The following is a 57253-nucleotide window of genomic DNA, read 5'->3' as shown; positions in this document are numbered from 1 at the left end:
TGGAGGCGACCGTGATCATCGACATGCCGGACACGACGACCAACGACGTCAACAAGCGCCTGGTGCGCCTGCGTGACGAGGGCGGGGCGGTGGCCCTGGGCCGCGTGCTCACCCTGGTGGTCCTGGCCGACGAGCGGGACGTCGAGGAGGCGGTCGAGGCCGCCAACGACGCGAGCCGTGAGCACCCGTGCCGGGTCATCGTCGTGGCCCCCGCGGCGCGCGGTACGGACGCACGGCTCGACGCGCAGATCCGCGTGGGCGGTGACGCCGGTGCCTCCGAGGTGGTGGTGCTGCGCGCCTTCGGCCCGCTCCTGGAGCGGACGGACACGCTCGTGATGCCGCTGCTGCTGCCCGACGCCCCGATCGTGGCCTGGTGGCCGCGCGAGGCGCCGGCGGTGCCGTCGCAGGACCCGGTGGGCGCCATGGCGACCCGGCGGATCATCGACAGCACGGTGGCCAAGAACCCGGTGGAGATGCTGGGCAACCTCGCAGGGGCGTACGCCCCCGGGGACACGGACCTCGCGTGGGCGCGCGTCACCCTGTGGCGGGCGCTCATCGCGGCGGCCGTGGACCAGCCGCCGTACGAGCCGGTGCTCGGCGTGACCGTCGAGGGGCAGAAGCGGCACACGTCGCTCGACCTCCTGGCGGGCTGGCTGGGCGCCCGGCTGAACTGCCCGGCCGAGGTGGTGCGCACCGACAGCGACGACGCGATCACGCGGGTGACGCTGGAGCGCAAGAGCGGGCCGATCGTCCTCGACCGCCCCGACGGGCGCACGGTGACGATCACGCAGCCCGGCAAGCCGGCGCGGCGGATCGCCCTGCCGATCCGGGCGCTCAACGAGGCCCTCATCGAGGAGCTGCGGCGGCTCGACCCGGACGAGGTCTTCGAGGAGACCCTCATCCGGGGCCTGGGAACCGTCACGACGCGGACGGCGGCCTGATGTCCCAGGCCACCGGCGTGCGGCTCGTCGTCGTGCACCCCGACAAGGAGGTGCTCGCCCAGGCGGCGGCCGCACGACTGCTCACGCGGGTGCTGGACGTGCAGTCGGTCCGCTCCCCCGTGCACGTCGTGCTCACGGGCGGCACGGTCGGTATCGCGACGCTGGCGGCCGTGGCCGCGAGCCCGCTGGTGCCGGCCGTCGACTGGTCGGGCGTCCACCTGTGGTGGGGCGACGAGCGGTTCCTCCCGGACGGCGATCCTGACCGGAACGAGACGCAGGCACGGGAGGCCCTGCTCGACGCGCTCGTCGCCGGGCACGGCCTCCCGGAGGCCAACGTGCACCCCATGCCCGGCCCGTCGTCGGTGGCGACGCCCGAGGAGGGGGCTGCAGCCTACGCCGCGCTCCTGGGCGAGCACGCGGCGCCAGGCGACGGGTCGGTGCCCGTGCCTGCGTTCGACGTGCTGCTGCTCGGCATGGGCCCGGACGGGCACGTGGCCTCGCTGTTCCCCGGGCACGAGGGTCTGGCCGCGCAGGGCGTGGCCACGGGCGTGCACGGATCGCCCAAGCCTCCGCCGGAGCGGGTCTCGCTGACGTTCGACGCGATCCGGTCCGCGCGTGAGGTGTGGGTCGTGGCCGCCGGTGCCGAGAAGGCGGACCGGGTCGCGGCCGCGCTGACCGGCGACCCGGTGTCGGAGGTGCCCGCCGCGGGCGCCGTCGGGCTGTCCCGGACGCTGTGGCTCCTGGATGCCGAGGCCGCCGGGACCCCGCCGACGTAGAAGAACGGCGAGGGAGAACAGAGAACTGGAGCGGAACGGCCCCTTTCCCGGGTGCTCGTTCCGCTCCAGTTCTACGTCGCCGTGGTTCTCCCTCGGCGTGCTAATTCTCTTAGCCTGCGACGCGGCCGCCACGGCGGACGCGCAGCGCTTCCAGCGCCTCTTCCAGGAGTGCTGCGCCGTCCTCGTCGGATCGGCGCTCCTTCACGTAGGCGAGGTGCGTCTTGTAGGGCTCGTTGCGCACGGGGGAAGGCGGGTTGACCGGGTCCATCCCGGCAGGGAAGCCGCAGCGGGGGCAGTCCCACTGTGCGGGGGCCTCCACGTCCTCACCCACCGAGAAGCTCGGCGCCGTCTCGTGCCCGTTGGCACACCAGTAAGAAACTCGGACGCGCGGGGCCGTGTCGCCCCGCTCCGTCTCCCCGAGGGGGCCGGCGCCTACCCGGCTCCCTCGAATCGCATGACCGCCTGATGCCACGTCTGTCGTCCCCTCTGTGTGTGGCCGTCAGCTGCTAGGCGCTTGGCGACCGGGTCAGCTGACCTTCTGGATGAGGCCGAGCAGGACGATCACCACGGCCCACACGAGGGCGAAGGCGATGGTGATGCGGTTGAGGTTTCGCTCGGCCACGCCGGACGAGCCGGCGCCCATCGAGATACCGCCACCGAACATGTCGGACAGCCCGCCACCCTTGCCCTTGTGGAGCAGGATGAGCATGGTGAGGAAGCCACTGGTCAGGACCAGCAGGACTTCCAGGATGATGCGGAGCACGTCCACGGGTTCACGTCCTCGGTTGTAGGTGTGCCGGGCGTCACCCGGCGGCGGATTTCCGGTCAAGAGTAAGCGAGACGTACCTCACAGTGCGAACCCCCTGTTCAGGACTTCGTGAAGCCTGGAAAGGGAGCCGTACCTGGAACATCGCGCCCGAGTGAGAGTACCTCAGCCAGGTTGCGTACCGGTCTCGGAACCACGACGTGTCAGGCGTGCAGATCACCGGGGTGACCTGCACGCCTGACGTGCGCTCAGCTCTGGTCTCAGGCGGTGACGTGGGACTGGTAGCGCGCGATCTTCGCGAACTCCTCGGGGTCCAGGCTCGCGCCGCCCACCAGGGCGCCGTCGACGTCGGGCTGCGCCATGATCTGCGCGACGTTGCCCGACTTCACCGAGCCGCCGTACAGCACGCGGACGCCGTCGGCGACGGTCTGGTCGCACAGCTCGCCGAGCACCCGGCGGATCGCACCGCAGACCTCCTGCGCATCCTCGGGCGTGGCGACCTCGCCGGTACCGATGGCCCAGACGGGCTCGTACGCGATGACGATCTTGGCGACCTGCTCGGCCGGGACGTCGGCCAGCGCCGCCTCGACCTGCGCCAGCGTGTAGGAGACCTGGTCGCCCGCCTTGCGCACCTCCAGGCCCTCACCGACGCACAGGATCGGCGTCAGGCCGTGCGCGAAGGCGGTGCGGACCTTGGCGTTGACCAGCTCGTCCGACTCGGCGTGGTACTCCCGGCGCTCCGAGTGCCCGACGACGACGTAGGTGCAGCCCAGCTTGGACAGCATCGCCCCGGAGATCTCGCCCGTGTACGCACCGGACTCGTGCTTGGACACGTCCTGCGCGCCGTAGACGAGCTCGAGCTTGTCGCCGTCCACGAGGGTCTGCACCGACCGCAGGTCGGTGAACGGCGGCAGCACCGCCACCTCGACCGCCGCGTAGTCGTGCTTGGCGTCCTTGAGGGACCACGCGAGCTTCTGGACCGTGCTGATCGCCTGCTGGTGGTCCAGGTTCATCTTCCAGTTGCCCGCCATCAGGGGCGTGCGGGTGGTTGCCACGTTCTTCTTCTTTCTTCTGGGATCAGGGCGGTCAGTCGGCGAGCACGGTGAGGCCGGGGAGCTCCTTGCCCTCCAGCAGCTCCAGGCTCGCGCCGCCACCGGTCGAGATGTGGCTGAACCCGGCCTCGTCGAAGCCGAGCGCACGCACGGCCGCGGCGGAGTCGCCGCCGCCCACGATGGAGAACCCGCCGGCGGCTGTCGCGTCCACGATGCCCTGCGCCACGGCACGCGTGCCCGCGGCGAACGCGTCGAACTCGAACACGCCCATGGGGCCGTTCCACGCGATGGTCCGCGCGTCCGCGAGCTTGCCGGCGAAGAGCTTGCCCGACTCGGGGCCGATGTCGAGGCCCATGGTGCCGTCCGGGATGGCGTCGGCGGCGACGACCTGGTGCGGCGCGTCCGCGGCGAACGAGTCCGCCGCGACGATGTCGACCGGCAGCACGATCTCGACGCCGTTCTCCTCGGCGGTGGCGAGGTAGCCCTTGACGGTGTCGATCTGGTCGCTCTCCAGCAGGCTGTTGCCCACCGACAGGCCCTTGGCCGCCAGGAACGTGAAGACCATGCCACCACCGATGAGGAGGCGGTCGGCCTTGGTCAGCAGGTTGGCGATGACGCCGAGCTTGTCCGAGACCTTGGAGCCGCCGAGCACCACGGCGTAGGGGCGCTCCGGGTCGCCGGTCGCCTTCGAGAGCGACTCGACCTCCTTGAGCACCAGGTCGCCGGCCGCGGCGGGAAGCACCTGCGCGACGTCGTACACGGAGGCCTGCTTGCGGTGCACCACGCCGAAGCCGTCCGAGACGAAGGCGTCCGCGAGCTGCGCCAGCTCGCCCGCGAGCTCGGCACGCTCCGCGTCGACCTTCGAGGTCTCGCGCGGGTCGAAACGGACGTTCTCCAGCAGGGCGACCTGGCCGTCGGCCAGGTCCGCGACGGTCTTCTGCGCCGACGGGCCGGTGAGGTCCTCGGCCAGCGCCACGGGGGCGCCGAGCAGCTCGCCCAGGCGCTCCGCGACCGGCGCCAGCGAGTACTTCGCCTCCGGGGTGAAGCCGTCCGTCGGCTTCGGCCGGCCGAGGTGCGCGGTCACGACCACACGGGCACCCGCGTCCGCCAGACGCCGCAGCGTGGGCAGGGCGGCGACGATGCGCCCTTCGTCGGTGATCGCCCCGGTCTCCTTGTCGAGCGGGACGTTGAAGTCTGAGCGGACCAGGACGCGCTTGCCGCGCAGGTCGCCGAGGGAGTCGATGGTCTTCATGAGCACTCCAGGTCGGGGACCGGCCGCCACGAGGCCGGTCGAAGCTTCGTTACATGACGACGTCCGCGTGCGCCGGCTGGCCGATGCGCACGCGGACGTCGGGGTTCACGCCGGGACGAGAGGCGTCAGAGCTTCTCGCCGACGAACACGGTGAGCGAGACGAGGCTGTTCGAGTAGCCCCACTCGTTGTCGTACCACGAGACGACCTTGACCTGGTTGCCGATCACCTTGGTGAGCTTCGCGTCGTAGATGCTCTGGTGCGGGTTGGTCACGATGTCCGACGAGACGATCTCGTCGTCCACGTACTCCAGGACGCCCTTGAGCGGGCCCTCGGCGGCAGCCTTGACCGCGGCGTTGACCTCCTCGACGGTGACGTCGCGGGGGGCCTCGAAGGTGAGGTCCGTGGCCGAGCCGGTGATGACCGGCACGCGCAGGGCGTAGCCGTCCAGCTTGCCCTTGAGCTCCGGCAGCACCAGGGCGACGGCCTTGGCGGCACCCGTGGTGGTGGGCACGATGTTCTGCGCGGCCGCACGGGCACGACGCAGGTCCTTGTGCGGGCCGTCCTGCAGGTTCTGGTCACCCGTGTAGGCGTGGATCGTGGTCATGAGGCCACGCTCGATGCCGATCGAGTCGTTCAGGGCCTTGGCCAGCGGGGCGAGGCAGTTCGTGGTGCACGACGCGTTCGAGATGATGTGGTGCGCCGCGGCGTCGTACTGCTCGTGGTTGACGCCCATGACGAACGTCGCGTCCTCGTTCTTGGCCGGGGCCGAGATGATGACCTTCTTGGCGCCGGCGTCGATGTGCGCCTTCGCCTTGGTGGCGTCCGTGAAGAAGCCCGTGGACTCGATGACGATGTCCGCGCCCAGCTCACCCCAGGGGAGGTTCGCGGGGTCGCGCTCGGCCAGCGCACGGATCTTCTTGCCGTCCACGATGATGTTGTCGTCGTCGAAGTCGACCGACTTGCCGAAGCGGCCCAGCGTCGTGTCGTACTTGAGCAGGTGCGCGAGAGTCTTGTTGTCGGTCAGGTCGTTGACGCCCACGACCTCGATGTCCGCACCCGACTCCACGAGAGCCCGGTAGAAGTTCCTGCCGATACGGCCGAAGCCGTTGATGCCGACGCGGATGGTCACAATGCCCTCCTCAGGGGCGCCGGCCGTCCCGGCGCACACGTTTCCTTGTATCTGTCGCCACTCCCGTCGATGGCCGACGGTGAAGTGCGTTCGTCAGGGTTTTCCGGGCACCGCGACCTCGCGACGACCCGAACGGGAAACGCGATGGTCACGGCGTCGTCACCTGACGATTTCGAGCCTATACCCGAACCGCACCCGACCGTGACCCGAGCCGGACAGTGTGGAACTCCCGGTTCTGTTCGTTCTCACAAACCGGAAGCGGCACACCCGGCACGGTCCGGGTGAAGTGTGGTCCGGCTCCGCTCAGAGGTCGAGCAGGTCCGCGGGGAGGCCGGCCTCCGTGTCCGGGATACCCAGCTCCAGGGCACGCTTGTCGGCCGTCGACAACAGCCGGCGGATCCGGCCCGCCACCGCGTCCTTGGAAAGCTGCGGATCGGCCAGGCGGCCCAGCTCCTCCAGCGACGCCTGCTTGTGCGCCAGCCGCAGCTCACCGGCCTGCCGCAGGTGGTCGGGCAGCTCGTCGCCCAGGATCTCGAACGCCCGCTGCACGCGCGCCCCCGCCGCCACCGCGGCCCGGGCCGAGCGCCGCAGGTTCGCGTCGTCGAAGTTCGCCAGGCGGTTGGCGGTGCCGCGCACCTCGCGGCGCTCGCGGCGCTCTTCCCAGACCTTGAGCGTCTCGGGGGCGCCGATGCGCTCCAGCATGCGGCCGATGGAGTCGCCGTCGCGGATGACGACGCGGTCGATGCCCCGCACCTCGCGGGACTTGGCGGCGACGCCGAGGCGGCGCGCGGCGCCCACCAGGGCGAGCGCCGCCTCCGGCCCGGGGCTGGTCACCTCCAGCGCCATCGACCGCCCGGGCTCCGTGAGGGAGCCGTGGGCGAGGAACGCGCCGCGCCAGACGGCCTCGGCCTCCTGCACCCCGGCGGACACGACCTCCGGGGCCAGCCCGCGCACGGGGCGGCCCCGGGCGTCGAGCAGGCCGGTCTGACGGGCCAGCGACTCCCCCTCGCGCACCACGCGCACCACGAACCGCGAGCTCTTCCGCAGCCCGCCCGCCTGCACCACGATGAGCTCGCTGCTGTGCCCGTACAGGTCGTGGATCGCGTGCCGCAGCCGCGTCGCCGCGGACTCGGTGTCGAGCTCCGCCTCGATCACGACCCGACCGGAGATGATGTGGAGACCGCCGGAGAACCTCAGCGTCGCGGAGACCTCGGCCTTGCGGCACGACGTCTTCGCAACCCTCACCCGAGCGAGCTCCTCCTTGACCTGTCCCGTGAGCGCCATGGCGTCATCCTGCCATGGTCACCGCCGGGCTGACGGGGTGGAATCGCGGAAACTCGGGGCAATTGTCCCGGCGTGTCGCCGTTCGGGGCCGTCCACCCCCGGACCGACCTCGGCGAGCGGCCCCGTGCCGTGCGCGGCCGTGAACCCGGCGGCGCGCCGCGCGTCCCGCGGACCCCACAGCTCCGTGCCGACCTCGGCACGGACCACGGGGACCACCTCGGCCGCGAACCGGCGCAGCACGTCCTCCTGCCGGGCCGGTTCCAGCAGGTGGTTCACGGACACGGACTGCAGGACGTGCCCGAACGACGCGTGGTAGTCGAGGATCTTCTCGGCCACCCGCTCGGGCGAGCCCACGAGCGCGGGCCCGCGGTCGACGGCGTCCTGGAGCGTGCGGAAGCTCGTCACCTTGCCGACGGCGCCCGGCGCGTGCCTCCGCTGGTCCTGCTGGCGCACCTGGCCCTCGTAGATCGGCCGGTACTGCTCGATGGCCGCCTCCGTGGTGTCGGCCAGGAACAGCCCGCCGGAGCCCGCGCCCACGAACCCGTAGGCCGGGTCGTGCCCAGCGGCCGCGTACCGCTCCCGGTACCGGTCGATGAGCACGGCGTAGTTCTCCCGGGGCTGCAGGGCGTTCGCGCTGACGATCGGGTCGCCGTGCTCGGCGGCCAGGTCGACGGCGAACTGCGACGTCGCCGAGCCGTGCCAGATGCGGAACGGCCCCGCGAACGGGCGCGGGAGAGTGGTCGCGTGCTCCAGCCGGTGCCGGTGCCGCCCCTCCCAGGTGACGTCCTCGGCGGAGAGCAGCAGCCGCAGCAGCTCGTAGTTCTCCCGCAGGTACTCGTACTGCTTGGCGATGTCCAGGCCGAGCAGCGGGTACTGCAGGTCCTCGTTGCCCTTGCCGATGACGATCTCCAGGCGGCCGCGGCTGAGCTGGTCGATGGTGGCCAGGTCCTCGGCGAGCCGGATCGGGTCGTGCAGGGACAGCACCGTGACGCCGGTGGAGAGCAGGATGCGGGACGTACGGGCCGCGATCGCGCCCAGCAGCACCGTCGGGGCCGAGGACAGCACCGGGCCGGCGTGCCGCTCCCCCACCGCGAACGAGTCGAACCCGAGCTCCTCCGCGAGCACCGCGGTGTCCACGATCCGGTTCAGCCGGTCGGCGGGCGGCACCTCGCGGCCGGTGACGGGGTGGGGCGGGTTGAACGCGATGTCCAGCACCTGGAAGCGCATCAGGCCGCCGCCTCCGCAGCCGGACCCGACGTCGCCGTGGCGCGGTCGCGCTCGGCCACGCCCTCCTTGACGAGCGGGATGACGTACCTGCCGAAGTCGATCGCGTCGTCGAGCAGGTCGTAGCCGCGCGCGGAGATCACCCGCACGCCCAGGTCGTAGTACGCGAGCAGCGCCTGCGCCACCTGCTCGGGCGTGCCGACCAGGGCGTTCGAGTTCCCGGCGCCACCGGTCGCCTTCGCCGTGGCGGTCCACAACGCCGTGTCGAACCGCTCGCCCTGGGCGGCGATCTCCAGCAGGCGCTGCGAGCCCGCGTTCTCCGGCTTGTCGATCGGGTGGCGTCGGCTCAGCACACCGCCCTGGGCCGCCTTGCGCGCCTCGATCCGGTCCAGCACCCGGTGCGCCTTCTCCCAGGCCAGCTCCTCCGTCGGGGCGATGATCGGCCGGAACGCGGCGTGGATGCGCGGCGGCGTCGCCCGGCCCGCCGCGGTGGCCTCGGCGCGCACCCGGGCGATCTGCTCCGCGGTGCGGTCCAGCGGCTCTCCCCACACCGCGTAGATGTCGGCCTCCGCGGCGCCGACCGGGTAGGCGGCGTCGGAGGAGCCGCCGAACGAGATGGTCGGCACGTGGCCCTCGACCGGCTTCACGTCGAGCACGAAGTCGTCGAGGTCGTAGAACTCGCCGTGGTGGTCGAACGGCTCGCCGCTGGTCCAGGCCCGCTTCACGATCTGGATGTACTCGCGGGTGCGGGCGTACCGCTGGTCCTTGGTGAGGGTGTCGCCCTCGCGGCCCTGCTCGTGGTCGTTGCCGCCCGAGATGAAGTGCACCGACAGCCGCCCGCCCGAGAGCTGGTCCAGCGTCGCGAACGTCTTCGCGGCGTACGTCGGGTAGGAGACGTTGGGCCGGTGCGCGAGCAGCAGCTCGATGTCCGGCACGTGCGCGGCGACGTGGGCCGCGAGCGCCGCCGGCTCGGGCCCGGAGGAGCCGTAGGCGAACAGGATGCGGGTCCAGCCGTTGTCCCGGTGGGCGCGCGCGATGCGGACCAGGTAGTCGGGGTCGAAGGGCGCGGTGGTGCGGGCGGTGGTCTCGGAGGCGTCACTGGTGGCGGCGATGCCGAGGAACTCGACGGGCATGGGGTTCTCCTTCGCGTGGGGGCGTGCGGGGTTGTTGGTTGTCGGACGGTGGACCGGGCCGGGTTCAGACGCCGCTGGCCACCCGGCCGGGGCTCGTCGCGGCCCGCTCACCGGTGCCCCAGGCCCGCGCCAGCAGCTCGAACGAGCGGCGGGTCTCGGCAGGGTCGTGGGTGGCGGTGGTGACCAGCAGCTCGTCGGCGCCGGTGACGCGCACGAGCGTCTCCAGGCGTTCGACGACGGTGTCCGGGTCGCCGACGATCCGGGTGTCCACGCGGTCGGCCACGAGGGCACGCTCGGCGTCGGGCCGGTCGGTCCAGGCGGTCGCGGCGGACGGCGACGGGTAGGCGATGGCGCCGCGCTCGCCGCGGCGGATGGACAGCACCCAGTCGGCGAACGGCTCGGCCAGGACGCGGGCGCGTTCGAGGGTCTGCGCGACGAGGACGTCGGCCGACACGATGACGTACGGCTCGGCGAGCACCCCGGGCCGGAACGCCTCCCGGTAGGCCGCCACGGTGTCCAGCACGGTGGCGGGGCTGACGTGGAAGTTGGCCGCGAGCGGCAGGCCGAGCTCGCCTGCGACGCGGGCGCTCTCGCCGCCGCTGGACGCGAGGAGCCAGAGGTCGAACTGGGCCCCCTCGACGGGCGGGCTCGTGTACGCGCCGCCGCTGCGGTCGCGGTAGGTGCCGCGCTGGACGTCGAGCACGAGCTCGACCTCCTCGCGGAAGCCGGCCGGCTCGCGCTGTGCACCGATCACCTCCTGCTGGGCGAGGATCCGCTCGCGCAGCGCAGGGTCGTTGAACCCGTTCGGCGGCGCGGGCGGCACGTACAGCCCGTCCACGAGCCGCGGTACGGCGCCGGCGCTCGCCGCTGCCCGCCCGCCGTCGAACGTGGACTTGTTCGGGTTCTGGGCCGCCTTGGCACGACTGTTCCCACGTTCGTCTCCCCCGGTCGCGGCCGGGGCCGGCCGGGGGACGGTGAACGCGCGGCCCAGGCCCAGGTCGACCCGGCCGGGGTGCAGGGCGGCGATGGTGCCGAACTGCTCGGCGGCGATCAGGGGCGACGTCGTGGACAGCAGCACGGCCCCGGAGCCGACGCGGATGCGCGCGGTGCGGGCTGCCACGGCGGCCGCGAGCACGGCGGGCGCCGCGGAGGCGACGCCGGGCGCGAGGTGGTGCTCGGCGTACCAGACGCGCCGGTAGCCGAGGGCGTCGAGGTCGACCGCGAGCGCCACGGCCCGCTGGATCGCCGCGGCGCCGGTGGAGCCGTCGGCGACCAGGGCGAGGTCGAGCACGGACAGGGGCACGCGGATGGCTTCGGTCATGGGGACTCACTCCTCCGTCTTGGGCAGGCCGGGCGGGTTGGTCTCGGCGCGGTCCACGGCCTCGACCTCGAGGCCCCAGCGCTCCAGCACCTGCTGGTAGGAGCCGTCCTCGATGGCGTGGTTGAGGGCGGCGGTGACCGCGTCGGCGGCGTCCGCGCCCTTCTTGGTGGCCACCGCGATCTGCGCGGTGTCGGGCCAGCCGCCGTTCAGGGTGCCGACCACCTTGAAGTCCTCTGGGGAGACGGCGGCCTGGTAGGCGAGCGACGCGTTGGGGCCCACGTAGGCCTCGACGCGGCCGGACTGGAGGGCGAGCAGCACGTCGGAGAGCTGCTCGTAGTACTCGGGGCCCTGGATGGGCTCCAGGCCGTCGGCCTGGTTGAGGCGGTCCCACTCGAGCAGGATCTTCTCCTGGTTGGTCCCGGAGCCGACGCCGACGACCTTGCCGGCGATGTCCTCGCGGGAGTCGATGACCAGGTCGGAGTCGGCGGCGGTGAGCCAGCCGAGCTCGTCGACGCGGTAGCTCGAGAAGTCGATGGTCTCCTTGCGCTCCTCGGTGACGGTGACGTTGGAGATGACGGCGTCGACGTCGCCGGACTGGAGGGCGAGCGGCCAGTCGGCCCAGGCCTTGACCTCCAGGTTCAGGTCCTTGCCGAGGGCGTCGGCGACGAGCTGGGCGATGTCGGTCTCGTGGCCGATCGGCGTCTTGTCGTCGTCGGCGAGGAAGACGAGCGGCGGGGCGCCGCTGCCGCTGACGGCGACGGTGATCTCGTCCTTGTCGGCCCACTCGTCGGGCAGCAGGGCCACGGCGTCGGCGGACTCGGTGCTGCGGACGCGGTCCTGGTCGGGGCTGGTGCTGACCTGAAGACCGGCGGACTCGGGTGCGTTCCCGGCGAGGCCGGCGGACTCCTCCGTCTCGGGGCGCTCGGTGCTGGCCGCCGAGCAGGCGGCGGTCAGGGCGAGCAGCGGCACGGCGGTCAGGGCGAGGAGGCGGCGGGTGGCGCGTCGGGAGACGGTCACGGTGGTTCCCTTCGGGGCGGGGGTCGGGGCGGGGTTCGGGCGGCGGTCGAGGGTCGGGGCGGGGTTCGGGTTCAGGCGGAGGTCGAGGGTCACAGGACCTTCTCCAGGAAGGCCCTGGTGCGGTCGTTGGCGGGGTGGTCGAGCACGTCGGCGGGCGGCCCCTGCTCGACCACGACGCCCTCGTCCATGAAGACGACGGTGTCCGCGATCTCGCGGGCGAACCCGACCTCGTGGGTGACGACGACGAGCGTGGTGCCGGTGCCGGCCAGCTCCTTGATGACGCCGAGCACCTCGCCCACGAGCTCGGGGTCCAGGGCAGACGTCGGCTCGTCGAACAGGACGACGGCGGGCCGCAGGGCGAGCGCGCGGGCGATGGCGACGCGCTGCTGCTGGCCGCCGGAGAGCTGCCGGGGGCGGTCCCCTGCCCGGTCGGCGAGCCCGACCCGGGCGAGCAGCTCGCGCGCCTCCGCCTCGGCCTCGGCGCGGGGCCGGCCCTGGGCGAAGATCGGCGCCTCGACGACGTTCTCCAGCACGGTGAGGTGCGGGAAGAGGTTGAAGTTCTGGAAGACGAACCCGATGCGGGTGCGCCGCCGCAGGATCTCGCGCTCGGTGAGCTCGCGCAGGGTGCTGCCGCGCCGGGCGTACCCGATGAGCTCGCCGTCCAGGGACACGAACCCGCGGTCCACCTTCTCCAGGTGGTTGATGGCGCGCAGCAGCGTCGACTTGCCCGACCCGGACGGGCCGATGATGGCGGCGACCTCGCCCGGCCGGACCGTCAGGTCCACGCCGCGCAGCGCCTCCAGCAGGCCGTACGACTTGTGCACGCCCCGGATCTCCAGCAGTCCACCGGTCATGCGGCACCTCCCTTCGGTCCGGTGGGTGCGGTGCGCGGCGCGACCCACCGGCAGACCCGGACGCGTGCGGCCAGGGCGGGCGGGACGCCGTCGGGCACGGGGGAGCCGGTGAGGCGCGACCAGCCGACCTGGAGCTCCCACCGCACGCGCTGGACCGGCGTGGGCGGCAGGGTGCGCAGCGCGCCCTTGGCGTAGTGCCGCTCGACGTAGTACTGGACCACCGTGATGAGCGTCGTCAGCGCGAGGTACCAGATCGCGGCGACGATCAGGAGCGGCACCACCCGGCCGTTGCGGCCGTAGATGACGCTCACGATGTAGAACAGCTCGCCGTATGCCAGCACGTACACGATCGAGGTGCCCTTGAGCAGGCCGATCACCTCGTTCACGGCCGTCGGCACGATGGACCGCATGGCCTGCGGCAGGATGATGCGCCGCACCTGGCGGTGCCGCGGCAGGCCCAGGGAGGCGGCGGCCTCGTGTTGCCCCTGGTCGACGCCGAGGATGCCGGCGCGGACGATCTCTGCGCTGTACGCCGCCTGCGACAGGCCGAGGCCCAGGATCGCGGCCCAGAACTTGTCGATCAGGTCGAGCGTGTCGAAGAACAGGAGCTCCGGTCCGAACGGGATGCCCAGGCTCAGCACCGGGTACAGGTACGCGAGGTTGTACCAGAGCAGGAGCTGCAGCAGCAGCGGCACCGACCGGAACACCCACGTGTACGCCCACGACACGGCCTGCAGGAGCGGCGAGCGGGACAGCCGCATCAGGGCCAGCACCGTGCCGAGCGCGAAGCCCACGACCGACGCCGTCACCGTGAGCCGCACCGTGGCCCACGCGCCCTCCAGGATCGAGGGCCATGTGAGGTAGCGGGCCACGACGTCCCACTCCCAGCGGTCGTTCGTGACCAGGGACGAGACCACCATGGCCAGCAGGACGCCGACCACCGCCGTGGCGACCCAGCGACCCGGGTGCCTGGCTCCCACCACGCGCAGGTCCTCGTCCGGGGTGCCCGCCGACGCCGGGCCGCCCGCCCCCGGTGGGAGCCCCGGCGGCGGGTACAGGAGGCGCGACTCGCCCTCGGCCAGCTCCGCGCTCATGCCGTGAGCCACTTCTCGAACGGGAGCGGACCGAACGGCACGTCGCCCACCAGGTCCGGCGTGGCGACCGGCTCGCCCGCCGCGGCCGCCGTGAGCGGCCGGTACCCGGCGGACCGGTACAGGGCGGCGGCCTCCGGCTGGCGCGGACCCGTGGTCAGGTACAACCGTGGGTAGCCCAGGTCGCGGGCCCGTGCCTCCAGCTCGCCCAGCACCCGCCGCGCCAACCCGCGCCGCCGGTGCGCCGCGTGCGTCCAGATCCGCTTGAGCTCCGCCGTCGGGACCACGGGGACGCCGCCCGCGTCGCGGGTACCCGGCCGCTCCAGGCGCGCGTCCTCCCCCAGCTCGGGCTCCAGCCGACGCCGGAACGCGCCGCCCGCCACCGGTTCGCCGTCCTCCAGCAGGAGCACCAGCGACCCGACCGGCGGGGCGAACTCGGCGGCGGCGTAGTGCGCCATCTCCGCCCGGTGCTGCTCCTCGGTCAGGAGGTCGTGGTAGCGGGCGCGGTACTCGGCCGAGAGCCCGGCCAGCAGCGGTTCGACCAGCGGGTCCGACAGGTGCACGTCACGCACCTCCGCCACCGGGCCGCGACCGGGCGGCCGGGGCGCGGTGGTCGCCGTCGGGGGCAGGGTGGTCATCGGGGTGCCTTCTCGCCCGCCGGCACGGCGAACGGCAGGTGGTTGCCCGCCGCAGGGGCGGGGCACGTGCCGAAGCCGGTGAACGCGAACGGCAGAGCGGTCGCCCGGTTCAGGTCGAGGCGCAGCGTGTCCGACGCCGCCGGCTCCTCGCCGGGCACCCCGGCCCGGAGGACCCGCCACGGCGCCACACCGTCCGTCTCGTCGGTGAACAGCAGCCGGGGCTGCGCGAGGGTTCCGGTCAGCAGCAGCAGGTGGTCGTGCGCGATCTCCACCTCGCCGACGGCCTCGACGTGGTGCACGAGGCGGGGCTGTGCCGCGCCGACCGTCAGGCTCACGGCCCGGTCGAACCACCGCACCGGCACGTCCAGCACCCAGGCCGGGTCGTACGCGAACGCGGGCACGCCCGAGAACCCGGTACGGGTGGGGGCCTGGGGATCGCGCAGGCGCAGGCCGTACCGGCCCGTACGGCGCACCACCTCGACGGCCACCTCCTGCTCCCCGTCCGCGCCGGACCGGCCCTCGGGCAGGTAGGTGCCGAGCACCAGGGAACGTCCCTCGGCCACGGCGACCGACGTCGGGGCGCCGTAGCGCACCAGGTCGCCCACCAGCGCGCTCGTGTCACCGGCCGTGGGCCGGGTGAACAGCCTGCCGTCCGCGACCCACCATTCGCCCGGCAGGCCGGGCAGGGGCCGCGGCGTCGACGTCGGCCACAGCAGGGCGACCGGGCTCAACCACCCGTGGGGCTCGCACAGCTTCCGCTCGCGAGCGGCACGCCACGCGGCGTGCTCGCGCTCGGCCGCCGACAGGTCGGGCGGGGCGACGGGGCCGGTGAGGTCCGTGGCGATCGTCGTGCTCCGGGGATCGGTCATGTCAGTCCTTCCGCTGGGGGTGCCGGCCGCGGCCGGCACCGGGGATCGCCGCGACCAGGTCGGCGGTGTACGGGTGGGCGGGGTGATCGAGGACGCGACCGACGGGTCCGTGCTCCACCAGCCGCCCGGCGCTCAGCACGCCGACGTGGTCGGCAACCTGCCGCACCACGGCCAGGTCGTGCGAGACGAACAGGTAGGTCAGGCCACGCTCTGCGCGGAAGCGGGCCAGCAGCTCCAGAACCCGCGCCTGCACGGAGACGTCGAGCGCCGACGTCGGCTCGTCCAGCACGAGCAGCTCCGGGTCGAGCGCCAGCGCCCGGGCGATCGCCACCCGCTGCCGCTGCCCGCCCGAGAGCTCGGCGGGCCGGCGTCCGGCCAGGTCGGGCGACAGGTGCACCTGCTCCAGGAGGTGCGCGACTCGGTCCCGGCGCTCGACCCGGTCGCCCACCCGGTGCGCCCGCAGCGGTTCGTCGACCACGGCGGACACCGTGAACCGCGGGTCGAGCGACGAGTACGGGTCCTGGTGCACCAGCTGCGTGCGCCGCCGGGTGGCGCGGCCGGTGCCCACTGGGACTCCGTCGAGCTCGACCGCGCCCGCGTCGGGCCGCTCCAGGCCGAGCACGAGCCGTGCCGTGGTCGACTTGCCCGACCCTGACTCCCCCACCAGCGCGAACGCGGAGCCGCGGGGCACGACGAACGACACGTCGTCGACGGCGCGCAGGCGTTCCCGCCGGCCGAGGCGGAACTCCTTGACCAGCCCACGGACCTCCAGGAGCACGGGCGACGGGTCGTCGGGGCGGACTGCGTCACCTGGGGCGACGAGGTGACCGTCCGGCACGTGGCCCGGGGTCGGCGCGGACGCGCTTGGCACATTATTTCTGGGCGCCGGGTTCCAGCCGGGCACGGCGGCCACGAGCTCGCGGGTGTACGGGTGCTCCGGTGCGCCCAGCACGCGCGCGGCCGGTCCCTCCTCCACCACGCGCCCCTCCTTGAGCACCACCACCCGGTCCGCGCGGTCGGCGGCCACGGCCAGGTCGTGGGTGATGAGCAGCACCGCGGTACCGGCGCGGGACGTGAGGTCGGCGAGCAGGTCGAGCACGCGACGCTGGACGGTCACGTCCAGCGCCGACGTCGGCTCGTCGGCGATCACGAGCTGCGGCTCGCACGCCGTCGCGATACCCACCAGGACGCGCTGCCGCATGCCGCCGGAGAGCTGGTGCGGGTACTGCCGTGCCCGCGCGGCCGGACGGTCGAGCCCGACCTCGCGCAGGATCTCGACCGCTCGCCGGCGCGCCGCCCGGCGCGGGGTCCCGTGCACCACGAGGGCCTCCGCGACCTGCTCGCCCACCCGCACCACCGGGTCCAGCGCGGCGCCCGGGTCCTGCGGCACGAGGCCCACGCGCACGCCCCGCACGCGCCGCCACGCGTCCGGCAGCAGGTCGGTGAGCGTCACCCCGGCGGTCGCGCGCGGGCCCGGCCCGGCCTGCGGCGCGGCGAGGTGCACCTGACCGGCCGTGACGCGGCCGCCGTCGGGCAGCAGGCCGATCAGAGCGTGCGCCGTGGTCGACTTGCCGCTGCCCGACTCGCCCACCAGGGCGACCACCTCACCCGCACGCACGTCGAGGTCCACGTCGTGCACGACCTCACCCTCGCCGTAGGCGACCCGCAGCCCGCGCACGCGCAGCAGGCTGCCCGACGGCGCGGCGCCGGGCCGGGCCTCCGTCAGCAGGTCGTCCGTGGACAGCCCGCCGGCCGTGGACGCGCTCGTCGTCGATGTCATCGGTCCGTCCTTCCGTCGCGGGCGAGCACCCGGCCGAGCACGCCCACGGCGAGCACGAACAGGGCGATGACCAGGCCGGGCAGCGTCGAGTACCACCAGGCGACGGCCAGGTAGTCGCGCCCCTCGGCCACGAGCGAGCCCCACTCGGGCGTGGGCGGCGTGGCCCCGTACCCGAGGAAGCTCAGGGCCGACACCGCCAGGAGCACCGCACCCAGCTCGACCGCCGCGAGCGCCAGCACGGGCCCGGCGGAGTTGGGCAGCACGTGCCGCAGCACGACGGCGGCGCGGCTCGCGCCGGCCAGCCGCGCCGCCTCGACGTAGGTGGCGTGCCGCACGCGGAGCACCTGGCTGCGCATGACGCGCGCGAACGTCGCCACGGACGCGACGCCCACGGCCACCGCGACCTTGACGGTGCCGAAGCCGAGCGCGGTCACCACGGCGAGCGACAGCAGCAGCCCGGGGATCGCCAGCAGCACGTCCGTGGCGCGCATGAGCGCCTCGTCGACGGGACCGCCCGCGAAGCCGGCGACCAGCCCGACGGCGGACCCGGCCACGAGCGCGACGCCGATGGCGAGGAGCGCGGCGCGCACGGACAGGCTCGTGCCGTGCACGGTCCGCGCGAACAGGTCACGGCCGAGGTGGTCCGTGCCGAACCAGTGGCCGGCACCGGGAGCGAGCAGCTTGTCGGCGGGGACCCCGGTGACCGGGTCGTGGCCGGTGAACAGGCCGGGGGCGACCGCCCAGAGCAGCACCAGGACGACCACGGCGAGCGCACCCAGGGTGACGGGGCGGGCGAGGGCCCGGGGCAGGGCACGGGTCTGTGCGGAGCTCATGACGCACCTCCGGGTCCGGGGCCCGCGGGCCGGGCGCCGGTCAGCACCCGCGGGTCCAGCAGCGGGTGGACGAGGTCCACCAGGAGGCTCGTGCCCACGAACACCGCGGCGGCGACGACCACGAGCCCCTGGACGACGGGGATGTCCTGCGTGGTCACCGCGTTCTCGACCAGCCGGCCGAAGCCCTGGCGCGAGAACACGGTCTCGACCACCACGGTGCCGCCGAGCAGGTTGCCGACCAGCACGCCCAGCACCGTCACGGTGGGCAGGGAGCCGTTGCGCGCCACGTGCGCACCGAGCACCCGGCCTCGTCCGGCTCCCTTGGCGAACACGGTCTCCACGGAGGGTGCGCGCCACGCCTCGCGCAGCCCCTGCGACAGCACCTGGGCGACGACGGCGGAGAGCCCGACGGCGAGCGTGACTGCCGGCAGCACCAGCGAGGCGAATCCTTCGTTGCCGACCGCCGGGAACAGGAACCAGGTGAACGAGAACAGGTGGAGCAGCACGAGGCCGACCCAGAACCCCGGCACGGCGACCCCGAGCGGCGGCAGCGCCAGCAGCAGGTCGCGCAGCCAGGTGGCCCGGGTCCACGACGCGAGCGTCGCGATCCCGACGCCGCCCGCCAGGCCGAGCACGAGTGCCAGGCCCGCGAGCTTCGCCGTCTCCGGGAACGCGTCGGCGATGAGGCCGGCCACGGGGGCGCCGCTGCTGATCGACGTGCCGAGGTCGCCGGTCAGGGTGCGGCCGAGCAGCGTGAGGTACTGCTGGACCGGCCCCTGGTCGAACCCGTGGCGTGCGCGCAGCTCGGCCACCCGGGCGGGGTCCACGCGCTCTCCCCCGGCGCCCTGGTCGAGCATGATCGCCACCGGGTCGCTGGGCAGCAGGTACAGGATCAGGTAGGAGACCGTGAAGGCGGCCCAGAGCACCGCGGCTGCGCCGCCGAGCCGCCGCAGGACGTGGACGAGCATCACTCCTGCTCGATCCACGCGTCGTGGAACAGCAGCCGGGACGAGGCGTCGAAGGTGACGCCGTGCACGTCTCCGCGCACCCCGATCGACTGGGCCAGCTCGAACAGCGGCACCGCGAGCCCCTCGTCGAGGATCGCCCGCTGGGCGTCCGCGACCAGGGCGTCGCGGGCGCCGGGGTCGGCCTCCCCGAGCTGCTCGTCCAGCAGCGGGTCGACGACGTCGTCCGGCTCGCGCAGGCTCAGGTTCCGCTGGGCGGTGGAGAACTGGGTGCGCAGGATGTCGGCGTCGGCCCGGGTGACGTTGTAGTAGTAGAGGTCGTAGTCGCCGGAGTCCTGGGCGGTGGTCTGCTCGGCGGCCGTGAGCTGGCGCAACGTGAGGTCCACGCCGACGGCGCGGAGCTGCTGGGCGACGAGCTCCAGCACCGGCCCGCTGCCGGTGAACACGGGGGTGTACGTCACCTCGATCTGCAGGGGCGTGCCGTCCTTGACGCGGATGCCGTCCTCGCCGGGCACCCAGCCTGCGTCGTCCAGGATCCGCCCGGCCTCCTCGGGGTCGAAGGCGAGCTGGTCCGACAGGTCGGCGTACCCGGGCGTCGTGGACGCGAGGATGCCGGTGGCCGGCTCGAACGCGTCGGACAGCACGGTGTCGACCAGCTCCTGCCGGTCGATGGCGGGCAGGAGCGCGCGGCGCACCTCGACGTCGTCGAGCGGCGGGCGGGTGAGGTTGGGCTGCAGCACGAACGGCACGCCCGGGTTGGCGCGGGTCAGCACGGCGCCGCCCGAGCCCTCGACCTGCGGCACGTCCTGCGGCAGCACGTCGCCGACGGCGTCGAACTGGTCGGACGCGAGTCCCCCGGCCCGCACCCCGGACTCCGGCACCACGGAGAACTCGATGCGGTCCAGGTACGCCTCGCCCGCGTGCGCGGCCGGCTCAGGGGCCCAGTCGTAGCCGTCGCGCCTGGTCAGCACCGCGCCCTTGTCCTGCGTGTAGCTCTCCAGCACGAAGGGCCCGGAGCCGACGACGTCGCCCTGGAGGCGCTCGGCCGGGTCCGCCTGCGCGGTCTCCTCGGCGAGGATCGCGAGCGACACCGTCGACGTGGCCTGCAGGAACTGCGCGTTGGGTGCGTCGAAGACGACGGTGGCGGTGCGGTCGTCGGGCGCCTCGGTCCGCTCATAGCCCGCCAGGTAGCTCGCCGCGAGCGGTGCGGTGGCCCCGAGGTCGCCCGCGATCGCGTCGAAGCTCGCTCGGACGTCCGCGGAGTCCAGCGCGCTGCCGTCCGAGAACGTCACGCCGTCGCGCAGGTGGAACGTGAAGTGCGTCAGGTCGTCGCTGACGTCCCAGCTCTCGGCCAGCCACGGCTCGATCTCACCCGTGGCGGGGTCCTGGTCGGTCAGCGAGTCGGCGAGCTGGCGCGCCACGTAGATGCTCACGTTGGAACCCACCTGCTGCGGGTCCACACCCTGCGGTGCGGCGCCGAGCGCGAACCGGAGCGTGCCGCCCGGCGTCGGGTCCGCGGGCGTGCTGCCGCCGGCTCCGGCCTCGCCCGGTCCGGCGCAGCCGGTCAGGACGAGACCGGTGACCAGGGCCGTCGTCACGACCGGTGCGACACGACGGCGTCCGGCGGACCCCTGCGGTGCCTGGCGCGGCGCGCCGTGACTGCCAGGGGATCCGGCGACGGCGCGGTCGGCGCCGGCCTGTGACGTCGCGGCGGGCTGCCGGACGGCGGACGTCGGGGCGGGCCGGCGAGCGGCGGGCCGTCGGCTCAGGTGGTGAGAGTGGTGCGGGGCCATGTGGGTGTCCTCTCGGGGCACGGCGAGGCGGACCTGCGCGAGGGTGCACGAAGGTCCGTCACCGGGGTGACGCGGGGGGCGAGGTGCGGTGGAGCGGGTGGTGGGGCGCGGGCCCGGGCGAGGCAGGAGCAGCAGCGCAGGGCCGGAGGTCGGGCAGGTGCGGTCAGCGACCGGCTGGACACCACCGCGGGACGCGACACAGGGAGCGGGCGTGCGTGGTCCGCACCGTGCCGTTCATCGCTCGTGCCATGCCGGTCTCCCTCCGGTCCGGAAATCCGATCAGACTGATCGGGTTTCGGTGCGCGGGAAGTTACGGCCGCCCTCCGGGCATGTCAACGGTGTCCAGGAGCGGTCTCGCATCGCGGACATCCCGGTAGCGAATGGCGTCGTGCGCTGGTCAGACGTCGCCGTAGACGCCCTCGAACACGTCCCGGTAGGCGGCGGCCAGGCGCAGGCCGTCGTGCCGGGCCGTGTCGTCACCGCGGCGCACCTGCCGCATGATGACGCGGGCACCCATGGACGCGGCGGCGGCCTCCAGGGCCGCCACGTCCTCGACGGCGGACGGGTCGGCCAGCACCGCGTCGATCCGCAGGCCGGGCGCGTGCTTGTGCAGCGCCTCCAGGTGGTCCACGGCGGTCAGGCCCTCGGTCTCACCGTTCTCCGCGGACAGGTTGAGCGTCACGCAGCGGCGCGCCTTCGTGGCGTGCAGGGCGTCGGCGAGCGCCGGGACCAGCAGGTGCACCAGCACCGACGAGTACCAGGAGCCCGGCCCCAGGACCACCCAGTCGGCGTCGAGCACGGCCTGCACGGCCTCCGGGGAGGCGGGCGGGTCGGCGGGCAGGAGCCGGAGCTGCTCGATGCGCCCCTCGGTCACGGCGACCCGGCTCTGCCCGACGACCGTCTCCAGCGGACGCTCCGGCTCCCCGGGCTCGGCGGCGTGCCGGACGTCCGCCTCGACCACGAGCGGCACCGACGCCATCGGCAGCACCCGCCCCCGCGCACCCAGCAGGCGGCCGACCCAGTCGAGGCCCTCCACCGGGTCGCCGAGCAGCTCCCACAGCGCCACGATCAGCAGGTTGCCCATCGCGTGGTTGTCCAGCTCGCCCGACGACGAGAAGCGGTGCTGCAGCATCGCGCTCCAGGTGCGACCCCACTCGGAGTCGTCGCACAGCGCTGCGAGCGCCATCCGCAGGTCGCCCGGGGGCAGCACGTCCAGCTCGTCGCGCAGCCGGCCGGACGACCCGCCGTCGTCGGCCACCGTCACGACGGCCGTGAGGCGGTCCGACATGAGCCGCAGCGCGGACAGGCTGGCGGACAGGCCGTGCCCGCCGCCGAGGGCGACCACCGACGGGTTCTTGCTCCACTCCGGGGCGGGCACGTCGGGCGCTCCCGGCGCGTGCGGGATCATTCGCGGCCCAGGTCGCGTGCCGAGACGGAGACGAGCTGCCCGCGGGCACGCAGCCGCTCGGCGATGGCCTCGGAGATGGCGACGGACCGGTGCTTCCCGCCCGTGCACCCGACGGCGATGGTCACGTAGCGCTTCTCCTCGTTGAGATAGCCGGCGAGCACCGGCGCCAGGGCGTCGACGTACCGGTCGATGAACTCGACGGCCCCCGGCCGGGCGAGCACGTAGTCGCGTACTGGCTGGTCACGCCCGGTCAGGTGGCGCAGCTCGGTGATCCAGTAGGGGTTGGCCAGGAACCGTACGTCCACCACGTGGTCCGCGTCCAGAGGGATGCCGTACTTGAACCCGAACGAGATGACGTTGATGCGCAGCTGTTCGACCGCGTCATGGGCGAGCCAGGCGCGGATCTCCCGCGCGAGGTCGTGCACGGACAGGTCGGAGGTGTCGATACGCAGGTCGGCGCGCTCGGCCAGGGTCGCCACGACGGACCGCTCCTCGGCGATGCCGTCCAGGATGCGGCCGTCACCCTGGAGCGGGTGCGGGCGGCGCACCTGCTCGAACCGGCGCACGAGCACCTCGTCGCTCGCGTCGAGGAAGAGGATCCGGTACGCGACGCCGGCCTCCGTCATGTGCACGAGCACCTTGTCCAGCTCGGAGAAGAACTCCCGGCCGCGCACGTCCACGACGACGGCCACCCGCTCGATGCTGGACCCCTTGGCCATGAGGTCGACCAGGGGCACGAGCATCATGGGCGGCAGGTTGTCGACCACGTACCAGTCGAGGTCCTCCAGCACGGCCGCGGCCCGGGACCGGCCCGCGCCGGACATCCCGGTGATCACGAGCACCTGCGGGTCGCTGCGCTCGGGGCTGTGCGTGGCGGCCTCGACGGCGGCGATCCCCTCGGGTGCCGTGGTGGGCGACGGCTCGGTGTTGCTCATGGCTCCAAGCATGCCAGCGTCAGGCCTTCAGGGCGGCCACGACGGCCGCGGCCGTGGTGGCTCCCATGCCCCGCACGCTGGCGATCTCCTCGACGCTCGCGGCCCGCAGCCGCTTGAGGGAGCCGAAGTGGGACAGCAACACCTTCTTGCGGGCCGGCCCGAGGCCCGGGACGTCGTCGAGCACCGAGGCGGTCATGCCCTTGCTGCGCCGACGGCGGTGCTGGGTGATCGCGAACCGGTGCGCCTCGTCGCGGACGCGCTGCAGCAGGTACAGGCCCTCGCTGGACCGCTGGAGGATGACGGGGTACTCCTCCCCCGGCACCCACACCTCCTCCAGCCGCTTGGCCAGGCCGCACAGCGCGACGTCGGTGATGCCGAGCTCCTCCATCGCCTGCTTCGCGGCGGCGACCTGGGGCGGGCCGCCGTCGACCACCACGAGGCTGGGCGGGTAGGCGAACCGCGCCTTCTCCTGGGGTGCGTCGGGTGCCACCTCACCACCGGGCAGCGCGCCCGCCGGGTCCTCCCCGGCGGGCAGGTCGCCCGCGGAGATCTCGACGTCGTTCGCCTTGAGGCGGTCGGCGAGGTAGCGACGGAACCGGCGGGTGATCACCTCGTGCATGGCCTGCGTGTCGTCGCGTGCACCGTCGCCGTCCGAGCCGCGGATGCTGAACGAGCGGTACTCGCTCTTGCGCGGCAGGCCGTCCTCGAAGACGACCATCGAGGCGGACTGGTAGGTGCCCTGGGTGTGCGAGATGTCGTAGCACTCGATGCGCAGGGGCGCCGACTCGAGGTCCAGCGCCTCCTGGATCTCGCGCAGCGCCTGGCTGCGGGTGGTCAGGTCGCCCGCACGGCGGGTGCGGTGGAGCATCAGCGCGTGCTCCGCGTTCTTGCGGACCGTCTCGGCCAGCTCCCGCTTGTCGCCGCGCTGGGGCACCCGGACGTCCACGCGGGCGCCGCGCAGGCCGCTGAGCCAGGCACCCACCTGGTCCAGGTCGGGGGGCAGCACGGGGACGAGGACCTCGCGGGGCACCGCGTCGCGGGCCTCCGCGCCGCTCGCCTCCTCCGCCGAGCCGTACACCTGCTGCAGCAGGTGCTCCACGAGCTCGCCGTCGCTGATGTCCTCGACCTTCTCGACCACCCAGCCGCGCTGGCCGCGGATGCGCCCGCCGCGCACGTGGAACACCTGGACCGCGGCCTCCAGCTCGTCGCCCACCAGCGCGAACACGTCGGCGTCGGTGGCGTCGCCGAGCACCACCGCGTTCTTCTCCGTGGCGCGGCGCAGGGCCTCGATGTCGTCGCGCAGGCGGGCGGCCTGCTCGTACTCCATCTCGGCCGCGGCCTCCTGCATGCGCTTGGTCAGCCGGCGCTCGAACTTGGCCGTGTCGCCCGCCATGAAGTCGCAGAAGTCCAGCACGAGCGCGCGGTGGTCCTCGACGCTGATCCGCCCCACGCAGGGTGCCGAGCACTTGTCGATGTACCCGAGCAGGCACGGCCGGCCCGACTGGCCCGCCCGCTTGTAGACGCCGGCCGAGCAGGTACGGATCGGGAACACCCGCAGCAGCAGGTCCAGGGTCTCGCGGATGGCCCAGGCGTGTCCGTAGGGGCCGAAGTAGCGGGTGCCCTTGCGCTTGGCGCCGCGCATGACCTGGGCCCGCGGGACCTCCTCGCCCAGCGTCACGGCGAGGTACGGGTAGGACTTGTCGTCGCGGTACTTCACGTTGAACCGCGGGTCGTACTGCTGGATCCAGGTGAACTCCAGCGCGAGCGCCTCGACCTCGGTGCCCACGACCGTCCACTCGACCGACGCCGCGGTGGTCACCATCCGCTGCGTGCGCTCGTGCAGGTGCGCCACGTCCTGGAAGTAGTTCGCCAGGCGCTGGCGCAGGTTCTTCGCCTTGCCCACGTAGATGACGCGGCCGTGCTCGTCGCGGAACCGGTAGACACCGGGCGACGTCGGGACCTCTCCCGCCTTGGGCCTGTAGGTTGCTGGATCCGCCATGGCACCAACCTATGCGCTGCCACTGACACGACGGCGCCCCCGGGCGCGGTGTCGTCCCCCGACGGACGGCCGGCCCCGGGCGGGTGGCGCGGCCGCCCCGTCGCGGCCGCGCCCGGTCAGGCGACGACGTGCAGCGGCGTGGGCTCCACGCGGACCGGGAAGTTCACCGAGCGGGCGATGAAGCACATCGCGTGGGCCTTGTGGTGCAGGGCGGCCAGGTGCTCGTCCGTGGCGAGCTCGCCGGCGTCCACCGCGACCCTCGGGTGCAGCGTGACGTCCGTGAAGGCGCCCTCGCCCCGCGACTCGACCCGCATGGTGCCCGTGGCGGCGTCCGTGTACTCGCGCACGACGAGCCCGGACTCCGCCGCCAGGTGCAGGAACCACAGCATGTGGCACTGGCTCAGGCTCGCGACGAACAGCTCCTCCGGGCTGTTGCGGGCCGGGTCGCCCCGGAACGCCGGGTCGGCCGACCCGGGCAGGGGCGGCTTGTGCGGCAGGTCGATCTCGTGGTCCCGGGAGTAGGAGGTGTACGACGACGTACCTGCCTCCCCCGCGCCGGTCCACCGCACCGTCACGGCGTAGTCATGCGTGGCTCCGCTCATGGGGACCACCCTAGGGGGCGCCTGCCCTGGAGGCCACGCCTGAGGCTCTCGCCGCACCCGTGGCGGATCCGGGCACCGATCCGCCAACGGAGGCGCCCCCTGGATCGCCTGGATCCAGGGGGCGGCTCGGTCACGTGGCGTGCACGCCGTTCCCGGCAGTGCCGTCAGGTACGGGGGCAGACCGTGACGCTCCCCGAGGAGATCGTGCCTCTGCCGATGACGTAGTCCTGGTCCTGCCACTCCATGGTCACGACCGCCCGCATGCGCCTCTGCGGGGAGGACCCGCACGACCACGACGGCGTGCGGTGGACGTCCTGGACGGGCTCCCACGTCTCGGCCGGGTAGGCCTCCGAGACGGTCCACCAGATCCCGTCACGCAGGATCTGGAGGTACATCTCGCGGACCCGGACCTCGTAGTCACCGCCGCCGGCGGTGTCGGTCACCCGCGCGTGGGCGTTGAACACCCCGGGGGACGACATCTCCACGTTGGCGCAGCGGATGACCTGCTCGCCCACGCAGGTGTGCGCGATCTGCTCGGCGGCCGCCGCCGGCGGGGCGGTGAGCATGGTGGCCCCCAGCGCGACGCCGAAGACCGCCGTGAGGGCGCGCTTGATCTGTCCGTTCTTTCGCATGACCCGTAGTGAACACCACGCACGCACGGACGGCTTGCAGGAACCTGCAAGCCCGCCGAGGCGCGCGCGGCACGCCTCGACGGGCAGGCGTCACGCGCTCGCCGCCGCCTTCGCCTTGGCCGGCTTCCGGGTCGCCGGCTTGCGCTTTGCCGTGCCGTTCGTCGCTCGCGGGGCCGACGCGGCCGCCGCGACCGCCTCGGCGTCCAGGATCTCCGCGAGGTACGTGCCGGTGTGGCTCTCCGGCACGGCGGCCACGGCCTCGGGCGTGCCCTGCGCGACCACGGTGCCACCACCGCTGCCGCCCTCCGGGCCCATGTCGATCACCCAGTCGGCGCTCTTGATGACGTCGAGGTTGTGCTCGATCACGATCACGGTGTTGCCCTTGTCGGCCAGGGACTGCAGCACCCCGAGCAGACGGCGCACGTCCTCGAAGTGCAGGCCCGTGGTCGGCTCGTCCAGCACGTACGCCGAACGCCCCGACGACCGCTTCTGCAGCTCCGCGGCGAGCTTCACGCGCTGCGCCTCACCGCCGGACAGCGTGGGCGCGGGCTGCCCCAGCCGCACGTAGCCCAGGCCGACGTCGACCAGCGTGGACAGGTGCCGTGAGATCGCCGGGAACGCCTTGAAGAAGTCGGCGGCCTCCTCGATCGGCATGTCGAGCACGTCGGCCACCGTCTTGCCCTTGAAGTGCACCTCGAGGGTCTCGCGGTTGTACCGCGCGCCGTGGCAGACCTCGCACGGCACATAGACGTCCGGCAGGAAGTTCATCTCGATCTTGATCGTGCCGTCACCGGCGCAGGCCTCGCAGCGGCCGCCCTTGACGTTGAACGAGAACCGCCCCGGCCCGTAGCCGCGGACCTTCGCCTCCTCGGTCTCCGCGAAGATCTTGCGGATCCGGTCCCAGACGCCCGTGTACGTGGCGGGGTTCGACCGCGGCGTGCGGCCGATGGGCCCCTGGTCCACGTGCACCACCTTGTCGAGGTGCTCCAGGCCGGTCACCCGCCGGTGCCGCCCTGCCACCCGCCGTGCGCCGTTGAGCTGGTTGGCCATGACGGTGAACAGGATGGAGTTCACGAGCGTCGACTTGCCCGAGCCGGAGACGCCCGACACGACGGTCAGCACACCGAGCGGGAACGACACGTCGACGTCACGCAGGTTGTTCTCCCGCGCGCCCACCACCGTGACCTGCCGCTCCAGGTCGGTCGGCCGGCGTACGGCGGGCACCGGGATGGAGCGACGGCCCGACAGGTACGCCCCCGTCAGGGAGTCCTTCTGCTCCAGCAGGCCCGCGTAGTCGCCCGAGTGGATGACGTGGCCGCCGTGCTCGCCCGCGCCCGGCCCGATGTCGACGATCCAGTCGGCCGCACGGATCGTGTCCTCGTCGTGCTCGACGACGATCAGCGTGTTGCCCAGGTCCCGCAGCCGGGTGAGGGTGTCGATGAGCCGGCGGTTGTCGCGCTGGTGCAGGCCGATCGACGGCTCGTCCAGCACGTACAGCACGCCCACCAGGCCGGACCCGATCTGGGTCGCGAGCCGGATGCGCTGCGCCTCGCCGCCGGACAGCGTGCCCGCGGGCCGCTCCAGCGTCAGGTAGTGCAGGCCGACGTCGAGCAGGAAGCCCAGGCGCGCGTGGATCTCCTTGAGCACCTCGGTGGCGATCTGCGCCTCGCGCACGCCGAGCTCGATGCCCTTGAGGAACTCCGCGGCCTCGCCGACCGGGAGCCGCGAGACGTCGGCGATGGACAGCCCGTCCACCTTGACCGCGAGCACCTCCGGCTTGAGCCGCGCGCCACCGCACGTGGGGCACGGGACCTCACGCATGTAGGCCTCGTACTTCTCCTTGGACCAGTCCGAGTCCGTCTCCCGGTGCCGGCGCTCCAGGAACGTCACGGCGCCCTCGAACCCGGTCGAGTACTGCCGCTCGCGGCCCCACCGGTTCTTGTACCGCACGTGCACCTTGTGGTCCCGGCCGTGCAGGATCGCGTCCTTCGCCCGCTCGGGCAGGGCCCGCCACGGCACGTCCATCGAGAACTTCATCTCGTCGGCCAGGGCCGACAGCACGCGCTCGAAGTACTCCGAGGACGTCTGCGCCCACGGGGCGACGGCTCCCTCGCGCAGCGTCTTCTCGTCGTCGGGCACGAGCAGGTCGGGGTCCACCTCCAGGCGGAACCCGATGCCCGTGCACTCCGGGCACGCGCCGTAGGGCGCGTTGAACGAGAAGGTCCGCGGCTCGATCTCGTCGAGCGCCAGCGGGTGCTCGTTGGGGCAGGCGCGCTTCTCCGAGAACTTGCGCGTGCGGCCCAGGTCGTCGATGTCGGCGTCCACCAGCTCGATCATCACGAGCCCGTTCGCCAGCGCGAGCGCCGTCTCGACCGAGTCCGTGAGCCGGCGCTGCACGCCGTCGCGCGACACGAGCCGGTCCACGACCACCTCGATGTCGTGCTTCAGCTTCTTCTCGAGCGTGGGCGGGTCGGTCAGCTGCACGACCTCGCCGTCGACCCGGGCCCGGGAGAAGCCCTTGGCCTGCAGCTCCTTGAAGAGGTCCGCGTACTCCCCCTTGCGGCCCCGCACCACGGGCGCCAGCACCTGGTAGCGGGTGCCCTCCGGCAGCTCCAGGATCTGGTCGACGATCTGCTGCGGCGTCTGCGACTGCACCTTCTCGCCGCACACCGGGCAGTGCTGGGTGCCCGCGCGCGCGAACAGCAGGCGCAGGTAGTCGTAGACCTCCGTGATGGTGCCGACCGTGGACCGCGGGTTGCGGTTGGTGGACTTCTGGTCGATCGACACCGCGGGCGACAGACCCTCGATGAAGTCGACGTCAGGCTTGTCCATCTGGCCCAGGAACTGGCGGGCGTACGCGGACAGGGACTCGACGTACCGGCGCTGACCCTCGGCGAAGATCGTGTCGAACGCGAGCGAGGACTTGCCCGACCCCGACAGCCCCGTGAACACCACGAGCCGGTCCCTGGGCAGGTCCAGATCCACGTTCTTGAGGTTGTGCTCTCGGGCACCCGAGACGACGAGACGATTGCTCACAGAGGCATCCTAGGGCGGCTCACCGACATTCGCACGCCTGTTCTATGGATCACACTGACAGACGTGTCACACCCGCCCGGCTCAACGGACCGCCGGGCCACCCGCGACGCGCGACCGCCGCACGCGGGACTGCAGGTCAAGGGCCCGCAGCAGGTCCTGCTCGTGGGCATAGGAGCCGTCGACGAGCCGGCGCCGCACGTCCACGACCTCCTGCGCGTGCTCGGCCGCGGCGTCCCACTCCTCCAGGTCCAGGTGCACCGAGACAAGGTTCGACAGGGCCGCCGCGAGCGCCGGCAGGTGCCGGTCCGGGCTGCGCCGGGCGAGGTCCCGGCGCACCCGCACCGCCTCGGCGGTCGGCTCGACACCCTCACGGGGACGGCGCGCGTCCATCAGCGCCGCGCCGAGGTTGAGCAGTGCGTCGGCGAGGTCCGGCTCGAAGCGGTCGGGGTCCCGGCGTGCGAGCCGCCGGAGCCGGTCGACGGCCTCCTCGGTGGGGGCCACGGCGTCGGCCGCCCGGCCCAGCTCCGAGTACAGCACGCCCAGGTTGGACAGCGAGCTGGCGAGGTACTCCTCGCCCGGCTGGCCCTCCTCGGCGAGCGCCCGCCGGATCGCGACCGCCTCCCGCTCGAACGGCAGGGCCTCCTCCGGCTCGCCCGCCCGCGAGTGCGTCACGGCGAGGTTGGACAGCGAGGCCGCGAGCATCCGGCGGTACCGTGCCGGATGCTCCCGGGCGAGCCGGCGGCGCAGCAGCACGGCCTCCCGCTCCAGGGAGACGGCCTCGTCGAGCTCGCCCAGCCGCGACAGGACCGCCCCGAGCGACGCCAGGCTGTAGGCGAGCGTCCACGTGTGCGCCGCCGCGTTCTCGCGGACCAGCTCGCGGCGCAGCGCGACGGCCTCGCCGAGCGGCTCGATGGCCTCCCGGTCCCGGCCGAGGGCGGCGTAGGCGTTGGCCAGGTTGGTCAGGGCGAAGCCGAGCTCGAACCGGTGCCGCTCCGGGGCCAGGAGCACCATCCGCCGGCTGAGCTCGACGGCCTCCAGCGCGAACGGGACGGCCTCCTCCGGACGGCTCTCGGTGAGGGTCACGGCCCGGTTCGACAGCGCGGTGGTCAGGAACGTCGCCCACTGCCGCGGGTCGCGCGCGACCAGGTTGCGCAGGATCGGGAGCAGCTCGGCGAAGGTCTCCTCCTCCTCCTGCGGCGTGCCCGTGTCGCTCAGCAGCACGTTCAGGCTGAGCAGGACGCGCGCCAGCTCGGCCTCGCACCAGGACCTGTCCCGTTCCGGGGCCGCCCGGCACAGCTCGATCGCCTCTCGCTGGGCGGCCAGCGCCTCCCGGGTGTGGCCGGCGCGCCAGTGCGCCGAGCCCAGCGCGTTGACGGCCGAGACGAGCGCGGTGCGGTACCGGTCGGGGTCGCCGGCGGCGATACGGCGCCAGGCGGCGACCCCCGTGCCCAGCACCTCCAGCGACTCGGTCAGGCGCGCCACGTCCCGCAGCGCCGAACCGAGGTCGACCAGCGCCTCGGCGCGACCCACGGCGTCCTTGGCCGCCGCGACCGCCCGCTCACCCCGGTCCACGTCGTCGGCCGAGGCGTCCGAGATGCTGCGGGGCTTGAGCAGGAACGCCGTCCGCAGCGCGCGCGGGTCGTCACCGTAGGAGTCCGCGGCCCGGCGCAGGAGCTCGGCGGACAGCGCCGCGGCGCCGGGCACCTCGGACAGCTCGACCTCCAGGCGCCGCGCGATCCGGACCACCCGCAGCGCCACCCTCCGGGACAGCCCCCAGGTGCACGAGCCGACGAGAGCCACCGACCGGCCGAGGCGGTCCACGACGAGCAGGTCGCCGACCCGGTCCGGGCCCGCCGGACTCGGACCGAGCTCCGCCGCGCTGGTCGGCAGCCCGAGCAGCCAGCGCGCCCCCGCCCGCCCCGGCAGGCCGGGCACCACGCGGCGCAGCACGTCGCGCGCACCCGCGGCGTCCTCGACCCCGAGCAGGCAGGCCGCGGCGACGACGTCCTGCACCTGCTCGCGGTCGAGGTCGAGACCCGCCTCGCGCGCCGACCGCGCCCACGAGTCGGCCGCGACCTCCAGCAGGGCGCGCAGCGGGCTCGGCTCGTCCTCCGGCACGGGGACGCCGGCCGCGACGAGCGCGGCGAGCGCCGCGCCGGCGTGCAGGTCGGCCACGCGGGCGCCGCCGGCCGGGTCCAGCAGGCGGACGGCGGCGACACCGGGGTTCGCCACGCCGAGGTGCTCGGCGAACGCGGCGACCGCGCCGTCGAGCACGACGGAGTCCGGCAGGCCGGGATCCAGCCGCTGGTCGAGCGCGGTCTGGGCGGCGTCGCCGGGATCGAGGTGCTCCCAGAGCACCGACCCCCAGCGCAGCCGCCGGAGCCACTCGCCGGCGACACGGGCCAGCAGGAGCACCCGGGTGCGCCCGCGCGCGGGCCGCACCAGGGCGTCGAGCATGGCGGCCAGGCCGAGCCGGGTGGCCGCGTCGTCCACCACGAACAGGACGTCGCCCGGGGGGCGGTTGCGGACGGCCGCGGCCTCCCGCCCGCGCGGTACGGCCACGACGGTCCAGCCGGAGGCGCCCAGCCGGTCGCCGAGCTCGCCGGCGAGCCGCGTCTTGCCGGAGCCCGCGGGGGCGACGAGGAGCCGGAGGCTGACCGGTACGTCCGCCTCGGCCCAGGAGCGCAGGTCGGTCAGCTCCCGCTCGCGTCCGACGAACGGCACGACGGCACGCGCGGGGTCGAGCAGCACCGGGGGCCATGCGGCGGCGTCGTGCGGGAGGCCCTCGACCGCAGGCTGGAGCGGGCCGCGGCGTGCCGCTGTGCGGGCGGCCCGGACCGCAGCGGCCAACCGGGTCGACAGCTCCGAGACCACCACGGTCACCAAGTCAACCGGACGAACGTCCAGCCCTGCAAGAGGACGGAGTGGACTGGTTCATTCTTTGAACACAACAACAAGAAGGCGGACGCCGGGCGGCGGGGCGAGACCGACAAGTCGGGCAAAAGTTGCAGATCGGACTGGATCGCGACATCCTTCCACCGGCCGGGTGAAAGCCCGGTCGCTCCTCGACCGCACGGACGAAAGGCAGGCACGTGAGCCTGAACCTCAACAAGCTCGTCGACAAGGCCTACAAGGACCAGAGCATCGCCGCGATCCTGGCGGCCCCGCCGTCGGCGCTGCTGGGTCTCACGCCGAAGCACGACGAGATGCTCGCCGAGCTCAGGATCAAGACGGTCGCCGACCTCGGCACGTGGCAGCACGCGGTCCACGCGCAGGCGCTCGTCACGCTCGCCGACGCCGAGGTCCCCGCGGTCACCGGCGACAAGTGAGCCCGGCTCACCCCTCGCGCTGACGTTCGCGCCGCGGCGCCCGGCCTCCCCTGCGGAGGACCGGGCGCCGCCGTCGTCAGAGGCCGAACCGCGCGACGTCGCGCATCTTGTTGGTCGCGTCCAGCGCGGCGACCTTGTAGGCCTCCGCCAGCGTCGGGTAGTTGAACACCGTGTCGACGAGGTGGTCCACGGTGCCCCCGGTGGTCATGATCGCCTGCCCGATGTGGATGATCTCCGTGGCCCCGGTCCCGAAGACGTGCACGCCCAGCACGGTGCGGTCCTCGGTCGAGACCAGCAGCTTGAGCATGCCGTAGGAGTCGCCCACGATCTGCCCGCGGGCGAGCTCCCGGTAGCGCGCGACACCGACCTCGTACGGCACGCCCGCGGTCGTGAGCTGGTCCTCGGTGTCCCCGCAGTAGGAGATCTCGGGGATCGTGTAGATGCCGATGGGCTGCAGCTCCAGCACCGAGGAGACCGGCTCCCCGAACGCGTGGTAGGCGGCCAGCCGCCCCTGCTCCTGCGACGTCGCCGCCAGGGCCGGGAACCCGATGACGTCGCCGACGGCGTACACGTGCTCGACGTCGGTCCGGAACTGCTTGTCGACCTGGAGGCGCCCGCGGGCGTCGGCCTCCAGGCCGGCGGCGCCGAGGTCGAGGCCGTCCGTGGCACCCTGCCGCCCGGCGGAGTACAGCACGCAGTCGGCAGGGATCCGCTTGCCGGAGGCGAGCGTGGTGATCGTGCCGCCCTCCCCCGCCGTGACGGACTCGACCGTCTCGCCCAGCCGGAACGTCACCGACAGGTCGCGGAGCTGGAACTTGAGCGCCTCGACCACCTCGGAGTCGCAGAAGTCGAGGATCCTCGGGCGCGACTCCACGACCGTGACCCGGGTGCCGAGCGCTGCGAACACCGACGCGTACTCGATCCCGATCACGCCGGCCCCGACCACCACCATGGTCCGGGGCACCTCGGCCAGGTCCAGGATGCCGTCCGAGTCGACCACGCGGACGCCGTCGAACGCGACGTGGGCGGGCCGCGCCGGGCGGGTACCGACCGCGACGACGATCTTGTCCGCGTTCAGCCGCCGGACGACGTCGCCCTCGGCGTCGGTCACCTCGACGTCGTGCGGCCCGGTGAACCGGGCGGTGCCGGCCACGGTCTCGACGTGGTTGCGGGCGAGCTGGCTGCGCACCACCTCGATCTCCCGCCCGATGACGTGCTGCAGGCGGGCCAGCAGGTCCGGCACGGTGATGTGCTCCTTGAGCCGGTAGCTGGAGCCGTACACGTCGCGCATCTGCAGGCCGGTCAGGTAGAGCACGGCCTCGCGCAGCGTCTTGGACGGGATGGTGCCGGTGTGCAGGCTCACCCCGCCGACCTGGTCGCGCCGTTCCACCACGGCGACCCGCCGGCCGAGCTTGGCGGCCGCGATCGCGGCCTTCTGCCCTCCCGGGCCGGAGCCGATCACGACGAGGTCGAAGTGGTTCCCGGTTGCGTCCATGGTCCGAGTGTGGGCCCCGTGCGTGCCGGTGACGAGCATCTTCATCAAGAATTAACCGGCTCGCCCGCCCGGATGGCAGGCTGGCGCCCATGAGCACCTACGCCGTGAGCTACACGTACACCGACGACGTCACGACGCGCGACGAGGTCCGGCCCAGCCACCGCGACTTCCTGCGGGCACTCCACGCGGACGGCGTCGTCCGGGCGTCGGGACCCGTCGACGGCGGCACCGGGGCCCTGGTCGTCGTCGAGGCGGACTCGGCCGACGAGGCCCTGCGCATCCTGGACGAGGACCCGTTCGCGACCCGCGGGGTGATCGCCGAGCGGAGCGTGCGCGCCTGGGACGTGGTCATCGGCGGTTTCGCCCGATAGTCCCAATACTTCGCCATGTGAAGATTTTTACGCAAACATCAGGTTTCGTCGATGGCGTGGCGCGTTGCGTGATGCACATGATGCCTGTTCGGACACTGCTCCATACGTTCGGGGAGGCAAGGCATGACCTCTGTCTTGAGCACGACGACGACCTACGCGGACATCGGCCCGCGCATCTGCGTGACGCCGCCCTACTACGCCCTCGGTGACCTGGTCAGCCCCGCCCCGGGGCTGGCCGGCGCCACCGTCCCGGTCCAGTCGCCCACCGGACGCCAGGCACCCGTGATCAACATCGCGGAGGCCGGACGACACCTCGCCATCCTGGGCCTGTGCGCCGCGGCCACCACGAACCCGGCGCCCGGGAAGCACTACTACCTCGCGCACCGCGGGGTGGGCCGCATGTACCCGCCCACCGGGTCCCCGCCCGGCCGGGGCGGCGGTCCCCTGCACGGCACCGCCAGCGCCCGGATGTCCGGCCGCAACCGCGCGGTCGCCGAGACCGAGCTGCACGACGCCGACGGCACCCTGGTGGCACGGCTCGACATGGAGTACCTGGTGCTGTCGGTACCCGTGTTCCGCCGCCTGATGGGCCCGGCCACGGCACCCGACGCGACCGGACCCGCACAGCCGTACGCGGCACCCGCGCCGCTCACCGACGTGTCCGCCGACGATCGCAGCGCCACCGCCCGGATGACCGTGAACCCGTCGCTGTGCCAGGGACACTTCGCCGGGCACCCCGCACTGCCCGTGTCCGTGGCGGGCTACGCCACGTTCGCACTCTTCGACCACGTCCTGGAGGCGGCGGCCGGGCCGGACGCCCGGTGGCAGCCGGGTTCCTACCGGCTGCGGGCCGACCACCTCGCGGCGGCGGGCCGGACGTGCACGGTGGAGGTCGAGCCCTCGGCGCCCACCGAGCCCGACGCGCACGACCGGGCGTTCACCGGCACGCTGCGGTCCGGCGGCCAGGACATCTTCTCGATCCAGGTGGACTACACGGTCGTCTGACCACCCACCGCACGGCGGCAGACGGCCGGCGGTCGCGCCCACCGGTGTGGGCGCGGCCGCCGGCCGTGCTGCGCGGGGACCGCGGTGCGCAGGGACTACGACGTGGAGTCGGAGGACGCGGGCTCCTCCACCGGCTTCTCCGCCTCCTTGCGCGCGTCGTACGCCGACTTGATCAGGCTCGCGATCGTGCCCACCGCCAGCGACACGACGATCACCGTCAGCGACAGCCAGATCGGAATCTCGGGGGCCCAGTGGAAGCCCTCGCCACCGTTGATCCAGGACAGCGAGTTGGTGTGCAGCGCCTCGAGGATCAGCTTGACGCCGATGAAGCCGAGGATGACCGAGAGGGCGTAGGGCAGGTACACCAGCCGGTCGAGCAGGCCGCCCAGCAGGAAGTAGAGCTGCCGCAGGCCCATGAGGGCGAACAGGTTGGTCGCGAACACGATGAACGGGTCACGGGTGATGCCGAAGATCGCGGGGATCGAGTCGACAGCGAACAGCACGTCCGTCGAGCCGATCGCCAGGAAGACGATGATCAGGGGCGTGAAGAGCCGGCGCCCGTCGATCGTGGTGGTGAGCTTGCCGTCGTTGTACTGGTGGTGCAGCGGGAGAACCTTGCGCATCTGGCGGATGAGGACGTTCTCCTTGTAGTCGTCCTTGTCCTCCTCGCTCTCCGGCAGCGCCTGGTGGATGGCCGTGTAGATGAGGAACGCGCCGAAGATGTAGAAGAGCCAGGTGAACTGCTCGATCAGCGCGGCACCCGCGAGGATGAAGGCGGCACGGAAGATGAGCGCCATGATGATGCCGACCATCAGCACCCGCTGCTGCTGGTCACGCGGCACCGCGAAGCGCGCCATGATGATGACGAACACGAAGAGGTTGTCGACGCTCAGGGAGTACTCCATGAGCCAGCCGGCGTAGAACTCCGCAGCCGGGGTGACGCCGCCGACCCCCCAGACGATCGCACCGAAGATCAGGGCCAGGGCCACGTAGAACCCCACCCAGATCGCGCTCTCCTTCATGGAAGGCACGTGGGGGCGTCGCCCGACGATCAGGAGATCGGCCACCAGCAGGACGACCATCGCACCGAGCGCGATGATCTCGAAGGTCACGGGCAGTTCGTGGACCATTGCTTCCTTCCGGAACAGGGAGGAACGCGCGATCGCATCGAGCCTCCGGTGGGTACAGCAGGGCACCGGAGGTCTTCCTCGCCCGCCCCGTGCACCAGCCTGACCGAAACCAGGCGACGGCGCACCACGACGGACCGGCCAGGCCGAGCTGGCGTCATCGGCAGCTGTGATGACGGCCAGGCCGTTTCGAGGTACTCCCCTCCAACGGAGGGAAAGCATACGGGACCCCTGATCTGTTCCCGGACGTGACCCACGCCACGTTCGGCGGGTCCATCAGGCGGGCGTGACCACCAGCTTGCCGCGCGCGTGCCCGTGCCCGGCAACCTGCCGGACCGCCTCCACCGCCTGGTCCAGGGGATACGTCGCGCTGACCACGGGCCGTAGCACGCCGCCGGTCACCAGGCCGGCAAGGACGGCGAGGTCGGCGCCGCTGGACGTCGCCGTCACGTTGCGCACCCGGTAGGGGCTGAACCGGGACACCAGGGGTGCCGACAGCAGGTCGGGCAGCGGGCCGAGCAGCCCCTCCTTGCTGCCGTCGTTGACGAGGACCAGGCCACCGGGTACCACCACGCGCCCGAGCGCCCGCACCGGGTACCGCCCGGCGTTGGCGAGGACGACGTCGAAGCGGCGCCGGCCGGCCGTGAAGTCCTCGCGTGCGTAGTCGACGGTCTCGGCGGCCCCCAGCTCCCGTACCAGCTCCGCGTTTCCCGCGCTGCACACCCCGGTCACCCGCGCACCCCGGGCAGCGGCGATCTGCACGGCGAGATGGCCGATGCCACCGCCCGCGCCCGTGATCGCGATCCGCTGCCCGGCCGTGAGCGCCGCCTCCCGCAGGTGCTGCAGCGCGGTGACGCCCGCCATCGGAACCGCCGCCGCCTCCACCGGGGTGAGCTCGGCGGGCCGGTGGGCCAGGGCGTCCTCGGCGGCCAGCGCCAGCTCCGCGAACGTTCCCCCGCTGCCGAAGCCGAACACCTCGTCGCCCGGGGCGAAGGCGGTGACGTCCGGTCCGGTACCGACCACGACGCCCGCCAGGTCGGCGCCCCGGACCGGCGGGCGCGGACCCCGGAGCCCGCCCATCGTCGGGCGGGCGACCAGCGGCTGCCCCTCCGCGAAGTGCCAGTCGTACGGGTTCACGCCGGCGGCGTGCACCCGGACGAGCACCTGTCCCGTGCCGGGCACCGGGTCCGGCACCTCGCGCACCGCGAGGGCGTCCCAGCCGTACCTGTCCTGCGTCAGTGCCCGCATCACGGCCTCCTGGCCCGTCGCGCCCGGCGTACCTGCCCTCGCGCGATCAGGCTCCTCGCCCCCGTCAGGACGGGTCAAGGATGAAGTCGGCCGCCCCGGCCGGGCGTCACGCCGTCGCCGCCTGCATCTGCCGCAGCTCCTTCTTGAGCCCCGAGATCTCGTCGCGCAGCCGTGCCGCGACCTCGAACTGGAGCTCCCCGGCCGCCGCGTGCATCTGGTCGGTGAGCTCCTGGATGAGCTCGGCCAGCTCGCTCGCCGCCGCACCGGCCAGCCGGTTGCCCGACGTCGCGGCCTCCTTCGGCGTACCCGGGACCGGTGCGCCGGGACGCCCCTCCCCCTTGGCCTTGCGGCTGTTCCGGTACCCGCCGGCGAGCAGCTCCTGGGTGTCCAGGTCCTCGCGCGCCAGCATGTCGGTCACGTCCGCGATCTTCTTGCGCAGCGGCTGCGGATCGATGCCGCGCTCGGTGTTGTACGCGATCTGCTTCTCGCGACGCCGGCTCGTCTCGTCGATGGCCTCGCGCATCGCCGGCGTGATCTTGTCCGCGTACATGTGCACCTGACCCGACACGTTGCGGGCCGCACGGCCGATGGTCTGGATCAGGGACCGGCCCGAACGCAGGAAGCCCTCCTTGTCCGCGTCCAGGATCGCCACGAGCGACACCTCCGGCAGGTCCAGGCCCTCGCGCAGCAGGTTGATGCCCACGAGCACGTCGTACTCGCCGAGCCGCAGCTCGCGCAGCAGCTCGACGCGACGCAGCGTGTCCACCTCGGAGTGCAGGTAGCGCACCCGCACGTCGCGCTCCAGGAAGTAGTCCGTGAGGTCCTCGGCCATCTTCTTGGTCAGGGTGGTCACGAGCACGCGCTCGTTGCGCTCCACCCGGTCGCGGATCTCGCCCAGCAGGTCGTCGATCTGCCCGGTGGTCGGCTTCACCACCACCTCGGGGTCGACCAGGCCGGTGGGGCGGATCACCTGCTCGACGACGCCGTCCGACAGCGAGCGCTCGTAGTCGCCCGGGGTCGCCGACAGGTACACCGTCTGCCCGATGCGCTCGGTGAACTCCTCCCACTTGAGCGGGCGGTTGTCCATCGCGCTGGGTAGGCGGAAGCCGTGGTCCACCAGGGCGCGCTTGCGCGACGCGTCACCCTCGTACATCGCGCCGATCTGCGGCACGGTCTGGTGCGACTCGTCGATGACGAGCAGGAAGTCCTCGGGGAAGTAGTCGAGCAGCGTGTTGGGCGCCGTGCCCGGCTCGCGGCCGTCGATGTGCATCGAGTAGTTCTCGATGCCGTTGCAGGTGCCGATCGTGCGCATCATCTCGATGTCGTACGTGGTGCGCATGCGCAGCCGCTGCGCCTCCAGCAGCTTGCCCTGCTTCTCCAGCTCGGCGAGCCGCTCCTCCAGCTCCTTCTCGATGCCGGCGATGGCCCGCTCCATGCGCTCCGGGCCCGCGACGTAGTGCGTGGCCGGGAACACGTAGATCGACTGCTCGCTGCGCACCACGTCACCCGTGAGCGGGTGCAGAGTCTGGATCGACTCGATCTCGTCGCCGAACATCTCGATCCGGATCGCGAGCTCCTCGTAGACCGGGATGATCTCCACGGTGTCGCCGCGCACCCGGAACGTGCCACGCGTGAACGCCATGTCGTTGCGCGTGTACTGCATGGTCACGAACTGGCGCAGGAGCTGGTCGCGGTCGATCACGTCGCCCACGTCGAGCCGCACCATGCGGTCCACGTACTCCTGCGGCGTGCCCAGGCCGTAGATGCAGGAGACGGACGCCACCACCACGACGTCGCGCCGGGTCAGCAGCGAGGAGGTGGCGGAGTGCCGCAGCCGCTCGACCTCGTCGTTGATCGAGGAGTCCTTCTCGATGTAGGTGTCCGTCTGCGCGATGTACGCCTCGGGCTGGTAGTAGTCGTAGTACGACACGAAGTACTCGACGGCGTTGTTCGGCAGCAGCTCCCGGAACTCGGTCGCGAGCTGCGCGGCGAGCGTCTTGTTGGGTGCCATCACCAGGGTGGGGCGCTGGAGCTTCTCCACGAGCCAGGCGGTCGTGGCCGACTTGCCCGTACCGGTGGCGCCGAGCAGCACCACGTCCTTCTCGCCCGCCTCGACGCGCCGGGCGAGGTCGGCGATCGCCGTCGGCTGGTCGCCGGCGGGCTGGTACTCGGAGATGACCTCGAACGGGGCCACCGTGCGCTGCAGATCGGTCACGGGTCGCATGCCACTACGGTACGACCGACCACTGACACTCCCCGCGCCGGGCGGTGTCAGTGCAGCGTGCCCGCCGGTTCCTGCGGCTCGGACAGCTCGCCGCGCACCGCCGCGAGCGCCGTCCGCACCACGATCTCCAGGGCACGGGCCAGGGCGTCGAGCGGGAGGTGCGCCGCGCCGCCGTCGGCCAGAGCCGACGTCGTCACCTCGGCCCCGACCTCCTCGGTGCTGCGCGGCACGTGGACGAAACCCGAGAGCACGCCGGGTCGCTCGGCCAGGGCGTGCTGCAGGGCGTAGAACGTGGCGTTGCAGACGTAGGTGCCCGCGCTGTAGGTGACACCGGCGGGGATGCCCGCCTCGCGGACGGCGTCGACCGCTGCCTTGACGGGGAGCGTCGCGAACCGGGCGGCGGGTCCGCCGTCGGCGACAGGGAGGTCGACCGGGCGGTCGCCGCCGTTGTCGGGGATGCGCGCGTCCATCAGGTTGATCGCGACGCGCTCGAGGCGCACCTGGGTCACGCCGTCGGCCAGACCGACGGCGACCACGACGTCGGGCGCGTGCTGGTCCAGCAGGCCGAGGAACGGGCCGCCCGGCCGCCGGACCTCGTCGAACACCACCGGCAGGACCGCGGTGACGAGCTCGTCGGGGCCCGTCCAGCGCGCCGCGAGCGCCGCCACGGCGTCCGCCGAGGCGTTGACGGCATCACCACCGAACGGTTCGAACCCCGTGACCAGCACCTTCATCGCGCACGCTCCTCACCCGGGCCGGCCGGTTCACGCGGAGTCCGCCTCCGCCTCCTGCGCGACCTCGGCGGCCACGCGCTGCCACAGGGTATCCACCTGGGCGCGCAGCTCGTCCTCGCTGCCCGTTCCGTCGAGGGTGACGTCGGCGGCCGCGAGCCGCTGCTCGTCGCTCGCCTGCGCCGCGATGCGCGAGCGCGCGGCGTCCTCGGTCAGCCCGCGGGTCTCGACCAGGCGGCGCACCCGCTGTTCGGCAGGTGTGTGCACGACCACCACGAGGTGGAAGTGGCCGGCCTGCCCGGTCTCGACGAGCAGGGGGATGTCGTGCACGACGACGGCGGCCGGGTCGGCGGCACCCGCCTTGGCCTCCCGTTCCGCCGACAGCCGGCGCACCTCGGGGTGCACGATCTCGTTGAGGCGTTCGCGGGCGGCGGCGTCGGCGAAGACGAGGGCGCCGAGCGCCGGGCGGTCCAGGTCGCCGTCGGGCGTGAGGACGCCGGGGCCGAACGCCTCGGTGATCTCGGCCAGGCCCACGGAGCCGGGTGCGACGGCCTCCCGGGCCAGCAGGTCGTGGTCGACGACGACGGCGCCGAGCTCGGCCAGGCGCGCGGCCGCGACCGACTTGCCGGCCGCGATGCCTCCGGTGAGTCCGATACGGAACATGTGGTCCTCAGGGCCGGGTGTGGGGCGGTGCTGCGGTGCGGGGTGCCGCACCACGCCCAGGCTACCCGGCGGCGGGAGGCACGCCCGCCGGCTCGTGTTCGCACGTCCGCGTGCTTGTTTTCGGGTGTCCGAACTTCTAGGGTCGAGACATGCCCCGCGTACCTCGCAGACCCGTCCCGGCCCGCCTCACCCTCATGGTCACTGCCGTGGCCGTGGCGCTGTCGGGGTGCGCGCTCCGGCTCCCGGGTCGCGCGGCCGACGACCGGCCGGTGGTCCTGACCACGTTCACCGTGCTGGCGGACGTGGCGCAGAACGTCGCCGGGGAGCACCTGCGGGTCGAGTCGATCACCAAGGTGGGCGCGGAGATCCACGGGTACGAACCGACTCCCCGCGACATCGCGCAGGCCTCGGAGGCGGACCTGATCCTGGACAACGGCCTCAACCTCGAGTCCTGGTTCGAGCAGTTCGTGGAGTCGGTGGACGTCCCGCACGTGGTGGTCTCGGACGGGGTCGAACCCGTGGACATCACCGAGGACGCCTACGCCGGCAAGCCCAACCCGCACGCGTGGATGAGCCCGCTGAACGTGCAGCGCTACGTCGACAACATGGTGGCCGCGTTCAGCGAGCTCGACCCCGGTCACGCCGACCAGTACGCCGCGAACGGCGCCGCCTACCAGGCCGACCTCCAGGAGGTGCAGGACGAGCTGGTGGACGGCCTGTCCGCGCTGCCGGAGCACCAGCGCGCCCTGGTGACCTGCGAGGGGGCGTTCTCCTACCTCGCCCGCGACGCGGGCCTGGCGGAACGGTACGTCTGGCCGGTGAACGCCGAGCAGCAGGCCACGCCGCAGCAGATCACGGGGACGATCGAGTTCGTCCGGGCCAACGACGTCCCCGCCGTGTTCTGCGAGTCGACGGTCTCCGACAAGCCGATGCAGCAGGTCGTGGCGGCGACCGGTGCCCGCTTCGGCGGCACCCTCTACGTCGACTCCCTCTCCGAGGCGGACGGGCCGGTGCCCACCTACCTCGACCTGATCCGCTACGACACGGCGACGATCCTCGCCGGCCTGACGGGCGACGCGTCGTGAGCGCGGCCATCGAGGTGAGCGGTCTCGGCGTCCGGTACGGCGAGATCCAGGCCCTGGACGACGTCACGCTGACCGTCCCGGCCGGCCGGGTGACCGGGCTGGTCGGCATGAACGGCTCCGGCAAGTCGACGCTGTTCAAGGCGATCATGGGCATCGTCCGCCCCGACGCCGGCCGCGTGCTCATCGAGGACGCGCCCCCGGACGCGGCACGACGGCGGGGCCTGGTCGCGTACGTACCGCAGAGCGAGGCCGTCGACTGGGACTTCCCCGTCTCCGTCCGCGACGTCGTCATGACCGGGCGGTACGGCCACCTGGGCCTGACCCGGCGCCCGCGCCCCGCCGACCACGCCGCCGTCGCCGAGGCGCTCGACCGGGTCGAGCTGTCCGCCTTCGCGGACCGGCAGGTCGGGCAGCTCTCGGGCGGGCAGCGCAAGCGCGCGTTCGTCGCCCGCGGGATCGCTCAGGACGCCCGCATCCTGCTGCTGGACGAGCCGTTCGCCGGGGTCGACAAGCGCTCCGAGGCCACGATCGTCCGGCTGCTGCGGGAGCTGGCGGCCGACGGCCGGACGGTCCTCGTGTCCACGCACGACCTGCACGCCCTGCCCGAGCTGGCCGACGAGGCCGTGCTGCTGCTGCACCGCGTGCTGTTCCACGGCGCGGTCGCCGAGGCGCTGCGCCCCGGGAACCTCGCCCGCGCGTTCGGCCTCGACCCGCTCGACCAGCAGCCCGTCCCGGAGGAGGCCCCGTGAGCCCGCTCGACCTGCTGCTGGAGCCGCTGCAGTACGAGTTCATGGTCAACGCCCTGGCCACGACGGTGATCGCCGCCGTGGTGTGCGCGCTGCTGTCGTGCTGGCTCGTCCTGGTGGGCTGGTCCCTGATGGGCGACGCCGTCTCGCACGCCGTGCTCCCCGGCGTCGTGCTCGCCTACGTGCTCGGTGCCCCGTTCGCCCTCGGTGCCGTCGTCTTCGGCCTGCTCGCGGTCGCGCTGATCGGTGCGGTCCGCGGCACGAGCCGCGTCAAGGAGGACGCCGCGATCGGGATCGTGTTCACCACCCTGTTCGCGCTGGGTCTCGTGCTGATCTCCGTCACGCCGAGCCAGACCGACCTCAACCACATCATCTTCGGCAACGTGCTCGGCGTCTCGGGTGCCGACCTCGTCCAGATCGCGGTGCTGGGGGCGATCACCTTCACGGTCCTGGTCGTCAAGCGCCGCGACCTGACCCTGTACGCGTTCGACCCCGTGCACGCGTACGCCGTCGGGCTCTCGCCCCGGTTCCTCGGCGCGCTGCTGCTCGGGCTGCTCGCCCTGACCTCGGTCGTCGCGCTCCAGGTGGTGGGCGTCGTGCTCGTCGTGGCGATGCTCATCATCCCGGGCGCCACCGCCTACCTGCTCACCGACCGGTTCGGGCGCATGCTCGTGCTCGCCCCCGCGCTCTCCGCGGTGTGCGCGGTGGCCGGCATCTATCTCAGCTACTGGCTCGACGCCGCCTCGGGCGGGCTCGTGGTCCTCGTGCAGGGCGCCGTGTTCGCCCTGGTGTACCTCCTCGCGCCCCGGCACGGGCTGCTCGGGCGGCGGCTGACGGCCCGCCGGGCACGTACGGTGTGACCGGGCGCGTCGCGACCGGACGGGCCGGCCGCCCGGCGCGCCCGGTCGAGGAGCACGTCATGACCGTCGGGACCACCGCCGGGGCCGGACAACCGGTCCGGCTCACCTGGGCCGCTCGCACCGTGGCGGCGGGCGGTCTCGCTGTCGTCGCGTGGGCCTGCCTGACCGCAGGGGGCGCGGTGCTCCACGGGCACCCCGCCTACGCCGTGCTCCTGACCCTCACGGTGCTGGGCTGCGCGCTCGTCCTGGTGCGTGGCCTGCGCTCCCGGCCCGCCCGCACCGGCCGGGCCGTGGTGCCCGGTGGTGCGCCCGGCGTGGTGGTCCGTGCGGCGCTCCTCCTGGTCGGCGTCGTGTGGATCGCCGCCGTGGCCTGGCTGCGCCCGTTCGCGGCCACCGCCCCGGCCCTGGCCGCGATGGCCGACGACGACCGGGTCACCGTCACCGAGTCCGCGACGCGTGTCGTGCTCGCCCCGGCCGGGGACGCGGACGGCACCGCCGTCTTCTTCCGCCCCGGCGCCAAGGTCGAGGCCCGCGCCTATGCCGCCGTGCTGCGCCCCCTGGCCGAGGCGGGGCATCCCGTCGTGATCGCCAAGCAGCCGTTCGCGGTCGCCTTCCTCGCCGGCGGGGCGTTCGACGACGCCCGCGCACACGTCCCCGGCGCCGACCGGTGGGTGGTGGGCGGGCACTCGCTCGGCGGCGTCGTCGCGTCGTCGGACGCCGACGATGCCGACAAGGCCGACGGCACCGCCGCGCCCGTTGTCGGGCTGCTGCTGTACGCCTCCTACCCGGCGCAGGACCTGAGCGGGTCGCTGACGGCGGCGGTGGAGTCGGTCTCCGCGTCGCGGGACGGGCTCGCCACGCCCGCGAAGATCGACGCCTCCCGGGCGAACCTGCCGCCAGGCAGCACGTTCACCGTCGTGGACGGCGCCGTGCACGCCTTCTTCGGCGACCACGGCCCGCAGCCGGGCGACGGCACCCCGGCGATCACGCACGACCAGGCCCGCACCCGGATCTCGGCCGCGAGCACGCGGTTCGTCGACGACCTCTCGGATCACCGCACGACGACCGCGCACGACGCCGCCGGGTGACCCGGCCCGGCGGACGCCGCGGCCGCCGGGCCGGTCAGGCCCGCACGGGCGTGCGCGCGGCCTGCCGCTCCGGCGTGAACCGCACGGGCAGGACGGCGGGGTATCGCGACCACGGCGACGGCGCCCAGGTCACCTCGGGGTCGGTCAGCCGCAGGTCGAGCCGCTCCATGAGGCTCTCGACGGCGATCTTCACGACGAGCCGCCCCGGCCTGCGGGCGGGGCACGCGTGCGGGCCGACGCCGAAGGACAGGTGCGACCGGTTGCTGGCCTCGAAGATGTCGTCGTCGGTGCGCACCCGCGGGTCGTTGTTCGCGGCCGCCACGCCCATCACGATCGCGTCGCCCGCCTTGATCCGCACCCGGCCGAGCGTGCAGTCCGTCACCGCGTACCGCGCCGGGAGGTTCGCCACCGGCGGCTCGCTCCACAGCGTCTCGTCCAGCGCGTCGTCCAGGCCGCGACGCACCCCCGTGACGCGGCCCGTGTACCGGGGGTCCGTGAGCATGCGGCGCAGCGTGGCCGCGATCCAGGTCACGAGCATCTCGTTCGCGGCGCAGATCGCCACGACCATCGAGTGCACGATCTCCGTGTCGTCCTCGAAGCTCGGGTGCTCGACCAGGCGCGCCGTGAGGTTGTTGCCCGGGTCGGCGCGGGTCGCCAGCACGTGGTCCAGCACGATCTGGTCCATGGCCTCCAGCGCCGCCACGGCGTCGCCACCGTGACCGAACACGCCGTGCGCGCAGCGGAGCAGGGCGATGCCCTGGCGCTCGTCGAACCCGAACATGCCCGACACCGCCAGGAACGACACAGCCGCCGCGTACTCGCCGATCAGGTCCGCCTGCCCCTGGGGCGCGAACGCGTCGATGAGCCCGGCGCACACGCTGCGCACCAGGGCGGCCGTCTGCGCCTCGTCGAGGCTGGAGAACGCCTCGTCCATCGGCAGCCGCAGCCGGCGGTGGTCGGCGCCGTCCGCGTAGTACAGCGCGCGCCGGCCCGCCGGGGACAGGATGGCGTGCAGGGTCGAGTCCAGCGGCAGCCGCTCCTTCCAGTGCCGCGGGTCGCGTGCGAAGACGCTCTCGGTGCGCATGACCTCCATGACCTCGGCGTGCCCGAGCACGAGCCAGCCCGGGACACCCGGCTCCAGGTCCACGGGGGCCACGGTGCCCCACTCGTCCTGGAGCCGGCGCAGCGCGGCCGTCATGTCCTCCGCGCCCGTCAGGTCCACCAGCGCCACCCGGCCCCCGCCTCGCTGCGGTTCCAGGTCGGACATGGCTCCTCCATCGTCGACACTCATCGGGTCTCATCCATCGAAATATGGGGCGACCTGCATAGACGCCCGATCGTGGGTTTCTATCACGGGCGCCGGGGAACGCGTAACACGCCTGTGGTCCCGGTCACCCCCGGTTCACCCGCTACGTTCTGGGGCGGCTGTACGCTCCGCCGGGCGGGCAGCCGGTGGCCCGGCACTGTCGGCGTCCCGTGGGACGATGCGCTGGTGAGCATGCACGGAGGTGGCGGGAGCATGGGCGGCGGGCGCACGATGCGCTCCTTCACGCAGGACGGGTCGGTCGCCCGCCAGCGTCTGGGCCGCGCCACGCGGCGGCGCATCATCGGCTTCGCCCGCCCCTACCGGGGCCGGCTGACCCTCTTCGTGCTCATCCTCGCCCTGGAGGCGGCCGCGGGCGCGGCCACGCCGCTGCTGTTCCAGCGGATCATCGACGAGGGCATCAGCGCCGGCGACGGCCGCCTGGTCGTCCTGCTGGCCGGCGCCGCGGGACTGCTCGCCGTCCTGGCGGCCGGGCTGTCGGTCGCGGACCGGCTCGTGTCGTCGCAGGTCGGCGAGGGGCTCATCCTCGACCTGCGGGTCGCGGTGTTCGACCACGTCCAGCGCATGCCGCTGGCCTTCTTCTCCCGGGCCCGCACGGGCGCCCTGGTGCAGCGCCTGAACGGCGACGTGCTCGGCGCCCAGCGCGCGTTCACCTCGACGCTCCAGACGGTCGTCTCCAACACGCTGACCATCGCGTTCACGCTCGGGGCCATGTTCACCATGTCGTGGGAGCTCACCCTCGGCGCCCTGGTGCTGGTCCCGTTCTTCGTGCTCCCCGCCCGCTGGTTCGGCCGCCGGCTCGCGACGCTGACCCGGCGGGGCATGGAGGTGGACGCCGACCTGGGCCAGGTGATGAACGAACGGTTCAACGTGGCCGGGGCGCACCTCGTGAAGGTGTTCGGCGATCCCGCCACCGAGTCCGAGCGGTTCGCGGGACCCGCCCGCGAGCGCCGGGACCTCGGCGTCCGCACGGCGCTGTTCGGCACGTGGTTCCGGGTGGGCCTGTCCACCCTCGCCTCCCTCGCCGTGGCCGGGGTGTACGGGTTCGGCGGGCTGCAGGCCATCGCGGACGAGCTCACCGTCGGCACGGTGGTCGCGCTGGCCACCTACCTCACCCGGCTGTACGGGCCGCTCACGGCGATGGCGAACGTCCAGGTCGACGTCATGACGGCCCTGGTCTCGTTCGAGCGGGTGCTGGAGGTGCTGGACCTGGAGCCGTCGGTGGCCGAGCGGCCGGACGCCGTCGACCTGCGGCGTGCCGTCGCGGCACGGGGCGCGTCGGTGACGCTGGAGGGGGTGACGTTCCGGTACCCGCGCGCCGACGAGGTGTCGCTCGCGTCCCTGGAGTCGGTCGCCGCCCAGCGCAAGGACCCGACGGCGGACACGCTGCACGACGTCTCGCTGGAGGTGCCCGCCGGGTCGATGGTCGCACTGGTCGGCCCGTCCGGTGCGGGCAAGACGACGGTCTCGCAGCTCGTGAACCGCATGTACGACCCGACGTCCGGCACCGTGCGCATCGCCGGGACCGACCTGCGGGACGTGACGTTCGCGTCGCTGCGGGCCACGGTCGGCGTCGTCGCGCAGGACGCGCACCTGTTCCACGACACGATGGCGGCGAACCTGCGGTTCGTGCGCCCGGAGGCGTCCGACGCCGACCTGGAGCGGGTGCTGCGGCAGGCACGTGTCTGGGACCTGGTGGACCGGCTGCCCGAGCGCCTGGAGACCGTCGTGGGCGACCGCGGGTACCGCCTCTCGGGCGGTGAGCGGCAGCGCGTCGCCATCGCGCGCCTGCTGCTGCGTGCGCCCGACGTCGTGGTGCTCGACGAGGCCACGGCGCACCTCGACTCGGAGTCCGAGGCGGCCGTGCAGGCCGCCCTCGACCAGGCCCTGGCGGGGCGGACGTCGCTGGTCATCGCGCACCGGCTGTCCACCGTGCGCGCGGCGGACCGCATCGTGGTGCTCGACGACGGCCGCGTGGCCGAGTCGGGCACGCACGCCGAGCTGATCGGCGCGGGCGGCCTGTACGCGGACCTGTACCGCACCCAGTTCGCCGAACGCGTCGAAGGGTGACCCGCGGGCCGGCTACCGGGCGGGCGGAGGGTTGCGGATCGCCGCGTCGATCCGGGTGAGCACCCCACGGGAGCGCTCCAGCTCGGCCCGGTACCGCTCGGGCAGATCGGCGGCGAGCCGGCGGCGCATCTCCACGGCCTCCCGCGCGTGGCCGAGCGCGGTGACGTTGTCCCCCACCGCGCTCAGCGCGCTGGCCAGGTTGGACAGCGCGAGCGCCAGGTCGGGCCGGTGCTTGTCCGGGTTCTCCAGCGCGAGGGCACGCCGCATGACCACGGCCTCCCGCATCGGCCGCAGGGACTCGTCGGCGCGCTCCAGGTCGAGCAGGGTGGCCCCGAGGTTGGCGAGCGCCTCGGCCAGCCCGGCGCGGTACTTCTCGGGCTCCTCGCGCACGAGCCGGCGCAGCATGTCGACGGCCTCCTGGGTGGGCCGCAGCGCCTCCTCGAACCGCCCCAGGTCGGCGTAGCGCACGCCGAGGTTGGACAGCGACTGCGCGAGGTACTTCAGCGACCGCGCGTTCTCGCGCGCCAGCTCCCGGCGGACGGCGACCGCCTCCTCCTCCAGGAGCACCGCCTCGTCGTACCGGCCCCGCCGGGCGAGGGTGACGCCGAGGTTGGACAGCGAGTGGGCCAGGTAGTACAGGTACTTCTCCGGGTGCTCGCGGGCCAGGTCGCGGCGGATCTCCAGCGCCTCGCGCTCCAGCCGCAGCGACTCGTCCGCACGGCCGACCGTCGAGTACAGCGCGCCGAGCGCGGAGAGTGCGCCGGCGAGGTCGGGGCGGGTGCCGCGCTCGTTCTCCTTCGCCAGCCGGCGCTGGATCTCCAGGGCCTCGACGAGCACGACGCCGGCCTCCTCGTACCGCCCGAGCGCCTCCAGGGTGGTGCCGAGCTGGCCGAGGGACCATGCGAGCTCGGCGAGGTGCTCGGGACGGTCCGCGGCCAGACGCCGCCGGATGGCGACGGCCTCGACGTTCGCGGGGAGGGCGTCCTCGGGCCGCCCGCTCTCCGTGAGGGCCTCGAAGTTGCCGAGCACGGCGGCGAGCCGCGGCTCGTACTGGACCGGGTCGCCCGCGGCGAGCCGGCGGTACAGGTCGAGCGAGGCCCGCTGCGCGGCCTCGATCTCGCCGGTCCGGCCGAGCTCCGTGTAGGACACCCCGGCGTTCTGCAGGGCGCGCGCGTGCTCGGCGTCGGCCCAGGGCCCGTCCCCCGGCGGGAACCGGCGGCACAGTGCCACGACCTCCTCCTGGACGGTCAGGGCGTCACCGTGCCGGCCCACCGCCCAGTACCCCATGCCCAGGTTGTTCAGCGCGGTGCACAGCGGCGGCCGGTACCGGTCGGCGTCGTCGCGCGACAGCTCCCGCCACAGCGCCACGGCCTCGCGCAGCACCACCACCGCGGCGTCCGGGTCGCCCTCGGCCACCAGCGTGGTGCCGAGGTCGCTCAGCGCCTCGGCACGCTGCGCCACCCCGCCGGCCGTGCGCGACAGCTCCGCGGCCCGGTGCGTGAGCCGGTCCAGGACCGGCACCACCAGGGGGCCCGAGGAGCGCGGCAGCCGGCGGATGACGCGCAGCAGGCCGGGCAGGTCCGCGGCCGATCCGGCCGGCAGCGCGGCGGCCACCACCTCGATCACCTCGCCGGTCACGTCGCGCTCGGCGGTAGGACGGTCCAGCCCCATCGCCGCGGCGAACCCGAGCACGGCGAACGCCTGGTCGGCGTCCAGGTCGCTCGTGCACCGGGCAGCCAGCGCGGCCGAGGCGGTCAGGACCCGCGAGACGAGCAGCTCCCCCAGCCGCGGCACGGCGGGCAGGTGGGCACGCACCCACACCAGGACGTCGGCCTCCCGCCCGGGTGCCGCTCCCGCCCCGGCCCGGCGCAGAGCCGCCCGGAGCCCGTCGTCGGAGGCGTCGCCCAGCAGGGTCGCCACGGTCAGGACGGCGTCGGCGACCGTGACGTCCTCGTCCGCGGGTCCGGGCCCGGGCGACCGCTCTGAGAGCAGCCCGGCCGCCACGGCCGACGCCGTCCAGCCGGCCCGCTCGCGTTCGAGCACCACGCCGAGCGCCGCGGCCGGGTCAGGGACGTCGCCGTCCAGCACCGCGACGAGGGCCACGGCGTGCAGGTCCAGGACGCGCGGCCGGCGGTCCGGCGCCGGGTCGTACCGGATCCGGGGCACCGGCCGCCCCAGGGCACGGGCGAACCGGGAGGCGGCCGCCTCGATCACGGCACGCTCGCCGTCCGGCCGCTCGACGGCCAGGTCGAGCGCCGGGTCGTACGCGACGTCCAGGCTGCCCTCCAGCGCCGGGTCCAGCGCCATCTGGGTGACCGACGGAGTCCCGCCGGCCCACAGGCTGCTCGTCCACCGCTCGCGCGGCCACCACTGCCCGCCGGTGCGGGCCAGGAGGAGCACGCGCAGGCGGCCGCGCCACCGGGTCGCACCGATCGCGTCGAGCATGGCGGGCAGCCCGGCCCGGAACCCGGCGTCGTCCACGACGAGCAGGACGCGCCGGGCGTCGGCGACGCGCTCGACCGTCGCAACCTCCTGACCGGGCGGTACGTGGACCACGGTCCAGCCCGTGCGCCGCAGCCGCCGGCCGAGCTCCAGGGCCAGCCGCGTCTTGCCGACGCCGCCCAGACCCGACAGCAGGCGCAGCGCCACCGGCTCGCGGGAGCGCACCCACGAGCGCAGCTCCGCGAGCTCCCGTCCTCGCCCGGTGAAGGGCACGACGCACCGCTCGGGCGCGAGGAGGGCAGCGGGCGACGCGCCCCGTGCCTCGTCGGGTCCGGGTCGGCTCATGAGGCGTTATCCAACAGCACTCCGGCTGTCCTGACCAGTGACCGTGTGATACCACCGGGCACCCCGCGCACATGCATCGCACCAGTTCAGGGCGCTGTGAGCCCGATCCGGCCGGTGTCGCGCACCGCATCCCGAAAACGGCGACGGCCCGCCGCCCCCGGTACGGGGAGCGACGGGCCGTCGAACGGCTCGGGTCAGTTGCCCGTGAGCTTCTCGCGAAGCGCGGCGAGCGCCTCGTCCGAGGCCAGCGTGCCACCGGCCTCCTCGACCGGGGCCGAGGAGTACGAGGTGTTGCCGGCGGGAGCGGAGGCCGGGGCGTCGGAGGACGCGTCCGTGTCCGCGGCCAGCGCCTCGGCGACCTGCTTGCGGTGCGCGGTCCAGCGCTCGTGCGCCTTGGCGTACTCCGCCTCCCACGCCTCGCGCTGCGCCTCGAAGCCCTCGAGCCACTCGTTGGTCTCCGGGTCGAAGCCGTCCGGGTACTTGTAGTTCCCGGCCTCGTCGTACTCGGCGGCCATGCCGTACAGCGCGGGATCGAAGTCCTCGGACTCCGGGTCCACGCCCTCGTTGGCCTGCTTGAGCGACAGCGAGATACGGCGGCGCTCCAGGTCGATGTCGATGACCTTGACGAACACCTCGGCACCGACGGTGACGACCTGCTCCGGCAGCTCGACGTGGCGCACGGCCAGCTCCGAGATGTGGACCAGGCCCTCGATGCCGTCCTCGACGCGGACGAACGCACCGAACGGGACGAGCTTGGTGACCTTACCCGGCACGACCTGACCGATGGCGTGCGTACGGGCGAAGGTCTGCCACGGGTCCTCCTGCGTCGCCTTCAGCGACAGCGAGACACGCTCGCGGTCGAAGTCGACGTCCAGAACCTCGACCGTGACCTCCTGGCCGACCTCGACGACCTCGGACGGGTGGTCGATGTGCTTCCAGGACAGCTCGGAGACGTGCACCAGACCGTCGACACCGCCGAGGTCCACGAACGCACCGAAGTTGACGATCGAGGAGACGACACCGGGGCGCACCTGGCCCTTCTGCAGGGTCTGCAGGAAGGTGGAGCGGACCTCGGACTGCGTCTGCTCGAGCCACGCACGACGCGACAGCACGACGTTGTTGCGGTTCTTGTCGAGCTCGATGATCTTGGCCTCGATCTCCTTGCCGACGTACGGCTGGAGGTCGCGGACGCGACGCATCTCCACGAGCGATGCGGGGAGGAAGCCGCGCAGGCCGATGTCGAGGATGAGACCACCCTTGACGACCTCGATGACGGTGCCGGTGACGACGCCGTCCTCCTCCTTGATCTTCTCGATCGTGCCCCAGGCGCGCTCGTACTGTGCGCGCTTCTTGGACAGGATCAGACGGCCTTCCTTGTCCTCCTTCTGGAGAACAAGTGCCTCGACGGCGTCGCCGACGGCGACGACCTCGCCAGGGTCGACGTCGTGCTTGATCGAGAGCTCCCGGGACGGGATGACACCCTCGGTCTTGTAGCCGATGTCGAGAAGGACCTCGTCACGGTCCACCTTGACGATCGTGCCTTCGACGATGTCACCATCGTTGAAGTACTTGATGGTGGCGTCGATGGCAGCAAGGAAGTCCTCCTCGGTGCCGATGTCGTTGACGGCAACCTGGGGGGCGGACTTCGCAGGGGTGGAGATGGTCATTGAGTTCGATGCTCCGATGCGGACATGGCGTAGTACGGACAGGGTCTGTGTGAGCTCTGCGTGTGCGGCGCTCGTGAGGTGCCGGTGGTCGCCGGAAGGCGCACGGCACCGCCAGTCATCCTAGTGGCGCCGCGGCGGGATGGTCAACGCGAGCCGCACCCGCCGCGGCACCCCCGGGACCGTCAGAGCGCGAGCTCCAGGTCCCGGCCCGGGATGGCGTCGAGCAGCGCCCGCGTGTAGTCCGTGCTCGGCGAGTCGAAGACGGCGTCGACCGTGCCCTCCTCGACCATGCGGCCCTGCTGCATCACCAGCACGCGGTCGGCGATCTGCCGCACCACCGCGAGGTCGTGGGTGATGAAGAGGTAGGTCAGGCCCAGCTCCTCCTGGAGGCTCGCGAGGAGCTGGAGGATCTGCGCCTGCACCACGACGTCGAGCGCCGAGACGGCCTCGTCGCACACCACGAGCTCGGGCGACAGGGCCAGGGCCCGCGCGATGGCGACGCGCTGGCGCTGCCCGCCGGACAGCTCCGACGGGAACCGCGGGAGCTGCCCCTTGCTGAGGGCCACCTGCTCGGCGAGCTCCTCCACCCGGGCCCGCCGGGCCCGCGCGTCCCCGTAGTCGTGGGCGCGCAGCGGCTCCTCGATCGCGCGGAACACCGAGTACAGCGGGTCGAGCGACGAGTACGGGTCCTGGAACACGGGCTGCACCCGGCGCCGGTAGGCGATCTGCTCCCGGTGCCCGCCCGCGCCCACGACGGCGCCGTCGAACGTGATGGTGCCCCGCGTCGGCTTCTCGATGTCGAGGATCATCCGGGCCAGCGTGGACTTGCCCGAACCGGACTCCCCCACCACGGCCACGGTCGACCCGCGCGGGATGTCCAGGCTCACGCCGTCCACGGCGGTGAAGTCCTTGCTCCGCGCGAACAGGCTGTTGCCGCGGATGGAGAACACCTTGCTGACGTCCTGCACGGACACCAGGGGCGCCACCTCCTTCGCGGCGGGGTGCCCGTTCGCCGACCCGTCCTCGGCCGCGGCGACGTCCGCCGCCGTCTCGCCGTGGGCGAGGAGGGCCTCGTCCAGCACCTCGTCCAGCCCGCGCTCGCGCGCGATCTCGATGCGGCGCGACGCCAGCGACGGCGCCGCCGCCATGAGGCGCTTGGTGTACTCGTGCTGCGGCGCGGTGAGCACCTGCCGGGCAGGGCCCTGCTCCACGATGTCGCCGCGGTACATGACCACGACGATGTCGGCGCGCTCGGCCGCGAGACCGAGGTCGTGGGTGATGAGCAGCACGGCGGTGCCGAGCTCCTCGGTCAGGCCCGAGAGCTGGTCGAGGATGCCCCGCTGCACGGTGACGTCCAGGGCGGAGGTCGGCTCGTCCGCCACCAGCAGCGCGGGGCGCCCCGACAGGCCCATGGCGATGAGCGCGCGCTGGCGCATGCCGCCCGAGAACTCGTGCGGGTACTGGGAGGCCCGGCGCCGCGCGTCGGGCAGGCCGACCTCCTCGAGCAGCTCGACCGTGCGGTCGCGGGCGTCCCGGCGCGTGCGCAGGCCGTTGTCGATCAGCCCCTCGTCGATCTGCCGGCCGATCGGCAGGATGGGGTTGAGGTTGGTCATCGGGTCCTGCGGCACCAGGCCCAGCTCCGTGCCGCGCAGCTGCGCCATGCGCTGCGGGCTCACGGCGCCGAGGTCCTCGTCCTTGAACCAGATGTGCCCCTCGGCCACCGAGCCGTTGCTCGCGAGCAGTCCCAGGACCGCCATGGCGAGGGTCGTCTTGCCGGAGCCCGACTCCCCCACGATCGCCACGGTCTGACCGCGGCGGACCACCAGGTTCGCGTTCGACACGGCGCGCGCGGCACCGTGCTCCGTGCGGAAGTCGACGCTCATGTCCTCGACGCGCAGGACGACGTCGTCGGCCGGGTTCTTGTCAGCGATGTCGTTCATCGTCGGGTCCTGTTCCGGGGGTCGAGGGCCTCGCGCAGGCTCTCGCCCACGAGGGTGAAGCCGAGGGCCGTCACGGCGATGCAGATGCCGGGCAGGATCGCCAGTCGCGGCGCGACCGCGAGCTCCTGCTGGGCGGCCGTCAGCATGCGTCCCCACTCCGCGGTGGACGGCTCGCCGCCACCCAGGCCGAGGAAGGACAGCGCGGCGGCCTCGATCACGGCCGTGGCCAGGCTGAGGGTGGCCTGCACGATGACGGGGCCCACGCTGTTGGGCAGCACGTGGCTCATGGTCACCGACCGCCGCGTCAGCCCGAGGGCGGACGCCGCCAGGACGTAGTCCTGCCCCTTCTGCGCCAGCATGGAACCGCGCAGGAGGCGGGCGAAGATCGGCACCTGCACCACGCCGATGGCGATGATGACCGCCATCGAGGACTGGCCCACGATCGCCGCGATCGAGACCGCCAGGAGCAGCGAGGGCACCGAGAGCATCAGGTCGACCAGGCGCATGACCGCGAAGTCGACCCACTTGCCGAACCAGCCGGCGAGCAGGCCCAGGAGCAGGCCGCCCGCGAGGCCGAAGAGGGTGGACAGCACGCCGACCAGGAGCGAGGCCTGGGCACCCCAGATCAGCTTGCTCAGCACGTCGCCGCCGTAGCGGTCCAGGCCGAGCGGGTACTCGGCCGACGGGCCGGGGATCATGGTGGGCCGCACCTCGGCGCGGCCGGGCAGCTCGGTGCCGCCGTAGGGCGCGAGCACCGGCGCGAGCAGCGCCACGACGACGAAGACCGCGACGATCACGAAGCCGATGATCGCGACGGGGTTCTTGCGCAGGGTGCGCCAGGCGCGCGCCCAGACCCCCTCGCCGCCGTGGTCGGCGCCGGCCGGGCCGTCGCCGTGGATGCTCGCGTGGAGCGGCGCGGCGGCCGCGCCGTCGGTCACAGGAAGCTCGTTGGCACTCACTGCTGCCTCCTCAGCCGGGGGTCGATCAGCCCGTACGAGACGTCGACGAGCAGGTTCACGAGGGCGTAGACCACGGCGATCATCAGCACGAAGCCCTGCATCACGGGGTAGTCGGCGTTGAACACCGAGTCCGCCAGGAAGCTGCCGATGCCGCTGAAGGCGAAGACGGTCTCGGTGAGCACCGCCCCCGACAGCAGGAGGCCGACCTGCAGGCCGATCGTCGTCACCACGGGGAGCATGGCGTTCTTCAGGATGTGGTCCCCGCGCAGCCGGGACGGCTTGATGCCCTTGGCGCGCGCCGTGCGGACGTAGTCCGCGTTCTGCACCTCGGAGACGGCGGCGCGCGTCATGCGCGCCACGATCGCCAGCGGGATGGAGCCGAGCGCGATGCCCGGCAGGATCAGGTGGACCAAGGCGTCCCAGGCCGCGTCCCACTCGCCGGTGAGCAGGCCGTCCAGGACGTAGAAGTTGGTCGGGTGCGTGGCGATCATCGTGGCGCTCTGGCGGCCCGTGGTCGGGAACCAGCCCAGCTCGACGGCGAAGATGTACTTCAGGATGAAGGCCAGGAAGAACACGGGCACCGTCACGCCGATCAGCGAGACCACGACGGCCGAGTGGTCCACGATCGACCCGGCCCGGCGCGCGGCGACGTAGCCCAGCGGGATGCCGATGCCGATCGCGAAGACCAGCGCCACCACGGTGAGCTCGATGGTTGCCGGGAACCGCGTGAGGAACTCGTCCAGCACGGGCCGGCCGCTCTGCAGCGAGACGCCGAAGTCGCCCTGCAGCAGGCGCAGCAGGTACTTGCCGTACTGCACGATCAGCGGCTGGTCGAGACCGAGCTGGGCCTCGATCTCGGCTGCGGCCTCGGGGGTGTACCGCTCGCCGAGCATGGCCTGGACCGGGCCGCCCGGCAGGGCTCGCACCCAGCCGAACAGCAGGACCGACAAGCCCAGCAGGAGGGGTATCAGGAGCAGCAGGCGCTGCACGATCAGTCTGAGCATCGTTCCTCGGCAGACATGCGTTTCTGCGGTCGCCCGGCCGGGGCTCGTGACCGGCCGCCGGACGACTCCGGACAGCGGTCGGGGGGGGGGGCCCCCCCCCCCCCCCCCCGGGGGGTTTGACCCAAAAGCGGGGGGGGCCCCCCGAGTTGGGGGGGGGAGCAAAAACCCCCCCCCCACGGCCCCCCAAAACCCCACCCCC

The 57253-nt window shown here is 73.1% G+C and carries 48 protein-coding genes (1 of these 48 cut by a window edge); 11 read left to right on the top strand and 37 right to left on the bottom strand.

Annotated features, from left to right (window positions below):
* The 3 genes in view from zwf to pgl are tightly spaced (each overlapping or abutting the next) and all read left to right on the top strand, a layout consistent with a single transcriptional unit that may run on beyond the window.
* Window positions 1-15 carry the 3' portion of a glucose-6-phosphate dehydrogenase gene (zwf, locus tag ACIG47_RS25765; protein WP_397415890.1) on the top strand. Its footprint begins 1548 nt before the window's first position, so the window shows 15 of its 1563 coding nt (coding positions 1549-1563); the start codon falls outside the window, past its left edge; it ends in the stop codon at window positions 13-15.
* Complete coding sequence (gene opcA, locus ACIG47_RS25760) at window positions 12-941, top strand: glucose-6-phosphate dehydrogenase assembly protein OpcA (protein ID WP_397415892.1); 930 nt, start codon at window positions 12-14, stop codon at window positions 939-941. Before zwf ends, opcA begins: the two co-directional genes overlap by 4 nt.
* Window positions 941-1717 (top strand): 6-phosphogluconolactonase, encoded by a 777-nt coding sequence (gene pgl / locus ACIG47_RS25755; RefSeq protein WP_397433915.1) that lies wholly within the window; start codon window positions 941-943, stop codon window positions 1715-1717. The genes opcA and pgl overlap by 1 nt, the downstream gene beginning before the upstream one ends.
* Window positions 1718-1826: 109 nt before the next feature.
* Here pgl and ACIG47_RS25750 read toward each other — a convergent pair whose 3' ends face one another.
* The 25 genes from ACIG47_RS25750 to ACIG47_RS25630 all read right to left on the bottom strand — a co-directional run bounded on the left by ACIG47_RS25750 (window position 1827) and on the right by ACIG47_RS25630 (window position 32214).
* Window positions 1827-2189: an RNA polymerase-binding protein RbpA gene (locus ACIG47_RS25750; protein WP_397415896.1), complete on the bottom strand. Its 363-nt coding sequence runs from the start codon at window positions 2187-2189 to the stop codon at window positions 1827-1829.
* A gap of 54 nt (window positions 2190-2243) precedes the next feature.
* Window positions 2244-2486 (bottom strand): preprotein translocase subunit SecG, encoded by a 243-nt coding sequence (gene secG, locus ACIG47_RS25745; protein WP_119144792.1) that lies wholly within the window; start codon window positions 2484-2486, stop codon window positions 2244-2246.
* Between the two features lie 257 nt (window positions 2487-2743).
* A complete protein-coding gene (gene tpiA, locus ACIG47_RS25740; RefSeq protein WP_397433928.1) occupies window positions 2744-3514 on the bottom strand; it encodes a triose-phosphate isomerase in 771 nt (256 codons plus the stop codon).
* 55 nt (window positions 3515-3569) lie between these two features.
* Window positions 3570-4787, bottom strand: a complete 1218-nt coding sequence (locus ACIG47_RS25735) for a phosphoglycerate kinase (protein WP_397433914.1) — start codon at window positions 4785-4787, stop codon at window positions 3570-3572.
* 125 nt (window positions 4788-4912) lie between these two features.
* Window positions 4913-5917 (bottom strand): type I glyceraldehyde-3-phosphate dehydrogenase, encoded by a 1005-nt coding sequence (gap, locus tag ACIG47_RS25730; RefSeq protein ID WP_397415901.1) that lies wholly within the window; start codon window positions 5915-5917, stop codon window positions 4913-4915.
* 303 nt (window positions 5918-6220) lie between these two features.
* Window positions 6221-7201, bottom strand: a complete 981-nt coding sequence (gene whiA, locus ACIG47_RS25725; RefSeq protein WP_119144784.1) for a DNA-binding protein WhiA — start codon at window positions 7199-7201, stop codon at window positions 6221-6223.
* 18 nt (window positions 7202-7219) lie between these two features.
* Window positions 7220-8428: an LLM class flavin-dependent oxidoreductase gene (locus tag ACIG47_RS25720; protein WP_397433913.1), complete on the bottom strand. Its 1209-nt coding sequence runs from the start codon at window positions 8426-8428 to the stop codon at window positions 7220-7222.
* Window positions 8428-9558: an LLM class flavin-dependent oxidoreductase gene (locus ACIG47_RS25715; RefSeq protein ID WP_397433912.1), complete on the bottom strand. Its 1131-nt coding sequence runs from the start codon at window positions 9556-9558 to the stop codon at window positions 8428-8430. Before ACIG47_RS25715 ends, ACIG47_RS25720 begins: the two co-directional genes overlap by 1 nt.
* A 64-nt stretch (window positions 9559-9622) precedes the next feature.
* Window positions 9623-10879, bottom strand: a complete 1257-nt coding sequence (locus tag ACIG47_RS25710) for an LLM class flavin-dependent oxidoreductase (RefSeq protein ID WP_397433910.1) — start codon at window positions 10877-10879, stop codon at window positions 9623-9625.
* Window positions 10880-10885: 6 nt separating this feature from the next.
* Window positions 10886-11989, bottom strand: coding sequence for an ABC transporter substrate-binding protein (locus tag ACIG47_RS25705; RefSeq protein WP_397433909.1), 1104 nt, complete (start codon window positions 11987-11989; stop codon window positions 10886-10888).
* The gene (locus tag ACIG47_RS25700) at window positions 11986-12750 is read right to left on the bottom strand and encodes an amino acid ABC transporter ATP-binding protein (protein ID WP_397415912.1); all 765 of its coding nucleotides are present in this window, start codon (window positions 12748-12750) and stop codon (window positions 11986-11988) included. The genes ACIG47_RS25705 and ACIG47_RS25700 overlap by 4 nt, the downstream gene beginning before the upstream one ends.
* Window positions 12747-13844: an amino acid ABC transporter permease gene (locus ACIG47_RS25695; RefSeq protein WP_397433908.1), complete on the bottom strand. Its 1098-nt coding sequence runs from the start codon at window positions 13842-13844 to the stop codon at window positions 12747-12749. Before ACIG47_RS25695 ends, ACIG47_RS25700 begins: the two co-directional genes overlap by 4 nt.
* Window positions 13841-14479 carry a GNAT family N-acetyltransferase gene (locus tag ACIG47_RS25690; protein ID WP_397433906.1) on the bottom strand — a complete coding sequence of 213 codons (639 nt, stop codon included), beginning with the start codon at window positions 14477-14479 and terminating at the stop codon, window positions 13841-13843. Before ACIG47_RS25690 ends, ACIG47_RS25695 begins: the two co-directional genes overlap by 4 nt.
* Window positions 14476-15348 carry a DUF1684 domain-containing protein gene (locus ACIG47_RS25685; RefSeq protein ID WP_397433905.1) on the bottom strand — a complete coding sequence of 291 codons (873 nt, stop codon included), beginning with the start codon at window positions 15346-15348 and terminating at the stop codon, window positions 14476-14478. Before ACIG47_RS25685 ends, ACIG47_RS25690 begins: the two co-directional genes overlap by 4 nt.
* 1 nt (window position 15349) lies before the next feature.
* Window positions 15350-17128 carry a dipeptide ABC transporter ATP-binding protein gene (locus tag ACIG47_RS25680; RefSeq protein WP_397433904.1) on the bottom strand — a complete coding sequence of 593 codons (1779 nt, stop codon included), beginning with the start codon at window positions 17126-17128 and terminating at the stop codon, window positions 15350-15352.
* Complete coding sequence (locus tag ACIG47_RS25675; RefSeq protein WP_397433902.1) at window positions 17125-17961, bottom strand: ABC transporter permease; 837 nt, start codon at window positions 17959-17961, stop codon at window positions 17125-17127. The genes ACIG47_RS25680 and ACIG47_RS25675 overlap by 4 nt, the downstream gene beginning before the upstream one ends.
* Window positions 17958-18929, bottom strand: coding sequence for an ABC transporter permease (locus ACIG47_RS25670; protein ID WP_397433901.1), 972 nt, complete (start codon window positions 18927-18929; stop codon window positions 17958-17960). The genes ACIG47_RS25675 and ACIG47_RS25670 overlap by 4 nt, the downstream gene beginning before the upstream one ends.
* Window positions 18929-20719, bottom strand: coding sequence for an ABC transporter substrate-binding protein (locus ACIG47_RS25665; RefSeq protein WP_397433900.1), 1791 nt, complete (start codon window positions 20717-20719; stop codon window positions 18929-18931). Before ACIG47_RS25665 ends, ACIG47_RS25670 begins: the two co-directional genes overlap by 1 nt.
* A 397-nt stretch (window positions 20720-21116) precedes the next feature.
* Entirely contained in the window at window positions 21117-22127 is a 1011-nt protein-coding gene (yvcK, locus tag ACIG47_RS25660) for a uridine diphosphate-N-acetylglucosamine-binding protein YvcK (RefSeq protein ID WP_397415930.1), read from the bottom strand.
* Window positions 22124-23062 (bottom strand): RNase adapter RapZ, encoded by a 939-nt coding sequence (gene rapZ / locus ACIG47_RS25655; RefSeq protein ID WP_397433899.1) that lies wholly within the window; start codon window positions 23060-23062, stop codon window positions 22124-22126. Before rapZ ends, yvcK begins: the two co-directional genes overlap by 4 nt.
* A 19-nt stretch (window positions 23063-23081) precedes the next feature.
* On the bottom strand, window positions 23082-25061 hold the full coding sequence (uvrC, locus tag ACIG47_RS25650; protein WP_397415935.1) for an excinuclease ABC subunit UvrC: 1980 nt from the start codon (window positions 25059-25061) through the stop codon (window positions 23082-23084).
* 116 nt (window positions 25062-25177) lie between these two features.
* Window positions 25178-25663: an OsmC family protein gene (locus ACIG47_RS25645; RefSeq protein ID WP_397415938.1), complete on the bottom strand. Its 486-nt coding sequence runs from the start codon at window positions 25661-25663 to the stop codon at window positions 25178-25180.
* A gap of 164 nt (window positions 25664-25827) precedes the next feature.
* Window positions 25828-26295 carry a hypothetical protein gene (locus tag ACIG47_RS25640; RefSeq protein ID WP_397415941.1) on the bottom strand — a complete coding sequence of 156 codons (468 nt, stop codon included), beginning with the start codon at window positions 26293-26295 and terminating at the stop codon, window positions 25828-25830.
* 90 nt (window positions 26296-26385) lie between these two features.
* Window positions 26386-29331, bottom strand: a complete 2946-nt coding sequence (gene uvrA / locus ACIG47_RS25635; protein WP_397433898.1) for an excinuclease ABC subunit UvrA — start codon at window positions 29329-29331, stop codon at window positions 26386-26388.
* A gap of 81 nt (window positions 29332-29412) precedes the next feature.
* Window positions 29413-32214, bottom strand: coding sequence for a tetratricopeptide repeat protein (locus tag ACIG47_RS25630; protein ID WP_397433897.1), 2802 nt, complete (start codon window positions 32212-32214; stop codon window positions 29413-29415).
* Window positions 32215-32423: 209 nt separating this feature from the next.
* Here ACIG47_RS25630 and ACIG47_RS25625 point away from each other — a divergent pair, with 209 nt between their 5' ends.
* Window positions 32424-32660, top strand: coding sequence for a hypothetical protein (locus tag ACIG47_RS25625; protein ID WP_397415947.1), 237 nt, complete (start codon window positions 32424-32426; stop codon window positions 32658-32660).
* 76 nt (window positions 32661-32736) lie between these two features.
* On the opposite strand, the gene sthA is transcribed toward ACIG47_RS25625, so the two are convergent.
* Complete coding sequence (gene sthA / locus ACIG47_RS25620) at window positions 32737-34155, bottom strand: Si-specific NAD(P)(+) transhydrogenase (protein ID WP_397433896.1); 1419 nt, start codon at window positions 34153-34155, stop codon at window positions 32737-32739.
* Between the two features lie 89 nt (window positions 34156-34244).
* Between sthA and ACIG47_RS25615 the strand changes: the two genes are divergently transcribed.
* Both ACIG47_RS25615 and ACIG47_RS25610 read left to right on the top strand, forming a co-directional pair.
* The gene (locus ACIG47_RS25615) at window positions 34245-34526 is read left to right on the top strand and encodes a YciI family protein (RefSeq protein ID WP_397433895.1); all 282 of its coding nucleotides are present in this window, start codon (window positions 34245-34247) and stop codon (window positions 34524-34526) included.
* Between the two features lie 123 nt (window positions 34527-34649).
* A complete protein-coding gene (locus ACIG47_RS25610; RefSeq protein ID WP_397433894.1) occupies window positions 34650-35531 on the top strand; it encodes a hypothetical protein in 882 nt (293 codons plus the stop codon).
* A 95-nt stretch (window positions 35532-35626) separates the two neighbouring features.
* Here ACIG47_RS25610 and ACIG47_RS25605 read toward each other — a convergent pair whose 3' ends face one another.
* The 5 genes from ACIG47_RS25605 to coaE all read right to left on the bottom strand — a co-directional run bounded on the left by ACIG47_RS25605 (window position 35627) and on the right by coaE (window position 41524).
* Window positions 35627-36661 (bottom strand): TerC family protein, encoded by a 1035-nt coding sequence (locus ACIG47_RS25605; RefSeq protein WP_397433893.1) that lies wholly within the window; start codon window positions 36659-36661, stop codon window positions 35627-35629.
* Window positions 36662-36934: 273 nt separating this feature from the next.
* Complete coding sequence (locus ACIG47_RS25600; protein ID WP_397433892.1) at window positions 36935-37906, bottom strand: NAD(P)-dependent alcohol dehydrogenase; 972 nt, start codon at window positions 37904-37906, stop codon at window positions 36935-36937.
* Between the two features lie 106 nt (window positions 37907-38012).
* A complete protein-coding gene (uvrB, locus tag ACIG47_RS25595; RefSeq protein ID WP_397419234.1) occupies window positions 38013-40130 on the bottom strand; it encodes an excinuclease ABC subunit UvrB in 2118 nt (705 codons plus the stop codon).
* 47 nt (window positions 40131-40177) lie between these two features.
* A complete protein-coding gene (locus ACIG47_RS25590; protein WP_397433891.1) occupies window positions 40178-40864 on the bottom strand; it encodes a pyroglutamyl-peptidase I in 687 nt (228 codons plus the stop codon).
* Window positions 40865-40894: 30 nt separating this feature from the next.
* On the bottom strand, window positions 40895-41524 hold the full coding sequence (gene coaE, locus ACIG47_RS25585) for a dephospho-CoA kinase (RefSeq protein ID WP_397433890.1): 630 nt from the start codon (window positions 41522-41524) through the stop codon (window positions 40895-40897).
* A 149-nt stretch (window positions 41525-41673) separates the two neighbouring features.
* On the opposite strand from coaE, the gene ACIG47_RS25580 reads away from it, so the two are divergent.
* Genes ACIG47_RS25580 through ACIG47_RS25565 form a run of 4 tightly spaced genes read left to right on the top strand, consistent with a single transcriptional unit; the run spans window position 41674 to window position 45303 of the window.
* Complete coding sequence (locus ACIG47_RS25580) at window positions 41674-42609, top strand: metal ABC transporter substrate-binding protein (RefSeq protein WP_397433889.1); 936 nt, start codon at window positions 41674-41676, stop codon at window positions 42607-42609.
* The gene (locus ACIG47_RS25575) at window positions 42606-43358 is read left to right on the top strand and encodes a metal ABC transporter ATP-binding protein (RefSeq protein WP_397433888.1); all 753 of its coding nucleotides are present in this window, start codon (window positions 42606-42608) and stop codon (window positions 43356-43358) included. Before ACIG47_RS25580 ends, ACIG47_RS25575 begins: the two co-directional genes overlap by 4 nt.
* Window positions 43355-44215 carry a metal ABC transporter permease gene (locus ACIG47_RS25570; RefSeq protein WP_397433887.1) on the top strand — a complete coding sequence of 287 codons (861 nt, stop codon included), beginning with the start codon at window positions 43355-43357 and terminating at the stop codon, window positions 44213-44215. Before ACIG47_RS25575 ends, ACIG47_RS25570 begins: the two co-directional genes overlap by 4 nt.
* A 59-nt stretch (window positions 44216-44274) precedes the next feature.
* On the top strand, window positions 44275-45303 hold the full coding sequence (locus ACIG47_RS25565; protein ID WP_397433886.1) for an alpha/beta hydrolase: 1029 nt from the start codon (window positions 44275-44277) through the stop codon (window positions 45301-45303).
* A gap of 34 nt (window positions 45304-45337) precedes the next feature.
* Here the strand turns inward: ACIG47_RS25565 and ACIG47_RS25560 are convergent, their stop codons facing one another.
* Complete coding sequence (locus ACIG47_RS25560; RefSeq protein ID WP_397433885.1) at window positions 45338-46570, bottom strand: cytochrome P450; 1233 nt, start codon at window positions 46568-46570, stop codon at window positions 45338-45340.
* 231 nt (window positions 46571-46801) lie between these two features.
* Between ACIG47_RS25560 and ACIG47_RS25555 the strand changes: the two genes are divergently transcribed.
* On the top strand, window positions 46802-48697 hold the full coding sequence (locus tag ACIG47_RS25555; protein WP_397433926.1) for an ABC transporter ATP-binding protein: 1896 nt from the start codon (window positions 46802-46804) through the stop codon (window positions 48695-48697).
* Window positions 48698-48709: 12 nt separating this feature from the next.
* Here ACIG47_RS25555 and ACIG47_RS25550 read toward each other — a convergent pair whose 3' ends face one another.
* The 5 genes from ACIG47_RS25550 to ACIG47_RS25530 form a co-directional block, all read right to left on the bottom strand.
* Window positions 48710-51484 carry a tetratricopeptide repeat protein gene (locus tag ACIG47_RS25550; RefSeq protein ID WP_397433884.1) on the bottom strand — a complete coding sequence of 925 codons (2775 nt, stop codon included), beginning with the start codon at window positions 51482-51484 and terminating at the stop codon, window positions 48710-48712.
* A gap of 194 nt (window positions 51485-51678) precedes the next feature.
* Entirely contained in the window at window positions 51679-53151 is a 1473-nt protein-coding gene (rpsA, locus tag ACIG47_RS25545; protein WP_253838974.1) for a 30S ribosomal protein S1, read from the bottom strand.
* 182 nt (window positions 53152-53333) lie between these two features.
* Complete coding sequence (locus ACIG47_RS25540; protein ID WP_397433883.1) at window positions 53334-55091, bottom strand: dipeptide ABC transporter ATP-binding protein; 1758 nt, start codon at window positions 55089-55091, stop codon at window positions 53334-53336.
* Window positions 55088-56029, bottom strand: coding sequence for an ABC transporter permease (locus tag ACIG47_RS25535; RefSeq protein ID WP_397419258.1), 942 nt, complete (start codon window positions 56027-56029; stop codon window positions 55088-55090). Before ACIG47_RS25535 ends, ACIG47_RS25540 begins: the two co-directional genes overlap by 4 nt.
* Before the next feature lie 17 nt (window positions 56030-56046).
* Window positions 56047-57054, bottom strand: a complete 1008-nt coding sequence (locus ACIG47_RS25530) for an ABC transporter permease (protein ID WP_397419254.1) — start codon at window positions 57052-57054, stop codon at window positions 56047-56049.
* Between the last annotated feature and the right edge of the window lie 199 nt (window positions 57055-57253).

It is taken from the genome of Promicromonospora sp. NPDC052451 (assembly GCF_044547525.1).
In the GTDB taxonomy this organism is placed as follows: Bacteria; Actinomycetota; Actinomycetes; order Actinomycetales; family Cellulomonadaceae; genus Promicromonospora.
Note: the sequence above shows the minus strand (reverse complement) of the source record. Positions and strands in the feature narration are given on the sequence as shown.

What these genes read in the sequence shown, in the direction of transcription:
- ACIG47_RS25600 (WP_397433892.1), bottom strand. Translation starts at nt 37,906, where the DNA reads ATGCGGGCACTGACGCAGGACAGGTACGGCTGGGACGCCCTCGCGGTG.
- ACIG47_RS25610 (WP_397433894.1), top strand. Translation starts at nt 34,650, where the DNA reads ATGACCTCTGTCTTGAGCACGACGACGACCTACGCGGACATCGGCCCG.
- rpsA (WP_253838974.1), bottom strand. Translation starts at nt 53,151, where the DNA reads ATGACCATCTCCACCCCTGCGAAGTCCGCCCCCCAGGTTGCCGTCAAC.
- ACIG47_RS25710 (WP_397433910.1), bottom strand. Translation starts at nt 10,879, where the DNA reads ATGACCGAAGCCATCCGCGTGCCCCTGTCCGTGCTCGACCTCGCCCTG.
- sthA (WP_397433896.1), bottom strand. Translation starts at nt 34,155, where the DNA reads ATGGACGCAACCGGGAACCACTTCGACCTCGTCGTGATCGGCTCCGGC.
- ACIG47_RS25615 (WP_397433895.1), top strand. Translation starts at nt 34,245, where the DNA reads ATGAGCACCTACGCCGTGAGCTACACGTACACCGACGACGTCACGACG.
- ACIG47_RS25735 (WP_397433914.1), bottom strand. Translation starts at nt 4,787, where the DNA reads ATGAAGACCATCGACTCCCTCGGCGACCTGCGCGGCAAGCGCGTCCTG.
- ACIG47_RS25680 (WP_397433904.1), bottom strand. Translation starts at nt 17,128, where the DNA reads ATGACATCGACGACGAGCGCGTCCACGGCCGGCGGGCTGTCCACGGAC.
- whiA (WP_119144784.1), bottom strand. Translation starts at nt 7,201, where the DNA reads ATGGCGCTCACGGGACAGGTCAAGGAGGAGCTCGCTCGGGTGAGGGTT.
- ACIG47_RS25670 (WP_397433901.1), bottom strand. Translation starts at nt 18,929, where the DNA reads ATGCTCGTCCACGTCCTGCGGCGGCTCGGCGGCGCAGCCGCGGTGCTC.
- ACIG47_RS25665 (WP_397433900.1), bottom strand. Translation starts at nt 20,719, where the DNA reads ATGGCCCCGCACCACTCTCACCACCTGAGCCGACGGCCCGCCGCTCGC.
- ACIG47_RS25530 (WP_397419254.1), bottom strand. Translation starts at nt 57,054, where the DNA reads ATGCTCAGACTGATCGTGCAGCGCCTGCTGCTCCTGATACCCCTCCTG.
- ACIG47_RS25580 (WP_397433889.1), top strand. Translation starts at nt 41,674, where the DNA reads ATGCCCCGCGTACCTCGCAGACCCGTCCCGGCCCGCCTCACCCTCATG.
- coaE (WP_397433890.1), bottom strand. Translation starts at nt 41,524, where the DNA reads ATGTTCCGTATCGGACTCACCGGAGGCATCGCGGCCGGCAAGTCGGTC.
- ACIG47_RS25555 (WP_397433926.1), top strand. Translation starts at nt 46,802, where the DNA reads ATGCACGGAGGTGGCGGGAGCATGGGCGGCGGGCGCACGATGCGCTCC.
- ACIG47_RS25715 (WP_397433912.1), bottom strand. Translation starts at nt 9,558, where the DNA reads ATGCCCGTCGAGTTCCTCGGCATCGCCGCCACCAGTGACGCCTCCGAG.
- ACIG47_RS25700 (WP_397415912.1), bottom strand. Translation starts at nt 12,750, where the DNA reads ATGACCGGTGGACTGCTGGAGATCCGGGGCGTGCACAAGTCGTACGGC.
- pgl (WP_397433915.1), top strand. Translation starts at nt 941, where the DNA reads ATGTCCCAGGCCACCGGCGTGCGGCTCGTCGTCGTGCACCCCGACAAG.
- ACIG47_RS25560 (WP_397433885.1), bottom strand. Translation starts at nt 46,570, where the DNA reads ATGTCCGACCTGGAACCGCAGCGAGGCGGGGGCCGGGTGGCGCTGGTG.
- ACIG47_RS25720 (WP_397433913.1), bottom strand. Translation starts at nt 8,428, where the DNA reads ATGCGCTTCCAGGTGCTGGACATCGCGTTCAACCCGCCCCACCCCGTC.
- uvrC (WP_397415935.1), bottom strand. Translation starts at nt 25,061, where the DNA reads ATGGCGGATCCAGCAACCTACAGGCCCAAGGCGGGAGAGGTCCCGACG.
- ACIG47_RS25550 (WP_397433884.1), bottom strand. Translation starts at nt 51,484, where the DNA reads ATGAGCCGACCCGGACCCGACGAGGCACGGGGCGCGTCGCCCGCTGCC.
- ACIG47_RS25565 (WP_397433886.1), top strand. Translation starts at nt 44,275, where the DNA reads ATGACCGTCGGGACCACCGCCGGGGCCGGACAACCGGTCCGGCTCACC.
- ACIG47_RS25675 (WP_397433902.1), bottom strand. Translation starts at nt 17,961, where the DNA reads ATGAGCTCCGCACAGACCCGTGCCCTGCCCCGGGCCCTCGCCCGCCCC.
- ACIG47_RS25590 (WP_397433891.1), bottom strand. Translation starts at nt 40,864, where the DNA reads ATGAAGGTGCTGGTCACGGGGTTCGAACCGTTCGGTGGTGATGCCGTC.
- rapZ (WP_397433899.1), bottom strand. Translation starts at nt 23,062, where the DNA reads ATGAGCAACACCGAGCCGTCGCCCACCACGGCACCCGAGGGGATCGCC.
- ACIG47_RS25605 (WP_397433893.1), bottom strand. Translation starts at nt 36,661, where the DNA reads ATGGTCCACGAACTGCCCGTGACCTTCGAGATCATCGCGCTCGGTGCG.
- uvrB (WP_397419234.1), bottom strand. Translation starts at nt 40,130, where the DNA reads ATGCGACCCGTGACCGATCTGCAGCGCACGGTGGCCCCGTTCGAGGTC.
- yvcK (WP_397415930.1), bottom strand. Translation starts at nt 22,127, where the DNA reads ATGATCCCGCACGCGCCGGGAGCGCCCGACGTGCCCGCCCCGGAGTGG.
- ACIG47_RS25685 (WP_397433905.1), bottom strand. Translation starts at nt 15,348, where the DNA reads ATGACCGATCCCCGGAGCACGACGATCGCCACGGACCTCACCGGCCCC.
- ACIG47_RS25690 (WP_397433906.1), bottom strand. Translation starts at nt 14,479, where the DNA reads ATGACCACCCTGCCCCCGACGGCGACCACCGCGCCCCGGCCGCCCGGT.
- ACIG47_RS25540 (WP_397433883.1), bottom strand. Translation starts at nt 55,091, where the DNA reads ATGAACGACATCGCTGACAAGAACCCGGCCGACGACGTCGTCCTGCGC.
- ACIG47_RS25640 (WP_397415941.1), bottom strand. Translation starts at nt 26,295, where the DNA reads ATGCGAAAGAACGGACAGATCAAGCGCGCCCTCACGGCGGTCTTCGGC.
- ACIG47_RS25695 (WP_397433908.1), bottom strand. Translation starts at nt 13,844, where the DNA reads ATGAGCGCGGAGCTGGCCGAGGGCGAGTCGCGCCTCCTGTACCCGCCG.
- ACIG47_RS25645 (WP_397415938.1), bottom strand. Translation starts at nt 25,663, where the DNA reads ATGAGCGGAGCCACGCATGACTACGCCGTGACGGTGCGGTGGACCGGC.
- tpiA (WP_397433928.1), bottom strand. Translation starts at nt 3,514, where the DNA reads ATGGCGGGCAACTGGAAGATGAACCTGGACCACCAGCAGGCGATCAGC.